The organism is Salicibibacter cibarius (genome assembly GCF_016495725.1).
Classification (GTDB): domain Bacteria; phylum Bacillota; class Bacilli; order Bacillales; family Marinococcaceae; genus Salicibibacter; species Salicibibacter cibarius.
The window spans coordinates 3,165,227-3,222,897 of sequence record NZ_CP054705.1; the positions used below are offsets into that span (position 1 = coordinate 3,165,227).

The 57,671-nt window shown below is 44.6% G+C and carries 59 protein-coding genes and 1 riboswitch (2 of these 60 running past the window's edge); of the genes, 17 read left to right on the plus strand and 42 right to left on the minus strand.

Translation table 11 applies throughout. The annotated features are described in order from the left end of the window. Both spxA and HUG15_RS16090 read right to left on the minus strand, forming a co-directional pair. Window positions 1–49 carry the 5' end (the start) of a transcriptional regulator SpxA gene (spxA, locus tag HUG15_RS16085; RefSeq protein WP_114371765.1) on the minus strand. Its footprint begins 347 nt before the window's first position, so only the first 49 of its 396 coding nucleotides appear in the window; the start codon lies at window positions 47–49; its stop codon lies beyond the left edge, outside the window. Window positions 50–301: 252 nt separating this feature from the next. After that, window positions 302–1,537, minus strand: coding sequence for a putative glycoside hydrolase (locus HUG15_RS16090; protein ID WP_200124061.1), 1,236 nt, complete (start codon window positions 1,535–1,537; stop codon window positions 302–304). Between the two features lie 176 nt (window positions 1,538–1,713). On the opposite strand from HUG15_RS16090, the gene HUG15_RS16095 reads away from it, so the two are divergent. Then, on the plus strand, window positions 1,714–2,685 hold the full coding sequence (locus HUG15_RS16095; protein WP_200124062.1) for a sodium:calcium antiporter: 972 nt from the start codon (window positions 1,714–1,716) through the stop codon (window positions 2,683–2,685). 80 nt (window positions 2,686–2,765) lie between these two features. Here HUG15_RS16095 and HUG15_RS16100 read toward each other — a convergent pair whose 3' ends face one another. Beyond that, window positions 2,766–3,266 carry a peroxiredoxin family protein gene (locus tag HUG15_RS16100; protein ID WP_200124063.1) on the minus strand — a complete coding sequence of 167 codons (501 nt, stop codon included), beginning with the start codon at window positions 3,264–3,266 and terminating at the stop codon, window positions 2,766–2,768. A 47-nt stretch (window positions 3,267–3,313) separates the two neighbouring features. Between HUG15_RS16100 and HUG15_RS16105 the strand changes: the two genes are divergently transcribed. Further along, on the plus strand, window positions 3,314–3,478 hold the full coding sequence (locus HUG15_RS16105; RefSeq protein ID WP_200124064.1) for a hypothetical protein: 165 nt from the start codon (window positions 3,314–3,316) through the stop codon (window positions 3,476–3,478). Between the two features lie 76 nt (window positions 3,479–3,554). Continuing rightward, window positions 3,555–4,532 carry a tryptophan--tRNA ligase gene (trpS, locus tag HUG15_RS16110; protein WP_200124065.1) on the plus strand — a complete coding sequence of 326 codons (978 nt, stop codon included), beginning with the start codon at window positions 3,555–3,557 and terminating at the stop codon, window positions 4,530–4,532. A 668-nt stretch (window positions 4,533–5,200) separates the two neighbouring features. Here trpS and HUG15_RS16115 read toward each other — a convergent pair. Both HUG15_RS16115 and HUG15_RS16120 read right to left on the minus strand, forming a co-directional pair. Next, on the minus strand, window positions 5,201–5,950 hold the full coding sequence (locus tag HUG15_RS16115) for a DUF3603 family protein (RefSeq protein ID WP_200124066.1): 750 nt from the start codon (window positions 5,948–5,950) through the stop codon (window positions 5,201–5,203). Between the two features lie 60 nt (window positions 5,951–6,010). Next, entirely contained in the window at window positions 6,011–6,256 is a 246-nt protein-coding gene (locus HUG15_RS16120) for a YuzI family membrane protein (RefSeq protein WP_200124067.1), read from the minus strand. A 98-nt stretch (window positions 6,257–6,354) separates the two neighbouring features. Between HUG15_RS16120 and HUG15_RS16125 the strand changes: the two genes are divergently transcribed. Together HUG15_RS16125 and HUG15_RS16130 are read left to right on the plus strand one after the other, a co-directional pair. After that, window positions 6,355–8,886, plus strand: coding sequence for a CBS domain-containing protein (locus HUG15_RS16125; protein ID WP_200124068.1), 2,532 nt, complete (start codon window positions 6,355–6,357; stop codon window positions 8,884–8,886). A 66-nt stretch (window positions 8,887–8,952) separates the two neighbouring features. After that, entirely contained in the window at window positions 8,953–9,876 is a 924-nt protein-coding gene (locus tag HUG15_RS16130; protein WP_200124069.1) for an alpha/beta hydrolase, read from the plus strand. A gap of 1,363 nt (window positions 9,877–11,239) precedes the next feature. Here the strand turns inward: HUG15_RS16130 and HUG15_RS16135 are convergent. After that, window positions 11,240–11,692: an OsmC family protein gene (locus HUG15_RS16135; RefSeq protein ID WP_200124070.1), complete on the minus strand. Its 453-nt coding sequence runs from the start codon at window positions 11,690–11,692 to the stop codon at window positions 11,240–11,242. Between the two features lie 224 nt (window positions 11,693–11,916). On the opposite strand from HUG15_RS16135, the gene trpB reads away from it, so the two are divergent. Next, window positions 11,917–13,092: a tryptophan synthase subunit beta gene (trpB, locus tag HUG15_RS16140; protein ID WP_200124071.1), complete on the plus strand. Its 1,176-nt coding sequence runs from the start codon at window positions 11,917–11,919 to the stop codon at window positions 13,090–13,092. A gap of 48 nt (window positions 13,093–13,140) precedes the next feature. On the opposite strand, the gene HUG15_RS16145 is transcribed toward trpB, so the two are convergent. The 5 genes from HUG15_RS16145 to HUG15_RS16165 all read right to left on the minus strand — a co-directional run bounded on the left by HUG15_RS16145 (window position 13,141) and on the right by HUG15_RS16165 (window position 16,390). Next, entirely contained in the window at window positions 13,141–13,881 is a 741-nt protein-coding gene (locus HUG15_RS16145) for an ABC transporter permease (protein WP_200124072.1), read from the minus strand. A 13-nt stretch (window positions 13,882–13,894) separates the two neighbouring features. Next, window positions 13,895–14,782, minus strand: a complete 888-nt coding sequence (locus HUG15_RS16150) for an ABC transporter ATP-binding protein (RefSeq protein ID WP_200124073.1) — start codon at window positions 14,780–14,782, stop codon at window positions 13,895–13,897. 15 nt (window positions 14,783–14,797) lie between these two features. Next, a complete protein-coding gene (locus HUG15_RS16155) occupies window positions 14,798–15,202 on the minus strand; it encodes a DUF3021 domain-containing protein (protein ID WP_200124074.1) in 405 nt (134 codons plus the stop codon). After that, window positions 15,192–15,656 (minus strand): LytTR family DNA-binding domain-containing protein, encoded by a 465-nt coding sequence (locus HUG15_RS16160; protein WP_200124075.1) that lies wholly within the window; start codon window positions 15,654–15,656, stop codon window positions 15,192–15,194. The genes HUG15_RS16155 and HUG15_RS16160 overlap by 11 nt, the downstream gene beginning before the upstream one ends. A gap of 131 nt (window positions 15,657–15,787) precedes the next feature. Then, window positions 15,788–16,390 carry a hypothetical protein gene (locus tag HUG15_RS16165; RefSeq protein WP_200124076.1) on the minus strand — a complete coding sequence of 201 codons (603 nt, stop codon included), beginning with the start codon at window positions 16,388–16,390 and terminating at the stop codon, window positions 15,788–15,790. A gap of 113 nt (window positions 16,391–16,503) precedes the next feature. Between HUG15_RS16165 and HUG15_RS16170 the strand changes: the two genes are divergently transcribed. Continuing rightward, entirely contained in the window at window positions 16,504–17,265 is a 762-nt protein-coding gene (locus HUG15_RS16170; RefSeq protein ID WP_200124077.1) for a MerR family transcriptional regulator, read from the plus strand. A 56-nt stretch (window positions 17,266–17,321) separates the two neighbouring features. Here HUG15_RS16170 and HUG15_RS22740 read toward each other — a convergent pair whose 3' ends face one another. The 8 genes from HUG15_RS22740 to HUG15_RS16205 form a co-directional block, all read right to left on the minus strand. Further along, window positions 17,322–17,474: a hypothetical protein gene (locus tag HUG15_RS22740; protein ID WP_211202247.1), complete on the minus strand. Its 153-nt coding sequence runs from the start codon at window positions 17,472–17,474 to the stop codon at window positions 17,322–17,324. 158 nt (window positions 17,475–17,632) lie between these two features. After that, window positions 17,633–18,967, minus strand: coding sequence for an amidohydrolase family protein (locus HUG15_RS16175; protein WP_200124078.1), 1,335 nt, complete (start codon window positions 18,965–18,967; stop codon window positions 17,633–17,635). A 314-nt stretch (window positions 18,968–19,281) separates the two neighbouring features. Beyond that, a complete protein-coding gene (locus tag HUG15_RS16180) occupies window positions 19,282–19,917 on the minus strand; it encodes a response regulator (protein ID WP_200124079.1) in 636 nt (211 codons plus the stop codon). Then, the gene (locus HUG15_RS16185; protein WP_200124080.1) at window positions 19,914–21,602 is read right to left on the minus strand and encodes a GAF domain-containing sensor histidine kinase; all 1,689 of its coding nucleotides are present in this window, start codon (window positions 21,600–21,602) and stop codon (window positions 19,914–19,916) included. The genes HUG15_RS16180 and HUG15_RS16185 overlap by 4 nt, the downstream gene beginning before the upstream one ends. A 438-nt stretch (window positions 21,603–22,040) precedes the next feature. After that, window positions 22,041–22,748, minus strand: a complete 708-nt coding sequence (locus tag HUG15_RS16190) for a hypothetical protein (RefSeq protein WP_200124081.1) — start codon at window positions 22,746–22,748, stop codon at window positions 22,041–22,043. Then, on the minus strand, window positions 22,738–23,610 hold the full coding sequence (locus HUG15_RS16195; protein WP_343073122.1) for an ATP-binding cassette domain-containing protein: 873 nt from the start codon (window positions 23,608–23,610) through the stop codon (window positions 22,738–22,740). The genes HUG15_RS16190 and HUG15_RS16195 overlap by 11 nt, the downstream gene beginning before the upstream one ends. Then, on the minus strand, window positions 23,607–23,984 hold the full coding sequence (locus tag HUG15_RS16200; RefSeq protein ID WP_200124082.1) for a GntR family transcriptional regulator: 378 nt from the start codon (window positions 23,982–23,984) through the stop codon (window positions 23,607–23,609). The genes HUG15_RS16195 and HUG15_RS16200 overlap by 4 nt, the downstream gene beginning before the upstream one ends. 120 nt (window positions 23,985–24,104) lie before the next feature. Beyond that, window positions 24,105–24,785 carry an adenine nucleotide alpha hydrolase family protein gene (locus tag HUG15_RS16205; RefSeq protein ID WP_211202248.1) on the minus strand — a complete coding sequence of 227 codons (681 nt, stop codon included), beginning with the start codon at window positions 24,783–24,785 and terminating at the stop codon, window positions 24,105–24,107. Between the two features lie 165 nt (window positions 24,786–24,950). On the opposite strand from HUG15_RS16205, the gene HUG15_RS16210 reads away from it, so the two are divergent. Further along, window positions 24,951–25,532: a TetR/AcrR family transcriptional regulator gene (locus HUG15_RS16210; protein ID WP_200124084.1), complete on the plus strand. Its 582-nt coding sequence runs from the start codon at window positions 24,951–24,953 to the stop codon at window positions 25,530–25,532. A 33-nt stretch (window positions 25,533–25,565) separates the two neighbouring features. On the opposite strand, the gene HUG15_RS16215 is transcribed toward HUG15_RS16210, so the two are convergent. From HUG15_RS16215 to HUG15_RS16230, 4 genes are all read right to left on the minus strand, one after another. After that, window positions 25,566–26,339 (minus strand): ABC transporter permease, encoded by a 774-nt coding sequence (locus HUG15_RS16215; RefSeq protein WP_200124085.1) that lies wholly within the window; start codon window positions 26,337–26,339, stop codon window positions 25,566–25,568. Continuing rightward, the gene (locus tag HUG15_RS16220) at window positions 26,332–27,276 is read right to left on the minus strand and encodes an ATP-binding cassette domain-containing protein (protein WP_200129016.1); all 945 of its coding nucleotides are present in this window, start codon (window positions 27,274–27,276) and stop codon (window positions 26,332–26,334) included. Before HUG15_RS16220 ends, HUG15_RS16215 begins: the two co-directional genes overlap by 8 nt. 125 nt (window positions 27,277–27,401) lie before the next feature. Further along, window positions 27,402–28,013 (minus strand): TetR/AcrR family transcriptional regulator, encoded by a 612-nt coding sequence (locus HUG15_RS16225; RefSeq protein ID WP_200124086.1) that lies wholly within the window; start codon window positions 28,011–28,013, stop codon window positions 27,402–27,404. Window positions 28,014–28,905: 892 nt separating this feature from the next. After that, window positions 28,906–29,058, minus strand: a complete 153-nt coding sequence (locus HUG15_RS16230; protein ID WP_200124087.1) for a hypothetical protein — start codon at window positions 29,056–29,058, stop codon at window positions 28,906–28,908. A gap of 174 nt (window positions 29,059–29,232) precedes the next feature. Then, window positions 29,233–29,298: riboswitch (Fluoride riboswitch) on the plus strand. A 56-nt stretch (window positions 29,299–29,354) separates the two neighbouring features. Between HUG15_RS16230 and HUG15_RS16235 the strand changes: the two genes are divergently transcribed. Both HUG15_RS16235 and crcB read left to right on the plus strand, forming a co-directional pair. Continuing rightward, on the plus strand, window positions 29,355–29,732 hold the full coding sequence (locus HUG15_RS16235) for a fluoride efflux transporter FluC (RefSeq protein ID WP_200124088.1): 378 nt from the start codon (window positions 29,355–29,357) through the stop codon (window positions 29,730–29,732). A 24-nt stretch (window positions 29,733–29,756) separates the two neighbouring features. Beyond that, on the plus strand, window positions 29,757–30,140 hold the full coding sequence (gene crcB, locus HUG15_RS16240) for a fluoride efflux transporter CrcB (protein ID WP_200124089.1): 384 nt from the start codon (window positions 29,757–29,759) through the stop codon (window positions 30,138–30,140). Between the two features lie 340 nt (window positions 30,141–30,480). On the opposite strand, the gene HUG15_RS16245 is transcribed toward crcB, so the two are convergent. Then, the gene (locus HUG15_RS16245) at window positions 30,481–31,539 is read right to left on the minus strand and encodes a glycosyltransferase family 4 protein (protein ID WP_200124090.1); all 1,059 of its coding nucleotides are present in this window, start codon (window positions 31,537–31,539) and stop codon (window positions 30,481–30,483) included. A 40-nt stretch (window positions 31,540–31,579) separates the two neighbouring features. Further along, the gene (locus HUG15_RS16250) at window positions 31,580–32,506 is read right to left on the minus strand and encodes a glycosyltransferase family 4 protein (RefSeq protein WP_200124091.1); all 927 of its coding nucleotides are present in this window, start codon (window positions 32,504–32,506) and stop codon (window positions 31,580–31,582) included. Between the two features lie 1,205 nt (window positions 32,507–33,711). Here HUG15_RS16250 and HUG15_RS16255 point away from each other — a divergent pair. Continuing rightward, window positions 33,712–34,434, plus strand: coding sequence for an ABC transporter ATP-binding protein (locus HUG15_RS16255; RefSeq protein WP_200124092.1), 723 nt, complete (start codon window positions 33,712–33,714; stop codon window positions 34,432–34,434). Further along, window positions 34,412–35,626, plus strand: coding sequence for an ABC transporter permease (locus HUG15_RS16260; RefSeq protein WP_200124093.1), 1,215 nt, complete (start codon window positions 34,412–34,414; stop codon window positions 35,624–35,626). The genes HUG15_RS16255 and HUG15_RS16260 overlap by 23 nt, the downstream gene beginning before the upstream one ends. Before the next feature lie 723 nt (window positions 35,627–36,349). Here HUG15_RS16260 and HUG15_RS16270 read toward each other — a convergent pair. The 4 genes from HUG15_RS16270 to HUG15_RS16285 form a co-directional block, all read right to left on the minus strand. After that, complete coding sequence (locus tag HUG15_RS16270) at window positions 36,350–36,973, minus strand: TetR/AcrR family transcriptional regulator (RefSeq protein ID WP_200124095.1); 624 nt, start codon at window positions 36,971–36,973, stop codon at window positions 36,350–36,352. A gap of 286 nt (window positions 36,974–37,259) precedes the next feature. After that, window positions 37,260–38,036: an ABC transporter permease gene (locus tag HUG15_RS16275; protein ID WP_200124096.1), complete on the minus strand. Its 777-nt coding sequence runs from the start codon at window positions 38,034–38,036 to the stop codon at window positions 37,260–37,262. Next, window positions 38,033–38,959, minus strand: coding sequence for an ABC transporter ATP-binding protein (locus tag HUG15_RS16280; protein ID WP_200124097.1), 927 nt, complete (start codon window positions 38,957–38,959; stop codon window positions 38,033–38,035). The genes HUG15_RS16275 and HUG15_RS16280 overlap by 4 nt, the downstream gene beginning before the upstream one ends. A gap of 1 nt (window position 38,960) precedes the next feature. Next, entirely contained in the window at window positions 38,961–39,572 is a 612-nt protein-coding gene (locus HUG15_RS16285; RefSeq protein ID WP_200124098.1) for a TetR/AcrR family transcriptional regulator, read from the minus strand. Between the two features lie 225 nt (window positions 39,573–39,797). Between HUG15_RS16285 and HUG15_RS16290 the strand changes: the two genes are divergently transcribed. The 3 genes from HUG15_RS16290 to HUG15_RS16300 are packed head-to-tail and all read left to right on the plus strand — an operon-like array spanning window position 39,798 to window position 41,734. Continuing rightward, window positions 39,798–40,166, plus strand: coding sequence for a GntR family transcriptional regulator (locus HUG15_RS16290; RefSeq protein WP_200124099.1), 369 nt, complete (start codon window positions 39,798–39,800; stop codon window positions 40,164–40,166). After that, window positions 40,159–41,040 carry an ATP-binding cassette domain-containing protein gene (locus HUG15_RS16295; RefSeq protein WP_200124100.1) on the plus strand — a complete coding sequence of 294 codons (882 nt, stop codon included), beginning with the start codon at window positions 40,159–40,161 and terminating at the stop codon, window positions 41,038–41,040. Before HUG15_RS16290 ends, HUG15_RS16295 begins: the two co-directional genes overlap by 8 nt. After that, on the plus strand, window positions 41,027–41,734 hold the full coding sequence (locus tag HUG15_RS16300; protein WP_200124101.1) for a hypothetical protein: 708 nt from the start codon (window positions 41,027–41,029) through the stop codon (window positions 41,732–41,734). The genes HUG15_RS16295 and HUG15_RS16300 overlap by 14 nt, the downstream gene beginning before the upstream one ends. 669 nt (window positions 41,735–42,403) lie before the next feature. On the opposite strand, the gene HUG15_RS16310 is transcribed toward HUG15_RS16300, so the two are convergent. After that, window positions 42,404–43,159 carry an RQC-minor-1 family DNA-binding protein gene (locus tag HUG15_RS16310; protein ID WP_200124103.1) on the minus strand — a complete coding sequence of 252 codons (756 nt, stop codon included), beginning with the start codon at window positions 43,157–43,159 and terminating at the stop codon, window positions 42,404–42,406. Between the two features lie 88 nt (window positions 43,160–43,247). Here HUG15_RS16310 and HUG15_RS16315 point away from each other — a divergent pair, with 88 nt between their 5' ends. Further along, entirely contained in the window at window positions 43,248–44,069 is an 822-nt protein-coding gene (locus HUG15_RS16315; protein WP_200124104.1) for a hypothetical protein, read from the plus strand. A 43-nt stretch (window positions 44,070–44,112) separates the two neighbouring features. Here the strand turns inward: HUG15_RS16315 and HUG15_RS16320 are convergent, their stop codons facing one another. Then, entirely contained in the window at window positions 44,113–44,964 is an 852-nt protein-coding gene (locus tag HUG15_RS16320; RefSeq protein ID WP_200124105.1) for a DegV family protein, read from the minus strand. Window positions 44,965–45,056: 92 nt separating this feature from the next. Between HUG15_RS16320 and HUG15_RS16325 the strand changes: the two genes are divergently transcribed. Continuing rightward, window positions 45,057–45,596 carry a M15 family metallopeptidase gene (locus tag HUG15_RS16325; protein ID WP_200124106.1) on the plus strand — a complete coding sequence of 180 codons (540 nt, stop codon included), beginning with the start codon at window positions 45,057–45,059 and terminating at the stop codon, window positions 45,594–45,596. A gap of 214 nt (window positions 45,597–45,810) precedes the next feature. On the opposite strand, the gene fabF is transcribed toward HUG15_RS16325, so the two are convergent. The 11 genes from fabF to argC all read right to left on the minus strand — a co-directional run. Further along, entirely contained in the window at window positions 45,811–47,052 is a 1,242-nt protein-coding gene (fabF, locus tag HUG15_RS16330) for a beta-ketoacyl-ACP synthase II (protein ID WP_200124107.1), read from the minus strand. A 39-nt stretch (window positions 47,053–47,091) separates the two neighbouring features. Continuing rightward, a complete protein-coding gene (locus HUG15_RS16335; protein ID WP_200124108.1) occupies window positions 47,092–48,027 on the minus strand; it encodes a beta-ketoacyl-ACP synthase III in 936 nt (311 codons plus the stop codon). A 152-nt stretch (window positions 48,028–48,179) separates the two neighbouring features. Beyond that, entirely contained in the window at window positions 48,180–48,533 is a 354-nt protein-coding gene (locus HUG15_RS23140; protein WP_246516371.1) for a hypothetical protein, read from the minus strand. 68 nt (window positions 48,534–48,601) lie between these two features. Then, window positions 48,602–48,766, minus strand: coding sequence for a hypothetical protein (locus HUG15_RS16345; protein WP_200124109.1), 165 nt, complete (start codon window positions 48,764–48,766; stop codon window positions 48,602–48,604). A gap of 369 nt (window positions 48,767–49,135) precedes the next feature. Then, entirely contained in the window at window positions 49,136–50,092 is a 957-nt protein-coding gene (argF, locus tag HUG15_RS16350) for an ornithine carbamoyltransferase (protein WP_200124110.1), read from the minus strand. 5 nt (window positions 50,093–50,097) lie between these two features. Beyond that, on the minus strand, window positions 50,098–53,253 hold the full coding sequence (gene carB, locus HUG15_RS16355) for a carbamoyl-phosphate synthase (glutamine-hydrolyzing) large subunit (RefSeq protein ID WP_200124111.1): 3,156 nt from the start codon (window positions 53,251–53,253) through the stop codon (window positions 50,098–50,100). Next, window positions 53,246–54,328: a carbamoyl phosphate synthase small subunit gene (locus tag HUG15_RS16360; protein ID WP_200124112.1), complete on the minus strand. Its 1,083-nt coding sequence runs from the start codon at window positions 54,326–54,328 to the stop codon at window positions 53,246–53,248. The genes carB and HUG15_RS16360 overlap by 8 nt, the downstream gene beginning before the upstream one ends. 14 nt (window positions 54,329–54,342) lie before the next feature. Next, window positions 54,343–55,503 carry an acetylornithine transaminase gene (gene argD, locus HUG15_RS16365; protein WP_200124113.1) on the minus strand — a complete coding sequence of 387 codons (1,161 nt, stop codon included), beginning with the start codon at window positions 55,501–55,503 and terminating at the stop codon, window positions 54,343–54,345. After that, on the minus strand, window positions 55,475–56,272 hold the full coding sequence (argB, locus tag HUG15_RS16370; RefSeq protein WP_200124114.1) for an acetylglutamate kinase: 798 nt from the start codon (window positions 56,270–56,272) through the stop codon (window positions 55,475–55,477). Before argB ends, argD begins: the two co-directional genes overlap by 29 nt. Beyond that, window positions 56,269–57,504 carry a bifunctional ornithine acetyltransferase/N-acetylglutamate synthase gene (gene argJ, locus HUG15_RS16375; RefSeq protein WP_200124115.1) on the minus strand — a complete coding sequence of 412 codons (1,236 nt, stop codon included), beginning with the start codon at window positions 57,502–57,504 and terminating at the stop codon, window positions 56,269–56,271. The genes argB and argJ overlap by 4 nt, the downstream gene beginning before the upstream one ends. 15 nt (window positions 57,505–57,519) lie before the next feature. Continuing rightward, window positions 57,520–57,671, minus strand: the 3' end of a protein-coding gene (gene argC / locus HUG15_RS16380; protein WP_200124116.1) for an N-acetyl-gamma-glutamyl-phosphate reductase. It continues 883 nt past the right edge of the window; only the last 152 of its 1,035 coding nucleotides appear in the window; its start codon lies beyond the right edge, outside the window; the stop codon is at window positions 57,520–57,522.

Below are 57,671 nucleotides of genomic sequence, written 5' to 3' on the forward strand. Positions count from 1 at the left end.
TAGCTTTTCGACAAGAAGTACAACTCGGTGAAGTCAGTAACGTCACCATCTGACCCTCTCCTTTCAACCCGATTGACGTTCAGCTGCCCCAAAAAATTGGTATTTATGAGATCTATCATAAAAGAGGTCAACTACAATATTGAGAAGCATTTATCTAAAAAACACTAATTGCATGCATATCATTCACACTTATAATTATACAATAATAGTTCTAATCTAGCAAGAGCCCATTGGAATTTGCCCAATTTTATTCAAATCGGCATTGCTTCCCTAATACCCGCGGCGCTTCACGTTTAAACGTTTAGTGTTTACACAAAGACGATTTCTCATTTGTATCGTTTATGGGTTTATTTTCACCCCGGCCCGGGTGGTGTTGCACGCCTTCTGTATAGGTGTTGCCGGCATTCCATAGCAAATATTCATGAATGTCGTTTTCATACAAGGCTTGGATTTGCGCTTCCACTTCTTCTTTTCCGTAAGGAATATAATTCCCCGGCCCGAGCCATGAAGCGGTAAAGTCTTGAATCCAGGGCCTGCTAAGCGGAGGATCATCAAGCCTTGTCAACAATGGCTTTTCCACTTTTGTATAGGCATCGATTAATTCGTACGGCGCTGCGTCAGGCGTTTCAATGCCGAAATGTGGCGTCCAATGGCTAGGATAAATCATTGAAGATATGACGTCGGTACTTTCCGCGATCCGGGAAAAGTTTTGACCGATGCCCGGTGCTTCCTCAATCATGGCTGCATACCCAAAAATATCCACGGATATATTCACATCATAATCGGATAACCTGTCCCCGGCATAAGTGACGAAATCCGACACTGCATCTACTCTCGTTTGCACCCGTTCTTTCTTTTCATCATAAGATCCGAAACTGTAATCCAAATCTTCATCCCGTGTTTCAAAACCTTCAGGAAATCGCACATAGTCAAATTGTATATCTTGGAAACCGAGATCTGCCGCCCTTTTGGCAACCTCCACGTTATAGTCCCATACTTCTTTTTCAAACGGATTAACAAATGATTCACCTTGATTGTTCGACCAGACAGAACCGTCACTGAGAAAAGATAAATCAGGCCGCTGATTGGCAAAGTACGTATCCTTAAAGACGACAATACGGGCGATCGGGTAAATGTCGCGTTCATTCAATTGCTCCATTAACCTGGCAGGGTTTTCAATCAACGCGGTCTCATTGTCAAAATGCCCATCTTCCGATTGATAAGTGAGATAGCCCCGGTCATCTTTTATATCAATCACCATTGCATTTAAATCCGTCTGTTCAACGAAATCGAGCAACTCTTCCATGCGCTCTCCGCCTGCCGAATGCCCGCTCACATAAATCCCTCTGACGGCGTCCGGATATGCAAAAGCATCATCAGCATTCTCAACAAATCGTGTCATTTGTTCCGGGATTTCTTTTTTCGCCTCCCCCGCCGCTTTCAACGTGTGGCTTTCTGTTGCTCCCGCATTGTGATTGCCGATGCCAAGGAGAGCCACCGTTAACGTCGCTGCCAAGGCAATTTTCCATTTTCCCATGCTACGGCCCTCCTTTTTCTCAGGATTTACGTTCTTTCCACAGATTATGTGAACCTCTCCACCTAAATCAAAGATTTCGAAGGGACTTCACGGCAAAACGGTTAAGCGAGGATAGAACAATTGATTTATTGTAAAACTAGACCTATACCATTCGGAAATTGTAAAGGGTGATCGCTATGGTCTATCTTATTTTTCTCGTCGCGGTAATCGTAACTGTCGTTTCCGCGACGAAGCTGTCTACATATGCCGATGCCATCAGCCGCCTGTCGGGGCTTGGCGCTCTTCTTATCGGCACGTTTCTGTTGGCAGTGGCTACTGCTTTACCGGAAGTAACGACCACTGTCACCGCGATTTATTTGGATAATCCCGATTTGGCTGTCGGCAATATTTTCGGCAGCAACCATTTCAACTTATTGGTGTTGGCTGTTTTCGATCTCTTTTTTCGAAAACGAAAAATGTTGTCCCACATTCACCGGCAACAACGGTACACGGCGTTGTTCGGCGTAATCATGACGCTTATCACTGCGATTGCCATCTTCGCGACGATCGAAATCCCTTTTCTCGGCGTTGGCGTCGAGGCGCTCCTCATCGTTGCCCTTTATTTATTAAGTTTATGGATCATTCAACGCACGGCCGGTGATGAAGAGGAAGATACGTTTGATGAATCACAGGAAAAAGAAGAAAAATATACGCTTAAACACGCGATCATCGGGTTTATCATTACAGCAATTGTGATTTTCATCGCCGGAACCGTCCTCACTTTTGCCGGCGATGAGATCGCTGTCATCACTGGGCTTGGGTCCGGTTTTGTCGGCAGTTTTTTGATCGCGGTCTCAACGTCACTTCCGGAAGTGGTGACGGTATGGACAGCACTGAAATTGAATAATGAAAATTTGGCGGCAGCTTCTATTTTTGGGAGTAACTTGTTTAACATGGTTATTTTAGTTTTATGCGACTTGCTCTACGAAGGCTCCCTTTTGCAAGCTGCATCGATGAGCCATACGGTCACCGTTCTTTTATTGCTTATTAACAGCGCCCTAGTCTCCTACGCTGTATTTTCCAATCGCCACCGCCGCTTTTACACGTGGCCTTCGTTACTGATGGTATTATTTTACGTACTGACGATGCTTTGGCTGTATTTTTTTTAGAAAGACTTGACTTCCGAACCAACTTATTTTTTTAATAGTGTTAAGAAAAAAAGAAACGCCCTGCCAAAAAATGGGGCGTTTCACTCGAAAGCCTTTAATACGTCCTGTTTGTTCAACGGTCCATAAAAAGGTTTCACGATCTCTTGCTGTTCGTCGATGGCATAGGTGGTCGGTATGCCCTGGACGCCGTAGCTTTTTGCGATCCGTCCGTCGCGATCGATGACGACCGGCATTTGCAATTCTTCGGCAAAAGCTCCAACATCGGTTTCGTTTCGTTCAGCAGTAGCCATATTGACAGCCAGCACTTCAATCCCTTTGTCTTGCAAAAAAACATAGTTATCGGAAAGCATCGGCAATTCTTGCTGGCAGACTTCACACCACGTAGTGAAAAAAACGAGCAGCATATTTTTTCCTTCATAATCCTGGAGAGCAACGGCATTCCCGTCCAGATCCTCGGCATCGAAGGGCACGGCTTTCATGACCGGAACAGCATCCTCCCAACCTTCCGCGCTTGCCTCGTCGGAAACACTTACGTTAAGCCCGACAACCAACAAAAACAAAGCAATAAACAATTTTCGCAAACGATTCCCTCCAATTTTTGTTATAATCTTACGGTAGGGGGTTGAACATGGTCATTAGATCGATCACGATCTTCCTTGCCTTCGTATTGGCAGGGTTGGTTCTTTTTGAAAATCAGACAGATGCCGATACCGGTATTTTCCCGTACTTGATGCTTGCTTTTCTCCTGCCGATGTTCGTCTATGATTTTTGGCGCCGCCGCAAGGCGTCTTAACATTTACTCTTTTTTTATGATGCTCTAAAATAGAGGCACCATTCATACATATAAACAGAAAGGAACCAAACAAAAAATGAAAAAAATTTTTTCAGGCATTCAACCCAGTGGCATCGTAACATTCGGGAATTATTTGGGGGCAATGAAACATTTCGTTGACTTCCAAGAATCGTATGATTGCATGTTTTGCATCGTCGACCAACACGCGATTACCGTCCCGCAGGATCCGATGGCGTTAAGGGATCAGAAACGGAAACTAGCCGCTCTCTATATGGCCGTCGGGATTGACCCGAACAAATCAACTATTTTTATCCAATCCGAAGTGCCGGCGCACGCGCAATTGGCGTGGATCATGCAGTGCGTTTCCTATATAGGGGAATTGGAACGAATGACCCAATTTAAAGACAAGTCCGAAGGGAAAACCGGTGTTTCCGCTGCGCTATTAACGTACCCACCCCTAATGGCTGCCGATATCCTCCTTTACGGCACCGATATCGTGCCCGTCGGGGATGACCAAAGGCAACATTTGGAACTGACAAGGACGCTGGCGGACCGATTCAACCGACAATACGCGGATATTTTCACCCTTCCGGAGTCCAAAATCCTGGGACGCAGAATCATGTCGCTCCAGAACCCGGAAAAGAAAATGAGCAAGTCCGACGACAATACGAAAGCGTTCATTTCCATGCTTGATGATGAAAAAACGATAACGAAAAAAATAAAAAGTGCCGTCACCGACTCCGACCCGGAAGTTCGTTTTGACGAAGAAAAAAAGCCGGGGATCAGCAATTTGCTGACGATCTATTCGCTATTGAGTGATCAATCGGTTGCGGAAATCGAAAAGGAATACGATGGCAAAGGATACGGCGCTTTTAAAACGAACCTTGCCGATTTGGCGGTCACCGTGTTGCGGCCGATTCAAAAACGTTTTTACGAGATTTATGAGTCAGACGAAGTGGACAACGCCCTCGACGCAGGCAGCGACAAAGCCAACGAGCAAGCGCAAAACCTGTTGCAAAAGGCAGAGGAGGCAATCGGGTTACAGCGGAATTAATCAAGGGAGGAGGCATGGCGGGTCGCTTCGGGCGGGCTTGGTTTACTTCATGGCGACTGAATTGCCTTGATTCACTCGATTACGGTCGCCATGAGCCTTGCATGGCGACCGAAAAACCGATCTGCTCTCACTTTCAGGCTCCATGAACACTCCATGGTGACCAAAAAGACCTGATTCATTTGATTTCGGGCTCCATGAACACCCCATGGCGACTGAAAAGCCTTGTTTCATGCATTTTCGGGCCTCATGACCTCTTCATGATAACCGAAAATCGATCTACTCTTGATTTCGGGCTTCATGAACACCCCGTGGCGACCGGAAAGCTCTGCTTCAATCGAATTCGGTCGTCATGCCTCTTCCATGCTGACCGTTTCATGCTTTTCCTTAAATTCGCTCGCCACGCCCCCATCTAACCAAACAAAAAAAGCACTGTCCCTCCATCCCGGGTTCAGTGCTCACCTGATTAATATTCTTTACCTTGTTTACGCCATATTCGTCCGATAAAAACAGGAACGACAATCGACCCGACAATAAGCACGGCAGTAGCCACTTGCATGATCGTGTAAACTATTCCGTCCATGATGTCCCTCCTCACTCCATATCTCCGTCCTATTATAAATGAGGAAAGAGAAAGTGTAAATGAGGGAATAGTTTGGACCTACAGGCTATTATTTATGCATTTCGCTTTCATGTTGCATATCCCATATTTTCTCAAAAAACGGTTGTCCCTTTGCCATCGCCTCGCATAAGTGATAATGATCATCGCTCCAGCCCACGCTTACTTCATTGTACAACTGTAGCAATGCCTCTTCTCCGGTTATCATTTGAATCTCCATGTATTTGTCAGGGGCCCACTCCGTATACCAGTAACGAATTTCCGCCTCTTGACCGGAGGTGTCCAATTGATCGATAATCATAAACAGCAATTGTTTTAGTTGTCGTTCTTTGCGCGTTAATCCTTGCATATACTGCGGATGCGGAGACAGGATATGATATTCCTTTTCGATCGGCTCGCCTTCTTCCCCGCGAGCAGGTTCTTCGGACTGTTCGACCGCCTCGATCGCCAATTTTTCCTGCCGGGGTGTCAACCGGCTTTTTCGAATCGGCGTTTCGTACCCAAGTGTATCCACGACCAATGTGGCTGTTCCGGTCGTTGCAATAAAACAATAATCGAGCGGAAGCTTGGACATATTTTTGCGAAGTGCACTTTTTCGATAAACAGCATCGAGTAATTGCTGTGGGATCGTCTCCAGGCTATTTTCCAGTTGTTCGTATAATCGCTCGGTGACCTTGACTACCTCGGCGATATCAAGGACTTCTATTTTGTCTTCACTACGCCATTCATGAAAATGACAAATATTGTATCCATTTTCTTCGCCTTCAAACCAATTGACCCATACATCACGAATTCGGGCCATTAGTAAGCCCCCTTCCTATACAAGAAATCGTACCTACAGTATAGTCGGAGTTCAGGGATTTTATTCCACGCGACCTTGATTGATTTGTTTTTTCGTTTTCTTAGGGCTTCGAATAAAACTAAAGGCCGCCATTAACAACCCACCTGTGAAAAGATACAATTCAGGTTGTAAAATAATGAAATGCCAATACTCGTAAAAGCTATACCCGGTTACGGTTAAATTTAAATAGCCAATTAAGCCAATCGCTCCAATTGCAGCAATCAGAACACCGATGGCCGCGATAAACACTCGAATAGCAATCGTCATCTCCCCCTTACTGGAAGTGAGATGTGGGGGTGTGAAATGGGAGAGCATTCACATCCAAATTTACTTTATACGTATGACAAGCCGAGGAGGAAAAGTCTATGAAAATTATCGCTTCCCATAAAAACACGGATTTCGACGCACTCGCCTCTCTCGTTGCCGCCAAAAAATTGTATCCCGATGCCGACATTTTATTGCCGGCAAAAATAGGCCCGGATGTGAAAAATTATTTGGCCATCTACCGCGACCAGTTTCCTTATATCAACGAACAACAATTGCCACCCGACGGGATCGATGAACTGATTTTAGTCGATACATATCAACCGACCCGAGCGAGCAATAAATTTCAGGATATTCAGCCCGCGAGCATGACTGTCTATGACCACCATCCCGAAAGTTTCCATCTCCCCCACCCCGGAGAGACAGCGGAGGTTGGTGCAACAATTACCATTCTCCTTGAGCTTATTCAAGCGAGAGAAATCGCGCTCACCGATTGGGAACGGACGCTATTCGCGCTTGGCTTATACACGGATACCGGTTCTTTCACGCACGAACACACGTCAAACCGCGACGTGCGTGCGCTGCTTTTTTTATTCAATCATGGGTTCTCTCTTGATGTCGTCAACCGTTTTTCCGATCCCTCTTTTTCCGAGGAACAACAAGCACTGCTTTTGCAACTTCTTCAGCAAGGGGAAGTTCACGATGTTAACGGCGTTTCGATCATGATTGGAACGATTTCCGCCGAAGCTTTCATTGACCGTTTGAACCTCATCGTTGAAAAGTGGCTTGATTTGGCAGCGGCAGATGCGTGCATTGCCATCTCGGAAATGAAAAATACGATTTTCGTTACGGCAAGGAGCAGACACCCACGTGTGAACGTATCAAAAGCCCTGGCTGCCGTTAACGGCGGTGGCCACCCCCGAGCGGCCGCCGCGACAATCAAGGACGGGGAACAAGTGAATATAGCCGCTAACATTCAGGCCAATCTTTTCTCCGCAGTCGCACCTGCTCTTGTTGCAAAACAAATGATGAGCCAACCGGTAAAAACGGTGACGCCAGACACGTCCATCGAAGCAGTGAGAGACGAAATCCGGCGTTACGGCCACTCCGGATTTCCGGTTCAAGAAAACGGTCAATTGGTCGGCATGATTTCCCGCCGTGATGTGGACAAAGCGGTCCACCACGGCCTCGGCCATGCCCCGGTAAAAGGGCACATGAACGAACGAGTCATTACGTGTGAAGCAAACGCGACGTCCGAAGACGTTCAAAAAAAGATGATCACGCACGATATCGGGCGTTTACCGGTTCTCGCAAACAGCAAACTGATCGGCATCATTTCACGCTCTGATCTTTTGCAATTGCTACACGATGAGCATGATGAAAAAAAACAAAAGCAAACACGCAACATGAGGAACGACATGACCCGTGCCCTGTCTGCCGATCATTTTGATTTGCTGCAAACGATTGGCTACATTGCTGATCAAAATGGGGTCCAAGCCTACCTTATCGGCGGTATTGTTAGAGATCTGTTGCTAGAGCGTGAAAATGAAGATATAGACATCGTGATCGAAGGGGACGGCATCGCCTTTGCCAAAACGGTTGCCGATCAATTGGAAGGGGCATTGTATACACACAATGACTTTAAAACCGCCACAATCATCCTCAGCAACGGGCAACACATTGATGTTGCCTCAGCCCGGGCGGAATATTATGATGCGCCTGCAGCCTTGCCGAACGTCCGGTTTTCAAACTTGCGGGAAGACCTCTATCGCAGGGATTTTACCTTTAATGCGTTAGCTATCCGCCTTAATGAAGCAGATTTCGGGACGCTTATCGATCCTTTCGGCGGAGAACAGGATTTACAAGATGGCGTCATACGTGTCCTTCACAACCTCAGTTTCATTGAAGATCCGACGAGAATCTTACGCGCCATCCGCTTTGAATTAAAGTTCTCCTACACCTTTGCCGCGGATACGCAAAGATTCGCCGAATTGGCTACATCTGCCATTTCCCACTTATCCGCCGAACGTATCAAAGCCGAATTTCAGCGCTTATTCGTGGAAGTGTCAGCGGCAAAGACCTTTAAACGATTGGAAGATTTGAACCTATTGGGAGCCTTCATTCCATTTGCCGTTTGGTCTCGGAATGCCGATCAAATGATCTCGTCCCTGGAACACGAATCCTTGCCGGAAAACCTATACACCTTTTCACGCCTTCTTCCGTTATTTGCGTTCGACGGAGCGTTACAGCACCTCACCCGTTTTGCGTTGACGAAGGCCGAAAAACAACTGCTGAATACATTCGAGCGCTTACAATCCATTGATGAGACAGCATTCAACTCTCTCGGCACCCTTCATGAAAACGTTCATGAAGCTGAAGAGACGAACCTGGTTCTTTTTGAAAAGTATACGGAGGTTTTGAATGAAAACATGAGCTTGATGATCAAACGATACCGCGATAGACGGCGCCACATGCCTGCCTTGCTTTCAGGTGAGGATTTGCGGAAGCTTCCCATGGCACCCGGTCCGCACTACAAGCGCTATTTGCTAAAAGCGGAAAGCCTTTGGTTGGATGACAAGTTAACGAGCCGGGATGATGCTCTGCAATGGCTGAATGGGAGCCCCGACAAATAGGGGGATTGCCACCTCTTCATTCCTCCATTATGATAAGTGTAAGCGATACCAAAGGAGGATACTTACATGCCACTTGATCCGCAAGCGAAAACAGTTTTGGATTTTTTGTCTCAAGGTGCGTCGTTGGAAACGTTGCCGCTCGAGGAAGCGCGGGCTTCGTTTGAAAAACTGAGTGCCACCGCGCAACCCGAATTTGTTGAAAACGTCGAAGATCGAACCATCCCCGGACCGGATGGTGACATTCCGATTCGCATTTACAATCCCTTTACGGAAGGCGCGCACCCGGCACTGATTTTCTATCACGGGGGCGGATGGGTGGTGGGAAGCATTGAAACCCATGATTCTTTATGCCGGTCATTGGCCAACCTTGCGCAATGCATCGTCATTTCCGTAGATTATCGGCTGGCGCCTGAACATAAGTTTCCGAAAGCAGTGGAAGATGCATACGCTGCAGCTGAATGGGTCGCTGAAAACGGCGCTGACATACATGTGGACACGGGCCATATTGCTGTAGGGGGCGATAGCGCGGGCGGGAATTTAGCGACGGTAACCGCAATGATTGCCAAAGAAAAAGGGGGGCCTTCCCTTTCCTACCAGGTGCTTTTTTACCCTTCCACAGGCGCGGGTATTCCATCTGAATCGCAACGGGAAAATGGCAAGGGCTATTTTTTAACGACAGACATGATGACCTGGTTCGCAGGAAAATATTTTGAGACATTTGATGAATTGCAAAACCCTTACGCCGTCCCGTTAAAAGCGGAAGATTTAAGCGGTTTGCCGCCTGCACTCGTGATCACGGCCGAATTCGACCCGTTGCGGGATGAAGGGAAAGCCTATGCCGATGAACTGGAAAAGGCAGGCGTGGACGTTGTGCATTCGTGCTACGATGGGATGATTCACGGCTTCGTGAGCATGGTAGCATTCATATCCAAAGGAACCGAAGCGATCGAACAAGCTGCCGAGGCTTTACGGGGTGCGTTTCGGAGGTGATCTGAGGCGAGGCGAGGGATAGGGTTCACGTTGTCGCGCCGCTAAGGGCGTACCCCTCCTCACTCCAAGAGGGACGAGGATTACTTTACTTCGCTTGTTCCTTTTGGAGTAGCTTGACCTTCGGTTGAGGGATTACTTGACTTCACTTGTTCCTCTCGGAGCAGCTTGATCTTCGGTTGAGGGATTACTTGGCTTCGCTTGTTCCTTTCGGAGCAGCTCGACCTTCGGTTGAGGGATTACTTGGCTTCGCTTGTTCCTTTCGGAGCAGCTCGACCTTCGGTTGAGGGATTACTTGGCTTCGCTTGTTCCTCTCGGAGTAGCTTGACCTTCGTTTGAGGGATTACTTTGTTTCGATTGTCCCTCTCGCAGCAGCTTGATCTTCGTTTGAGGGATTACTTTACTTCGATTGTTCCTCTCGGAGCAACTTGACCTTCGTTTGAGGGATTACTTGACTTCACTTGTTCCTCTCGGAGCAACTTGACCTTCGTTTGAGGGATTACTTGGCTTCGCTTGTTCCTCTCGGAGCAGCTCGACCTCCGTTTGAGGGATTACTTTGTTTCGATTGTCCCTCTCGCAGCAGCTTGATCTTCGGTTGAGGGATTACTTTACTTCGATTGTTCCTTTCGGAGTAGCTTGACCTTCGTTTGAGGGATTACTTGGCTTCGCTTGTTCCTCTCGGAGCAACTTGACCTTCGTTTGAGGGATTACTTGGCTTCGCTTGTTCCTCTCGGAGCAGCTCGACCTCCGTTTGAGGGATTACTTTGTTTCGATTGTCCCTCTCGCAGCAGCTTGATCTTCGGTTGAGGGATTACTTTACTTCGCTTGTTCCTTTCGGAGCAGCTTGACCTTCGTTTGAGGGATTACTTGGCTTCGCTTGTTCCTCTCGGAGCAGCTCGACCTCCGTTTGAGGGATTACTTTACTTCGCTTGTTCCTTCAGAGAAGTTCGTTCTCCATCCGAGAGGGCGTGTTGCCACCTTTCGATTGGTAGCGACAACACTTAAGATAAACAATAGAGTGCTAATTGCCCCGACTAAAAAGAGCTGGTAAACGATGGAATATGATGATCCCTCGCTCCCTAAACAAGGATTGCGTCTTCACCGTTTGTATACGGATTTTAACCGCCCATAGCTTTCAGGGACGGTTATTTTTGCCATACCCACATTTCCTCCCGATGGCACGGTTGTACTTTCGTTAGTTTCATCAACATCGCCGGATCCCTCGACCAGCTTCCACCCATGCTGAGAGAGACTCTAAAGAATGATTACCTGCTCTGATTGGGACGATTTTTGCGTAATACTGCCAAACCAAAAAATAACCACCCTTAACATCTGCAAATGATTAGGGTGGTTATTGCACACGGTGTCATTTTGCCGTATTTTCAACTACTACTTTTGTTGAGGCTAGATTAACCTGGTTTGCAATGGTATCCCCAACAGGACAATGAGCTTCTATGAATTCCTTGTATGCTTGTATTTTCTCTTCAGAGGCATTTGTTTCAATATGGAAGGTATATCGAATATCAGAAAAACCTGGCCGCACGTCCGATTTGCCAAAAAAACCATCCAGATCAATATCACCCTCTAGTTCAACCCAAAAATTCTGAAGATCAATCTCAAATTTTTCAGCATATGTTCTGGCAACGATAGACTGGCATGCGCCTAAAGAAGAAAGCAGGAGTTCTACCGGATTCATCCCTTGATCAGTACCGCCTAAATTCTCAGGCTCATCTACAATCACTTTGTGACCTCTGGATTCTGTCTCCACCAATACATTATCTTTTAAAACCGTTTTCGCACTAACTGTCGTAATCGCCATTGAAAATGTCACCCTTACGTTAATTTGTATAATTCTTATTGGAATTGTTATATATATTATCACAATATAGGAAGCAGTACAATATACGTATTTTATCAGATGGGTTTTAATATTATTCAGTCCCACCCTACACAAAAATTCGTGAGGCGGAATATGATTGTTCCTATAGGATAGCAGACATGGTATACTGTACTTTACATTAATTATTAGGAGTTGAGCGAGAGATGAGTTCAGATCAGCAGAGTGTAGCAGAAAAAGGTTTTTTTGGTGAGTTTGGCGGTAGTTATATTCCGGAAGACTTACAAAAAGTGCTCGGTATGATTGCGGATGAATTTGAAAAATATAAAGAGGATCCGGAGTTCCTGCAAGAATTCCGTCACTATATGGAAGAATATGTCGGAAGAGAAAATCCTCTTACGTTTGCGGCGAATTTAACGAACCGGATCGGCGGAGCGAAGATCTATTTAAAACGTGAAGACCTTAACCATACAGGGGCACACAAAATCAATAATGTCATCGGTCAAGCGCTCCTCGCGAAACGGATGGGTTCCAAGCGAATTATTGCTGAAACCGGCGCGGGGCAACACGGGGTTGCGACGGCAACAGCCTGTGCCACGTTTGGTATTCCTTGCACCATTTATATGGGGAAAGAGGATATTAGACGTCAGTCTTTGAACGTCTTCCGGATGGAGCTCCTTGGAGCAAAAGTCGTTTCGGTCGAAAAGGGACAGGGACGCTTAAAAGATGCGGTTGCTGAAGCATTGAATGACCTTGTGGAAAATTACAAAGATACGTTTTACCTGCTTGGTTCAGCGGTTGGCCCACACCCATATCCGACCATGGTTAAACATTTTCAGGCTGTAATCAGTGAAGAATCCAAACGTCAGATTCTTGCTAAAGAAGGAAAGCTGCCTGCCGCTGTAGTCGCATGTGTTGGCGGGGGAAGTAATGCCATTGGAGCGTTTGCCCACTATATCAATGAATCGGAAGTGCGGCTTATCGGCGCAGAGCCGGCGGAGGCACCTACAGTGACACAAGGGTCTCCTGCAGTCATTCATGGTTACAAATGTTTAACCCTTGTAGACGAAAACGGGGATCCAAAGCCGACGTATTCGATCGCTGCCGGCCTCGATTATCCTGGAGTCGGACCCGAACACAGCTACTTAAAAGTAAGCGAGCGAGCAGAGTATGTGACGGTCAGTGGCAACGAAGCACTGAAAGCATTTCAAGAAATGGCTCGCGAGGAGGGGATCATTCCGGCTTTGGAAAGTGCACACGCTGTATCGGAGGCAATGAAACTTGCCAAAACCTTATCACCGGATGACAGCATCATCGTCAACCTCTCCGGAAGAGGAGACAAAGATGTAGATATGGTTTTCCAACTATTAAAAGATAAATAATCGAGAAAGCAGGGGCAGATCCCTGCTTTTCTAGTTTCTCGACACACACTAATTTCTTGATTCGCGCAAAAATTCCCTGTAACCAACAAATGCCAAAGCAAACCCAACACCTGTGTAAGCAAGTAAAATAAGCAGGGCTATGCCTACGTTTTCGCCGGCGGGTTGCCCGGGAAGCGTCGATAGAAACGCTTGGTGCGCCCAGTATTGAGGGGAAAACGAACCGATCGTTTGGATCGTATCCGGTAACGTTTCAAACGGCATCCATAGCCCGCCGAGGATAGCTCCGGCAAAAGCAATCACTTGTGTCAGCGCAAGTCCCGTGTTTTCCGTTTTGGAGAACATTGCAATTGCTACACCCCAGGATGTCACCATCATCGCTACAAAACAAGCAATGAGCAGATAGAAAAAGGGTTGATCAATGCTCATGCCATAAACGACGATGCCCAAGATCGCGAGTGCCATGATTTGTCCAACAACGATAGCACCAAATGGCAGCCATTTCCCGATAAAGTAACCACCCGGCGTAAGTGGCGTGCTAGCCATACGTGCCACAAATCCATTTTCCCGATCTTTGACAAAACTGATGACCATGGAAATGATGATAAAAACGGCAAAAAAGACGCTAAATCCAGTGATAATTTGATTGGCAATCGCTGTCTCATCCGGTGCATCCGCAGCAAAAATCGCCATAAATCCCATAATAAACACGATCGGCAACACCAAACTCCAAAACAATAAAGATTTATCCTGGAGTTGTTTTCTCGTTTCAATATTTGCCACAGCCCACATATGTTCATACCTCCTATGCAGCATCCCGCAAAGCCGTGCCGGTTAATGTGAAAAAAACATCTTCCAAACGGGGTTGCATCAATGATAATTGTGACGGCGTGATGCTTTGTTCTTCGCATCGCTTGGCTAAATCACCGAGGAGTTGCATTGGGTTTGATGACGTGAAAAGCCACCCGCCATCTTTTTGCTGAATGACGTTCTCGGAATCTAACCATGCTTTCGGAAGATCTCCCTTGATAAACACGGCCGGTTGTGCATAGCTGGCCAATAAATCGTCGATGCTCCCTTGTTCAACAATTTTTCCGCCATCCATAAACGCAACCTCATCGCAAAGCGCTTCAATCTCCTCCATATAATGGCTCGCATAAATAATCGTTTTCCCTTGTTGTTTTAATGTACGAATCAGCTGAAAAATATGCCGACGGGATTGGGGATCAACGCCAACGGTCGGTTCATCCATAATGACAAGGTCCGGTTCATGCATGAGCGCACATCCAATATTCAGGCGACGTTTCATCCCACCTGAAAATGTTTTCACTTTTGATTTGGCACGGTTCGTTAAGCCAATATCGTCAAATACGGTTTTCACCTGACGCGTAAGGTTCTCACCTGACAACCCATGAACTTTCCCATAGAATTGGAGATTCGTGGCGGCAGATAACGTTTCTTCCAAACAAACTTCCTGGGGAACATAGCCGAGAGAAAGCGAACCCGAATCAGATACATCAATCGATCCTTCGTACTCTTTGATTATCCCCGCAAGAATTTTAATTAAAGACGATTTCCCGGCACCATTAGGGCCGACGAGCCCGTAACACACGCCCGCCGGAATTGATACGTCAATATTTTGCAATGCCTGAATGTCTTTATAACGTTTGTTTACATTTTGGATGGTAATCATATTTAACCCCCGCTTTCACTTTACCGAGTCATTCATATCGGCTTCTATCTTTTTAAAATAAGCCCTGAAAACAAACCAGAAGAGCACATAGAGGGCGGTGAACATGCAAAAAGAAAGCACAATCGAACGCAACGTAAAAGGAATCCATCCTGCCATAAAAATGGCGATGAGAAACCAAAGGATAATGGAAAGACTAAAATGGATAGCGACTTGCTTCAAAGGGCTCCATTTCTCAATTTCAAAAAAGAATGAAGAAACGCCAAAATAAACACCAAGTATCATGCTGCCCAACATATAGACCCAAACTTGTGCAACGGGCACTTCAATGTTCTGCACCGTGAGGATGGTCAAAGCAACGAATGTAATCAAACAGGCAAAACCCAGACCGCCAAAACCTCTTTCTACCATTTCACGTAGCATTCGAACCACCCCCCATCACTAATTTTTCCTTTAAAGGCGTTACGTATTTTCGGGATACATACTCCTTGTTGCCTGAGTCGAAATGGATAAACAAATTGCCATTAAACGCCAACTCAAAACGTTGAATGTGGTGGATATTGCCGATCACCGATTTGGAAAAACGCGTAAAATCATGGGCTTCAAGCAATTCTTCAACCTCATAAAGTTTCATTTTCAGCTCAATATGCTGTTTCGCTGTCGTAGCGGCAAACACTTTTCTTTTTTCCGCATACACAAAGTCAATATCATGCGGGTTGAGCACAACAGATTGGTCTTCATGAACACCGACGATGCGCCCTCTTTTCGCGTTATTCAATTGTTTGACAAGCGCCTCCAACTCAGGCGACCACTCCTTGGCCTGAATGATAACGGTCGTTTCCTCATGGTTGTCGTTAAGGTCAATTTTCACATTCACTCGTTATACCCCGCTTCAGATATAGTGTAAGCGATCTACAAGAACGTTGTGTTAAGCATAGCATAACCCGTTCCCAGTGGTGTTCAAGATGACATGATCGGTGTACAAAATGTTTTTTAAATATGTCAATATTACCCATTCCAGGCTATCCTGAGCAATCTCCTGCCTATTGTCAAAATTACAACACTTGTAATCCACAATATTAACATAGAACCGAAGCCAACCAATGACCACCATGTATTGATCTGGTGCTGTCCCAGACTGACCTCTAGTGGAACAAAAAGCACTGTCCCAATGGCAAGCAAACAAAGAAGCGTTCCCGTCATATAATAAATCCTTACTTGAAAAAGATAGGCCAGAGGAAGGAAGTGAACCCCTACAATAATAGCCATAATCGGGAAAAACAAATCGAAATGCCCAATCGCATTACACACGATGGCAGCAAAGATAATTAACGCAAATTCTGTAACAAAAATAATATTAAACCACTTATCAACATTCTTTGAGCGACGAGCATTTGTATTAGACAAGTTCCGGGAACCCCTAATCAATGCCATTCCGGAGAAAAATAAAACAGCACCGATCACTACCGCTAGAATCAGTAACCAGATTGACGCCGATGCCTGCAAACCGCCAATCCCGACGTTCGCCCACACTGTACCAAAAAAGGCCATAAACATAACCCCGGAAGCCGTCCCGCGCACATCTGCTTTAGAAACGACCGTTTGCGACACTAGCCATCCCCCCTTTCCTGCTATGCCAAATACATTAAAAATTTTTTATTTCCCCCTTGAGGTTTACGTTGCGTAAAGGTTTACAATAATTATAGTCAAGGGGGTGGATAATCATGAAATACACAGTAAATCAATTAGCGCAATTGTCAGGTGTAAGCGGGCGAACATTACGTTACTATGATCAAATCGGACTGCTTAAACCCACCAGAATTAATTCATCCGGATATCGAATTTACGGGCATAAAGAGGTAGATCTTCTTCAGCAAATCTTATTTTACCGTGAATTGGACGTCAGCCTTTCGGAAATCATGAAAATCATTAATCAGCCAACATTTGATCAAACAAAGGCTCTAAAATATCATTATAACAATTTGAAGGAAAAACGTACCCGCCTTGACAAAATAATGGCAACTGTGGAAAGCACAATTGCCCATAAGGAAGGAGGAGTAATGATGCATGATAGCGAAAAATTTGAAGGATTTAAGGAAAAACTAATCCAAGACAACGAGCAAACATACGGTAAAGAAATCCGGGAAAAACATGGCGATGATGCGATAGATGCAAGCAATGAAAAACTTAGGGAAATGTCTCAAGAAGACTACCATGCTTTCACTACGTTGGAAAAAGAAATCCATTCATTACTACAAAAAGCATATGCAACCGGAGATCCTTCATCTGACCTAGCACAAGAAGTCGCTGCCAAGCATAAAGAATGGCTGATGTATTCATGGGGAAGCTACTCCAAAGAAGCACATGCCGGATTAGCAGAAATGTATGTTTCCGATGAACGTTTTACGGCTTACTATGACAAGAATGTCAAAGGCGGAACAGAATTTTTGCGAGATGCCATTTTGGTTTATGCGGGGAAGAAATAAATCAAATTGAAAGCTGAAATAAGTGAATGGATATTTGCTTGCTTCAGCTTTTTTATTTAGGGATTGCTGAACAACTTGCCTATATCAGCTGAAGCCGGGATGCCGCTTCCATGGCTTCGCTTTTTCGCAGACGAACGGTCAAGCCTCCTCGCGCAAAACCGGCGCTGCGGGGTCTTGACGCGTCCGTTTTTCCGCTGGCGTCTCGCCATTTGCAGCGTCATCCTTCCGCATGTTTTCGAACGTGAAAGGGTTTTCTTCTTTTAGGATAGATTTCCTTCCCACTCTCTGTTGCCTTTTATTGAACATTACATATTTTCACATTGCCAGTTCCACAACAATCACGCCTCGATCGTGAGTCAGTCTTGCCTTAATTTTCAACCACAAGTCTTCCATCTCGAAATACTTCGGTCACATTTTGAATATCCTCAATCCTTTGTGAAGGATCGCCATCTATAACGACTAAATCAGCTGCTCTTCCCTCTTCAATAATGCCAAATTCATTGCTTTGTAATGCATCGGAAGCATGGGATGTGGCCGATTGAAGTGCTTCATTAGGGGTAAGGCCACTTTCAACGAGTAACTCCAATTCTTCATGCATACTTGGACCGAATGAGACACCGGGCATCCCAGCATCAGTACCCGCCAGAATCGTGCCGCCTGCATCATGAAACTCCTTGACACGTTCAAGCTGATCTGGCCTCATTTCTGGATCACCGTTCAATGTTTCGACACGTAACGTCGGCGTCATCGATATCCCTTGCTCGGTGATTTCATCTAATAAATCGTCTTCCCAGCCGTCTCGAACGGCTCCGGCACCGATATGCTCTAAACCATCGGCACCAGCCATGAGTAGATCTTCCAAGTCGTCGATTCTTCCCCAATGTCCGAATACCGGTATATTTTGCGTGTGAGCCTCGTCTACGATGCTCCGTAACACATCTTCATCGATCGGCTCCAAATGGGATTCATCCGGCCCTCTCTCTTGGACAACTTTAATCAGGTCGACACCGTCATCAGCCAGCTGTTCTACATTTTCCCGAGCTTCTCCCGGGGTTTCAGGATAAAGAACTACTTCAGAATGTGGATCGGTGCCAACCGTTGCAATAGGATGACCTTCCAATGTTGTAAATAATGACCCCGATGCATAAAGGCGCGGCCCTTCAATTTCCCGATCATTCACAAGATCGCGAAATTCCATGATCCACTCGTGTTCATCACCGACACTGCGAATCGTTGTTACGCCATGTTCTAAAAAGTTGTTTCGTTTTTCCGGTGTGTATCTTACAAAGTCAGCAATCATTTTCGGAAACGATAGCAATCCGAATTCTTCACCTTCTTCAAGTTCGGGCATACCTAAATGTACATGCATATCAATCAGGCCGGGCATAACCGTTTTTCCATTCATATCCTTAATGGTTGCAGTGTCAGGTATATCAATATCATCACCTACTGAGACAATCATGTCGTCTTCAATCAGAATCGTGCTATCTTCGTACGATTCCAGCTCCTCACCGAAGAGTACAGTCGCATTCGTAAGCGCCAGGTAACCTTCTTGTTCTTCTGAAACGTTATAAATCGTAGCATAATAGTACGTAACTCCACCAACAATGACCAACACAATCAGAATAGCTACTGTTAAAAATAACCGCTTGAAAAACTTCCAAAAGGAACTTCCTCGATTTTTTTTCTTATCTTTAGGCATGCGTATTATTACCTCACTATCTTTTAAGTGTCTAACATTAAAGTACGATAAAAACAGCTGATAAAATAGTGACGAATGTCATAAAATTGCGTCCTAACAAGTCATGACACCGGAAACAAATTCAAATCAGTGAACCTCTCCACCTAAATCAAAGATTTGGATGAGACTTCCCTATTCACAGACAATGGCTTTGTTTTATTGAGACGAAACGTCTTCGCTCAACTTATGCAGGTAATAAAGTTGATTTATACTTTCATAGCTGCCAAAAAAAGCCTTATCATCGATAAGACCTTTCCTGCAACAATCGTCGTACATTATTCTTCGAACCATCTATGCTTCAACGCATGGATGGCTGCTTGCGTGCGATCTTGCACCTCCATTTTTCCGAGGATACTTGTGATATGTGTTTTTACGGTTTTTTCGCTGATATGAAGAACAGCGGCCATTTCCTTGTTGCTCTGACCGTAAGTAATATGTTTCAAGATATCACGTTCTCTTAAAGTTAAAGCATGAAAACCGGCATCATATTCATCTCCCTTGGCAACATGGGTCATTAATTGGTTTGATATTTGCGGATGAAGACTGGTTTTTCCACCCATGACAGCAATCATCGCTTCTTCCAAAAGGCTTGGATCCACATCTTTCAGTTGATAGCCACTGGCACCTGCACGAATGGCGGGTAATACATGATCCCTGTCTGACGAACTGGTAAGAATAATGACATGGATGCTTGGATGCTGCGCTTTAATATGTTTCGTTGCTTCGATCCCATCCATGTTCGGCATGATCACATCCATTAAGACGATATCCGGCTGCAGTTTCTCCACTTGCCGTAACGCTTCTTTACCATCCTGAGCTTCACCGACAATGTCTAAATCAGGACGCGTTTGCAAAAAGAAGCGCAGACCTTTTAATACGACAAGATGATCATCAACGAGCAATATTTTCAAAGGCTATCACCTCTTTTTTTATGGGCAGGAACATGAACGGTAATGGTTGTGCCCCTGCCATATTCGCTATCAATGTGGAATGAACCATGAAGCTCTTCGGTGCGTTCTTTCATGCTTGTGATCCCAAGGGATTGCTGCATTTCAACAGCGCCCCCATTGCCTTGATCCATAACATGCATCGTGAAGTCGCGAGAACCAGATTGCATGATGATCGTGGCATTTGATGTCCCTGCATGTTTTTGAATGTTATTCAATGCTTCTTGGCCGATCCGCCATAATGATTCTTTGCATGATTGGTTCATATCTAAATTCTCCGGAGCTTCAATGGACAGATTTATGCCGATTTTTTGTGCATATTCGGTGAGAGAAGGAATGAGCCCTTGATCAAGGTGATCGGGACGCAACTGCCAGATCAAGTTGCGCATGTCGGTCAGCGCTTCTTTCGAAAGCTGTTGAAGTTCCAGGACAGCTTCTGTAATCGTGCGCTCATTCTTATCAATGAGCCCTTGAAGTCCTCGTGATGTTAATGAAAGGGCAAACAATTTTTGATTAACCGAGTCATGTAAATCCCGAGCAAGTCGATTTCTTTCCTTGTCAACGAGCAGCGCTTCCCATTCTTCGTGCAGGCGAATGCGTTCGATACCCATGGAAAGGTGATTAGCGAGTCCTTCCAGCATCCCCACTTCCAAATGGTTACATGATGAAGTGCTTCGACTAAGCAGTATCACACCGAACGTTTCCTCCGGTCTTTCAGGCATAAACAGAGGAAAAGCGATGGAATAAAGAGGCTCATGGCCTTTTAAAGATGAAAAATGCAACGGTTGCTCATGGTCTTGCATGATCTGTTGGTGAACATAGGCTCTTCGAACGAGATCAGGTTGAGAAAGATTAACTTCTTGTTCAACATCGAAAACTTCTTTGGGACCGTGATGATCTGTACTGTATTGAACGGCTAGTCTCCCTCGTTCCATCGTAATGATTGCAGCGTGCGCCCAAGAAGGCAAATGATCGTGCAACTCCTGCATGATCCGGTTAAACAATTCAGGGCGGTTAAGAATGTTGCCAATTCGGCGATTAATTTTTTCAGTATTGGCATAAGCATCGACAAGATAACGCGCAGTGGCATTCACTTCTTCTTCTGTTTGTTGCAAATGCAAACGTGTTCTTTCCACGGCTGCGCCTATTTGATAAGCGACAGTTTCTAATAGAACAAGCTCATCTTTATGAAAACGACGGCGCCCTGGTGATGCCAAGTTAAGTAGACCTAATTTTTTTCCTCGTATGGTTAATGGGATACTGGCATGATGGGTGAGCCCCCTTGTTTCGCCCATATCGTAGTCAACGGCTAGTTCAAGACGGGCACATTTCACATGATTGACAGCCTGGTTCATATACCCTTTCCAATAAAGCTGTAAGCAGTCACAATCTGTGCAGCCCTCATAACAATGCATGAGTTCTTTCCGGTTGTTTTCCAACGCAGGGGGCAGTTGATAGGAAGAAACCAGTTCATAAGATGTCTCGTCTTCCGTTAAAAACATCCACCCAGTTTCCAATTCCATTAAGTCAAGCAAGCGCTCCAATGATAATTGCAACATTTCTTGAAGGTTGGTACTTTTATTCAACGTTTCAGAAATTTCCCTTTGGATTTGCAAAGCTTCCCGATATTTTGACGGTTGGTTCGTCATCGTTTTTTGTCCTCCTCACCGTCCCAAAACGATCGTGCTTCGTATATCGACAGGCTCAACTCTTTTATAAAAAGACATAATTCCCCGACTGACATATAAACACAAATATCTTAGGTATAATGGAAACTATATTCACGACCTTGTTGTTTTCTTTGGCACAAAAACGACATACCAACTCATAACCCTAAAAGTTAATTACATTTTTACAAACATGCCTGATAAAAGCACCAATGTATATTCCAACTTCTGCTAAAGATCCAAACCAGTCCTTTACAGTAAAACGTTTCCTTTGCTTCTTATGGGAGCGCATACAATTCCTCCTCTTGTTAACATTATACCTCATTTTTATTACGTTGAAACAGGGTACAAAACCTGTAAAAGTATTAAAACAGCAAAACTAGGGCGAGTATAAAACCCGCCCAAACATGCCCTTCATTTTCACACTTTCACCACTGCATTTTTCGTAAGTTTGCGCATGAGCGTGACCAATAGAATAATTAGGATGACACTCGTAATTACAGCCGTCCCAACGGAAAACTGCTCAACCGGCAGGAGCCAATGAAAAAATGTCAACGTGCCGGCTGCCTCACCCCAAACATAATCGTTGATGGTTATAACAATAATGCTGGCAGCAATAAAACCTAAACCAAGGAGCCAATGATGATAAAAGCCTGCGCTAATAAACCAGCCGAGGAGATACCAGAGCACGAATTGGAAGAAAACCATCACCAGTGTCAATAGGACAGCTTCATCTCCTACCGCTGCACCGGAAAGCCATTGATTCCAACCCGTCAAAGAAAAAAGCAAACGTTCCAGTCCATACAACACTCCAGCGAGAAGGGTCATCACGAATCCAAGAAAAAAGAGAGAATACGTTGTGCCGAGATAATAATCCCTGCGGGTGACCCCATTGGAGACAAACTCGCTCAGGAAACCACCCATGGACAACAAGCCCGTCACAAATAAGAATACTCTTGCCGGTTGCATGGCAGCATCCAATATTGTCGTTTCCATCATTCCGCCAAAAATTATGGAAACAATTTGAATGGCAATGTAGATCAACAAAAAGATCCCGACAACCCACATCGTCCACTGCAAAAATGTCCCAAGCATCATTTTAGAAACGAGTACAGATTTAGCTTTCATGGTATTCCTCCTCTGTCAAATGGATAAATAATTCTTGCAATGCAACCGGGCTGAATTCCAGGCCACGTGATCTTCCTTCTTTTCGCTCATCTTCGGAAAAACCGCCGTAAATCATCACTGATTTTGTTCCGCCCAGCGACTGTTCGTTTAATACCTTCTTGCCGGCCGTGAACTGATCCACTTGCGTCTTTTCACCGGTGACCGTCGTCCCTCGATCCAACAACGTTTCCGTATCTTCATGAAGGAGAAGCGATCCATCTTTTAACATAAGGACCTCTTCAAACAATCCATCCATTTCCGATATTAAATGCGTGGATAAAATGATCGTCCGCGGATACTCCATATAATCCTTCAGCACTTCTTCATAGAAAATTTTCCGTGCCGGCGCATCCATGCCCAAATAGGCCTCATCGAAAATCGTAATCGGCGCACGACTCGCCAAACCGACGGTTACACCAAGAGCTGACAGCATCCCGGCAGATAGATTGTTTACAGCTTCATGAAGAGGAAGTTTAAACCTTTGGACAAGCTGAGCAGCGTAGTCATGGTCAAACAGAGGACGGAATGCCGCTATATACTTGATCCAATTCTCTACGGTTTCCGTTTCTTCCTCTAACTTTACATCACGAATAAACATAACGCTCTCCATGACACGGGCATTTTCAAATGGCGCTTCACCATCGACTGTAATGCTGCCACTCGTCGGTTGATTAAAGGCTGAAAGCAACGATAATAACGATGTTTTACCCGCGCCGTTCCGACCGAGCAAGCCATATATTTTTTCACCTTCCAGTTCAAATGAAATGTCCTTTAATACGGAATGTTCGCCGTACTTGAGCGATAGTTCCTTAGCTTTAATCACAGGTCATCCCTTCCTTTCATCGATCGAACTATTTCTTGTACCTCTTCGTTGGAAATGCCGATCCGTTTTGCTTCACGCATCATTCGCCAGACGTACTCTTCTTTAAACACCTCTTTACGCGCTTGTAGAAGTTGATCTCGCGCCCCTTCGGCGACAAACATCCCGACCCCTCGTTTCTTATATAGAATCCCCGCGTCCACCAGCTGGTTAATCCCTTTTAAAACCGTGGAAGGATTAATGGTGTAATAATCGACGAGCTGATTGGTGGAAGGTGCCTGTTCCCCTTCCTTGATCCCACCCTCCACAATTTCGTTTTCAATCATCTCCCGTATTTGCATAAAAACCGGTTGATGATCATCCAATGATTGCCACACCTACTTGCACCACCTCTCATCTGTTATGGTTAGTTGGTTATATGGTTAACCATAAAACAAAAAGTCATTTTTGTCAATAAAAAATAAACACCGCCAAAAATTCAAGCGGTGTTTATTTTGCTAGATCTCATTCAATTTCACATTTTTATTTTTTAAAGTGGCAACGCTGTCTCGAACCTGATAGGAAGTGAAGAGTTTATCTTCATTAAATGAAAGAAATACCCCATTATCAAAATCAGTATCCGATTCTTTAAAGAAAACACCGTCATCCACTGTTGTTTTCGTTTTATGCTCTGTAAGATAATATTCATTTTCCCCCATTGGTTCAAGAAACGCATAAACACCCTTATCATAAGGTAATTTTTCATATGGAAAAGCAACATCTTGAGGTATAAAATGAAGTTCCAAAAAAGACATCCGCTTCATCAAAAGGTTCATAAAAGAACCATGGATCATTTCCTCCCATCGGCTTTCTGCTACATGTGCCAGCACTAGCTGCGTGAATCCCATATCTCTTGTAAATGCTTCCAAGAATTTAACAAGCCGATTATGGTTTCTAAATTCTTTAATCTTAAATTCACTCGCTCCTAAATCTTTACTGAGCTTTTTACTCTCAGCGAAAGCAAGTTCGATTTCCGGCTGATCAAAATTATCTCGATCAGATTCGATTAGGAAAAGCACTTCAAAATCACTGTTTAAAGCTTTGGCTAGCTGTGCGCCCCGGAGTATTATATTTGGACTATATAGATCAAAGTCCAGCAACACAAGAATCTTTTCCTTATTCATCAATGGAAAAAACATTTTTATCACCCATTTCCCAGTTATCCACTTAATAATGCCTATCCTTTACACGAATAACAAGAGGAGCTATAATGAACATTGTCTAACAATCGGTCGGTAGGCAGATAAATTATAACTCACCTTGATTTTTTTGTAAATACCTTAATGACAAAGAGGGAGCACATCATGGATACGAAAGAGAAAATTTTAGCAGAGAGCATGGAGCTTTTCGCAATAAATGGCTATGATGGCACATCAATGACAAAAATTGCCGATAAAGTCGGGATTAAAAAACCTTCCTTATACGCACATTATAAAAGCAAAGAAACGTTATTTATTGATGTAACGAGTGCAATGGCGGATAACAACGTCGAATTTGTCAGACGATCCCTTGATGTGCAAGCGCCGGATGTAAAAACAGTGTTATATCATTCATTTAAAACACATATTCAAGATTTGATCAGCGATGACGCGAGTAATCAGTTTTATAATCGGTTTATGCATTATCCTCCGGAAGGATTGGAAAACGAATTAACCGCTTGCGTTGAACAAAGTGAGAAACAAGCAAACAGGCTTTTGGAGAATGTGATCGCTAAAGGTCAGGTGTCACAAGAAATAACAAAGGAGCTCGATGCCAAAAGTATGGCGCATACGTATTTCTGTTTAATCGAAGGTCTTGCTGACGAAACCACCGTTTATACGTCCAATGAAATAGAACGGCATGCCGAATCGGTTTGGATGGTCTTTTGGCGCGGAATCAGGGCTTAATGCAGATATAAATCGGTTCCTTATAACCTAATCTCATTCGCTTTTACGGCGTTTAAACAGAAACGTTGCAGTGACCATTGACACAATCAACAATCCGCCAAACCAAGCCATCGTCAACCAATGATTAGAACCAATTGGAGTTCCAAGCAAAAGTCCACGCAATGTTTCAATCAGCGGGGTCATCGGTTGGTTTTCTGCGAATGCATGGAGCCACGACGGCATAGTCTCGGTTGGTACAAAGGCGCTGCTCAAATAAGGCAGGAACAACATGGGAAACGTAAGAGCATTCGCCGCTTCCACACTTTTTACGAGTAAACCAAAGACAACAAATGCCCAGCTAATCGATACCATGAAAAGAGCCAATACCCCAATCACACCAAACCATTCCAGCCATCCCGCATCTGGCCGGAACCCAATGAGCAAGGCAACGAGAATGGCCACAGTCGTCGCGATCACATTGCGGACAAAGCCCCCGATAACATGGCCCACCATTAAAGATGAGGGGAGAAGTGGCATGCTGCGGAAGCGCTCAAATAAGCCACCGACCATGTCCTGTGTCACGCTAATCGCGATGATCGAACTCCCAAAACCGACACATGTTATGATTACACCGGGAACAACATAATTCACATAATCCGTCCCTGTCTGAATCGCCCCTCCGAAAACATAGACAAACATAACCATAATGGCTACCGGCAATCCGATTGCCATCACCAGTGACTCTGCTTCTCGAAAAATATGCTTCAAGCTACGTTTAGACATCGTCCATCCGTCTATTATTGCCCAATACAACTTCGATTCACTCACTGACAACAGCCCCTTTCTTATCATCACTTGTGATTTCCATGAACACATCGTCCAGTGTCGGATGACGGAAGGCAAAAGATACCGGTTCTGTGCCGTATTCATGCAATGTGTTCAACAGCCCGCGCATATTCTGCGGTGAACCTTCCGTTGTAACGATAACACTCCATTCATTTACATCCATTTGGCCACCCAAAAGATCCCGAGCTTTACGACACGATGCCATATCAGAAAAAGTGAACGCCACCTTTTCTTCTCCGACGATGCGTTTTAACTCTTCAGCCGTGCCCTCTTCGACAATTTTACCTTCGCTAATAACCGCAATTTTGTCTGCAAGCTGATCGGCCTCTTCCAAATATTGCGTTGTTAAAAAGATCGTTACACCGCTCTCTGCAAGCCTCTGGATCATGTGCCACATACTCTTCCGACTGCGTGGATCCAGTCCGGTTGTCGGCTCATCAAGGAAGATGACATCCGGATCTGCGATCAGGCTGATAGCAATATCGAGCCTGCGGCGCATCCCGCCGGAATAGGATTGGACACGTTTTTTAGCCGCTTTTTGCAAATCAAATTGTTCCAATAGCTCTGCAGCGCGCTTTTTTACCGTCTTGCGGTCAAGATGATTTAATCGACCCATCATCAGCAGATTTTCTTCTCCTGTTAATAACCCATCTACTGCAGCATACTGACCGGTTAAACTGATCATTTTTTTAACAGAAGTAGACTCACGATTTGTATCGTATCCGCCAATGGTTGCGACACCCCCGTCTGCTTTCATTAAGGTCGATAAAATACGAACCATCGTCGTTTTCCCCGCGCCATTCTCTCCTAGTAACGCAAAAATGGATCCTTTTGTTACTTCAAAATTGATGCCATCTAAAACCGTTTTCTTCCCGTAACTTTTCTTTATATTTTTCACCGAAATAACAGGATCGAGCATAAAATCGTCCCCTTTCAATTTTTGATTGATTAAATCAGTCAATTTTAAGGCAGGAAATTTGATTGACTTAATCAGTCAATATAAGGATACAGGTGTTTTTTTAATATGTCAATCTTTTTTAAGGATTACCGTGCCGAGATCATCCGTGAAAGGATTTCAACCTTCCATTCAGTGTTTTCTTTCCAAAATGACGGATCATCCGCCATAATACCGGATAGGACAGTTAAATAAATGCCCAACAGCTCTTCAGTATCCCCTTGAATGATCTCTCCGAATTTCTGTCCTTCACGAAATATAGGGGATAATGCTTCTATGTAAAATTGCCCTGCATTGTTCACAAGTTCATTTATATGATCAGGTAATCCATTTGTTTCATTTAAATGTTGCATAATCCGAAAAACTGATTGAGTTACCCACCTATCGCTTTCTGAAAATGCGAATTGAGTAAACGCTTTGATTTTTTCCAGAGGGCTTTTTCCGCTTTCATTCAGATCATTAAAAACTTGTGTTGCCCTATTTTCTTCGGTTCCCCATTCTATACTCTCATACAGTATTTCATCTTTTGAATCAAAATAATGATAGACCAATCCATGACTCACTTTCGCTTCTTTTGCAATCATGCTTATTTTCGTGAGTTTAACCCCATTATCCGCAAACACTTTCAAAGCGGCACGCATGATTTGTTCTTTTCGCTCCGCTTTTTTCTGATTTAATTGATTCTCATTTAAAGGTGCCATAATATCCTCCTTGTATATTTTGATTGAATCATTCAGTCTATTTAAGAGTAGAGCTTATCCAGAATAGAGTCAAGTCATAATTTGCGTGAAGTATCCGGATATACAACTCCCCCACACTTCTATATACTCACCACATTATTGAATTACAGGCTACACAAGCCATCGATGTTGCTGAATTCGCACAATCATCTGGATTAAAAGAGATGGAAAACATGGCAATACAAATGCTTGGGTTAAATGACGTTCAATAATATGAGATCACGGTGTCAAGCATTTATCTTTGTGAGAGTAGAGGTATGACCGAAGAATCTCCTGTAATGGAAGTGGAGGAACAGCCCCAAGTCTAACGAATGGAACGATGGGTCTTTCCAAGCGTCGGGGAGGAATGTGTGATTTTACACAGCGCGAGCTTTCAGGCAAGATTTTTCTATTTGGACGGTAGTTTTCTCTCGTCTGAAGGTAACGAGGACCTTATCATCTAGTGGTCTATATCAGAAGTTCTTTCCAAAATTATTATTCACATATCTCCCGATGCTTTGAAGACTGTTCGGGATCAAAAACTGCATTTTGAGTCCTCGGTTGACAGATCTGAGGACTGAGCAGGGCTTAAAAATGCATTTTGAGTCCTCGGTTGCCATGGTTGACCATCATTTGGCTGGATTTTTGTGCAGAAAAGCATTTTTGAAACGTTCCACTAGTACATATCATTAGATGGAACGCGGAGCGCGGGGTAACTTGCACGCTCCGTGTGGAGCAAGGAAAAAGCTGGAGATCACTTCAAAGGCTTATCTATTACTGACTTTAATGGAACAAAAGTTATACAGCAAGCGGGTCGTTGAATAGGCATAAACACATTTCACCTCTTGTTAACAAGAGGTGAAATGACAGGGATTTAACCTTCTCGATCTTTAAATATTGCCTCAACCAGTCTTGAAAATTCATCCACTTGCTCTGTAACTAAGAAAACAGGCAGGAGTAAAACAGCCATGAAAAGAGCAGAACCAGTCAGCATAAACCTCACAGCAATGGTTTTAAGTAACCGCATTTTCTCTCCCCCTTTAATTATTGAAGATTATACGCTCATTTTCAAAGAATGCAAAGATTTTTTTAAAAACAAAGTATGTCCTTTTGTCGCGACCGACGTGAATCGAGAAATAATGATCGGACCCTTTTCCCCCATTTGACATTCCTCGATGACAAGTTTAAGATGTTACTCAATCATTACATAGGCGATGGAGTTCGCCATAACTGCCGTTTCGCAGCGGCTAATGACTCCTGGCGGTCACTTTTGGGTGCGTTCTGTCAGGAGTTTTATTTATTTGAATCGGAGCGTCTATAAATATGAAATGGAAAACGATATGTTCAATAGGAATCGGGGGAGCCCTGGGGACTTTATGTCGTTATGTACTTAATATATGGACCACCTATCCCTTAGGTACACTTATTGAAAATTTGCTCGCTAGTTTTTTGTTAGGAGGAATTACTGGTTGGTTTCTCATTAGGAAAGCTCCTGATTGGTTAAAGGCGGGTTTAGGCATGGGGTTTTTAGGATCGTTCTCCACAATGTCAACTCTGGCGGCGGAGACGGTTTTTTTACTCCAATATGAAGTCATTTTCTCCCTCATTTATCTCGTCACTTCTTTTTTTGGAGGTGTTGGGCTTGCTTTGGTTGGCATGATGCTTGGGAGGTGGATTGGAGATACCAACCCTTGCTCATAAACTCGGAAGGGGGATCAATCATCCATGGACCTATTTATTCTTTCTGTCAGTGGAGGGCTAGGAGCAATCGTTCGGTATTTGGTTGGAAATATCATCATGGAAAAATATCCGGACCCTCCTATTCCCATGGCCATGTTGAGCGTGAATATCCTGGGCGCCCTTGGATTAGGCCTTTTTTATGGTGCTTATTTTCGTTACATCCCTATGGACGCTTATGATAACCTCTGGTTTCTCGCTTTAGGCATTGGCTTTTTTGGAGCTTTTACAACGTTTTCTACGTTTAGCATGGAAGCATTGGAACTTTTTCGCAAAAAATCCTATCAGAGATTGGTTTGGTATGTTGCTATCTCTCTTTTGGGCAGTATTGTCATGTTTAGTGTAGGGTATGGCTTAGGGTTATGGATTTAATAGTGAACAAACGAGGTGTCGATTCGATTGAGCTACGGAAGGGTTTTTCGCTGTAAAATAACTAAGTTTTTGCCAAAGGTAGCATATGAGAAAGGAATACCAATGTGTTCGCATCGAGGTTCCAATGAACTCACCACATAGAAATGGCGGTAGCATTTTCAGGAAAGTAATCTCTTTCTGCTTGCCTATTACGTGTGACAACACCTCCTTCCCATTTTGACATGACAAATGTCAAGGGACAGTCAACGAGATGCCACCGCCTTATCCTAGTTTTGTTCTCTTTTCAAACACCCAGAACCCCCCCACTTCAAATAGATGGGGGGTTCATAACGCCCGACTCCTATATTCTTGATACGATGTCCAGATATCGATCAACATAGACATCTTGATTATAGTTACGTTGAATCGTGGATAGGGCATTTTTAATTATCGTATGGCGAAACGAGGCATCTGTTAACAATTTCTCTACACAGCCGGTGCCTTTCTTTATATTACCTAGCTCATAAAGCATGCCGTTAAATTGATGCGAAATGATCTCATTTTTGCCTGGTTTATCTGAACTGACAACCGGACATTGGCATGCCATCGGTTCCAAAATCGAATTCCCTAATCCTTCACGTATCGATGTTGACAATACACATCCCCCCGAATCAGCAATCGTGGAATACACTTCCGGCATATTTTCATTGGGTACATGAATGACTTTATAGTTTACATGATTTTTTTTACATGTCTCATGCAATTCTTGTAAATCACTAGATGTTTTTGGATTACTTACAAACCAAGCTTCGACTTGGTGTTCACTTTCTATATTTCGGAATATTTTAATAAATTCTTTCCAGTTCTTTTGCGTGGTTATTCTTCCAACAAATGCAATGACAGCGTGGTCTTTTTGAGGTTTAGGAGTTTCTTTCCAGACTTTTTTAGCGTCATTTATATAATAAAACAGTGAATCAACCGTATTTCCATCTACAAATATAGGGATGTCCTCTCGGAAATAGGGCCTCACCAATGGGACGATGTAATGCGCTATACAAATAATGGCATCGACAGACTTGCTGATATTCTTTTTACTCACTTGTTTTTCAGCTCCTGTTGTCCAACCCCGGAGTTCATATACCTTCTTTCCTTTGTAGCTGCTTGGCAAGTGTTTCATATAATTAAGGGAGTACACGAAAATAATACAATCATAATTCCCCCTTGTCACTCGCTCCTGAAAGTCTTTAACTCTATTCGAATGATAATGCCGAATATTTTTAAACATTTTTGCACCGTCACCGCGATACAAGAAAAACACTTCGGCTTCAATCCCTTTTTTTCGAAAAGCATTGATGCGACTTCGTGTTGTGCTCACTACTCCGCCATCTGTTGATTTATTAATGACATATAGAATTTTCATCTTCTATCTTCCTTTACAGCCTATTTCTTCTCTCCATGACCTATATCGCTGTAAAAAAGTCTTCCCATTCCTTCCAGCACACGTCCCACGTCCATTGGTCAAGAATGGTCTGTCGTATTGACCTTCCCATCGATTTGCGTTGACCAGGATTTTTCATTAAATAAAGAAGCGCCTCCCGAATGGCACTCGCGTTTCGCTGAATAATGATGCCATTTTCATATGACTTGATAACCTCAGGAACAATCCCTACCTGCGTGGAAATAATTGGGATCCCACAAGCACCTGCCTCTAGAACTGGTAAGGGAATGTGCTCAGACTCACTAGAACAAATAAAGCAATCCAATCCTTGATAAAATTCAACCATTTTATCTCTTGAAACATTATTTTTGGTAAATGTTCGAATATCCAGTTTCATGTCTAAGCCTTTTATTGCTGATAAGACGATATCATATCCTTTCAATTTACGATGGAGATGCCCGTCTATTCGGCCTACCCAGCCTACGGTAAAAGTAGGTTGCCTTGTATTGTCTGTTGATGGTTTAAATAGATTTTCATTAATTCCCGTACGCGTTTTATAAATGGGACGATACTTGTTGAATTGTTGAACAAATTCATTTGAAACAGTATTAACACCACGCAGATTCGTAAAAAAATCGAGAAATTCCTTTTTATACGTATCTTTATTTACTTTATAACGATTAAACTGCCGTGAAGATGTGATTCCGGCGGCCAATTTGTTTACAGGAATACCTTTTTGATGGAGGCTTTTTGCAATCAATACGGACATCGCGTAAATAATGTCATATTGATCATTATCTTTAGCCGTTAGCTGGTCACGGTATTTCAAGTCAAATTGAAGATGACTAGACGGCAAAGCCATCATCTCCTTTGCACGATGATGAAATGCCCACCCAGGGTGATCAGCGACCAATAAAATCTTTCGCACCTTCCCCATTGCATGTTCCATACGAATCAGTCCGTTCTTTAAATCAGATGATATACAGATATTTCATTTTATTCCCCATGCCATCAAAATGTTATAGGTGCAGGTGCAAAATTCGTCTATTTTTTCCCACATTTCATTTGCTTAACGAAACAACCATGCTGCTAAGTACAGAGAAATATCAATTTCTATTCCCGGATAGATAGATGACAGGATCAATGGTTCTTAGAAACTTGGTTTTTCGTCAAGCTTTTATGGCTAAAACCTTAGTTGCACTTATGTAGGTAAGAACGTTGATTTATACTTCCTCACCTACCAATAAAAAATACGATGGTCCCTATCAAGACATTTCAGAAAGTCAAGGGAAAGGTTCCTATTATGTTTAGTTGCGATCAGCGTTGCTTGGCGTGAATTTTTACCGCTGACCGAATACCAATGACATGATTAGTGACCCTTCGAGCGTGTTTTTATCGCTGTTCGGGTGTTAATGACTCAATTAGTGGCCCATGGAGCGCGGATTCATCTCTGTTCGGGTGCTAATGACTCGGTTAGTGACCCTTTAACTCGGTTTTCACTGCTGTTCGGGTCCTAACTCGCAATTGTACGCCTCCGTTCGAGCGGAAAAACTGCCGGCTCTCACGCCCGAAATGCGCGCAACCAAGTTTCCATTATAGCCTCTAAAAAATTCGAAAACTTGGCTTTTCGCCAAGGAGTTCAGGTATCAGTTCTCCCCCAACGGAGATTAACCCTTTTCGATCATTATGAGAGCCACTGGAAGCCTATTAGCTGGCGACACTCCAATATCTTCCATCATCCATGAGGGCAACAGATGCGGATCGATTGTGTTGGGCATGTATAATCAATCCAAGAAGGCTCGTTCCGCACCTGTTTGGGGTTCTGTCATCAAACCAAGTTGTAATATTCTTTGCAGCTGTCAACACCTCAAATCCTCAAAGACAACAATCGTTTAGTGATCAACCAACTGTCTCGATATATTTTGAGCGGCATCTCTTCGTTTATTGGACATTCGTTCATGCCGTTATGCGAGCAACTATACAGCCTTTTTACTTTTCAACCGAAACCCAGCCATTGCTTGTTTTTTTATGAGGTTATCACCATTACCCCAACGACGGCGTTCTCATTTTACACATACTTCTTGACGGCAACCATCTTCTTTGTCATTATAGTGAGTGATTACTCACTTCAAAAAAATTGAGGATGTGGTTCAAATGCTAAAAATCACCGACCTGTCCAAACGTTTTGGAAAGCAGACAATATTACAAAATATATCCGTCGACATTCCAAACAATCAGATCACCGGCTTGATCGGCCCTTCAGGCACCGGCAAAACCACGTTAATTAAATGCTTAATGGGGATGGAGAAATATGATACCGGCAGCGTCACCATTAATAACGTCACGATTCCAAACCGTAAAATTTTAAACAACATCGGGTATATGGCGCAAAGCGATTCGTTATACCATGATTTAACCGGATTGGAAAATATCCAATTCTTTGCCCATATGTATAAAAGGAGAATGTCTGAAAAATCAGTTCAATCCACTTTAAATCTCGTTCAACTTGCGCAGGAGCAAAATAAATTCGTTCAGCATTACTCCGGAGGGATGAAGCGCCGTCTATCTCTGGCAATCGCTCTACTCAATCAGCCAGAATACTTGATTTTAGATGAGCCGACAGTCGGTATTGATCCTGTTCTCAAATTAAACATCTGGGACCGGCTTCACGAGTTAAAAAAGAACAGTACACTGTTAATCACCACACATATTATGGATGAAGCTATGAAGTGTGATCAGCTTTTATTAATGAAGAATAAAGGAATTGCGGCAAGCGGTACGCCTCAAGAGATTTTGGAAACTTTCCAGGTCAGTGATATCGACCAAGTCTTTTTGGAACTGGAGGAGAAAGAACATGAAAATGCTTCACTTAATTAAACGAATTTGCAAACAAATCCTCCGTGATAAGCGTACGATGGCACTTCTATTTTTGGCCCCTATCTTTGTCATCACGTTACTCAACTATATTTTTCCCGACCCTGATGATGAAGTAAGTGTGGCGACTGTCAATGTCGATGATGACGTGATTGATATTATGGAAGACAACGATATGGTCGTCAAAGAAGAAAACAACATTGATCCAACATCCTATCTACAGGAAGGGCATGCCAGTGCTATTTTGGAACAAGAGGATGATGAATGGACGCTAACCATTCTTAATGACAATCCAATAGATGAGGGACCTGCCATACAGGGTAGTTCCCAAGCAGTGATGGAAAATAACCTGGATGATCTATCCGATAACATTGATGATATGATCAATAATATGGAAGAAATGTCTGATAGCGTAGAAGAAATCATTAATGGTATCGATGATATGATGGAACAACTGCCTCCGGAATTAGCACAGGACATAGATTTAGATATAAATACAGATATAGACACCGATATGGATACGACGTTCGAACCTGACACAGAGATGGACGAAGATCCGATGACTGTTGACTATATCTACGGTGATGAAAGCTATACTTTTTTTGACATTCTAAATCCGATTTTAATCAGCTTCTTTGTGTTCTTTTTTGTATTTTTGATTGCCGGTATGTCAATGCTAAAAGAAAGAAGCAGCGGCACCTTGGAGAAACTATTGTCCACACCAATCAAAAAATTTGAGACTGTATTTGGTTATTTGTTTGGTTATGGCATCTTTGCGATTCTGCAAACGGCTGTGATTATCTTGTACTCCATATACATTTTGGATATGGAGATTGCCGGCTCCATATCCAACCTATTTATCATCAATATTTTGTTAAGCTTTGTCGCTTTAGGTCTTGGTCTTTTGTTATCCACGTTTGTGAGCAGTGAATTCCAAATGGTTCAGTTTATTCCTCTAGTCATCATTCCGCAAATATTTTTCTCCGGTATGTTGAAAGTGGACACAATGGAACCATGGCTACAATGGATTGCGCCTATCATGCCGCTATACTATGCCGGAAATACAATGATTGATGTTGCACTAAAAGGATATATGCTCAACGACATAGCGATCCCCTTACTTGTTTTAGTGTTGTTTATCGTTCTTTTTGTGGCGTTAAATATACTGGGGATGCGACGTTACAGGAAGGTATAAAAAACCGGGTGGCTTCAGCTTAAAATGCTGTGAGCCATCCAGCTTAATTTTAAATATAAATCTACTGCAGAGCGGCTGAAATAAGATTGAGTAATCACATAAAGGGCTTATGTTTTTTAGAAACACGTGACCTCTCGCAAATAAATGGCGAAAGTCTACGTTTATCCATAAAGTTTAAAAAGGTATAACAAAGGATGACTAACACCCGCCCGATGCTGGGTGACCGATTAATTCAACCACTCTGCACTAGTACAGCCTGTCGAAAATAAGCGGTCACACCGACGATCGGAAGACCGGATTAGGGCTTCAAACTGGGGTCAGTGATCGATTGGATTAAACCGCCACAGCCACGAGTTAAGGTATCAAAGGCTATCGTCAATGACCGAATGGTTTCTTGCGAAGCAGGCTCCCCGGTCTCCATGAAACAGTTCATGGCGACCGAACACGAAAGCCAATCGCTCGTTCGGTCGCCATGAGGCAGCCATGACGACCGAAGTCTTTCTGATACAAGCCTTTTCGGTCACCATGAAGCGGCTATGACGCCCGAACGCTTTCGATTCAGGCCATTACGGTCGTCATAAAACGGTTATGGCGACCGAACACGAGAACCGACCGCTTTTTCGGTCGCCATGACGCGGTAAATTGTCCGTTAGGGAGCCAGAAGCGTTGCTGACCGAAATTCTTCCAACTGTCTCCATGATTGGTTAATTAAGCCACCTTGCACTAGTTTTTTGGCACAAGCCCGTTCTCCAGTATTTGCACAATCCTTTCCGTCTCAATTTCTTCTGAATCCCAATCCGCTTCCGGAAGGAGAACATAACGCGCTACAATATATGACAGGATTGACGATGCAATCGTACGGATAATCGTTTTCTGATCCATTTCAACCAGCTGTCCTTTGTCTTGATAATATTTGATTATTTGCCCTATCTTCTCAAAAATATCTTTTCCGATATATTCAATAAATTGCTCTTTCAATTCCGGATGGAAAGGAATTTCCTGAATTAATATGCGTAACATTGGCAAATTATTTTGGATAAATGCTTTTCTATTGTCAATCATTGCACGAACCAAGTCCTGAAAATATTCAAATTCCTGGTCAAGCACTTTATCCAAATCTTTTTTGATCATTGGCGCAAACAGCTTCATCGTCATCGGTGAAACAATCGCCATCAATAAACCTTTTTTCGATTTAAAATGCTTGAAGATCGTCCCCTCTGACACGCTAGCTTTATGTGCAATTTCATTTGTGGATGTTCCAGCATAGCCTTTTTCCGCGAACAATTCTGTTGCTGTCTCTATAATCGCTATTTGTTTTTTCGTTAATTTCGGTTCATTATTTGTCATTATATCTCGCCTTTTATCGCATTAAACATTTCATTACATCTACGATACAGGATAAAGAGGATCCTTATCGTTAGATTTCGTGTCATACTCATATTGTATAGAAACATTTGTGAACGATCAAATTGTGACCGTCAATCGATGCTGACAAGCCCCGATTTTAAGAATGCGCTTTTTGCTCACTTGCTAATTTTTTATTTTTGGAAATAAAAAATCACATTCTACCATTGATACATGCGGCTGATAAATGGTTCAAGAATCTTAGCCATATCATCACCCGTTACTTTTCTTAATGCTGGTCTGCAAAAAGCCACCAATATAATGTACCGAGAAAGCCTAGCAAACTTGTAATACCGATGATCATTAAACTGCTCCAACTGATGATGGTTTCTCCAGTTAATCCACTGTAAAGTGCCGGTACCGCCCATGGAAAATAGTCACCGTAACCTACAGCTGCAATAACTTGGGAAAAAATGAGTGTAATAATGACAAAGCCTACCGGTGCTAAATATCCACGACTATAACTTGCAAAGAAAGCAACAGGAGTATTTAGAACGATCGTTAACATGGTAACGATTAGTATCGCATAAAGACTCTCCATCACGATGGCTGAAGACCATTGCGGGAGTCCTACGATCCCCCCAATAAAAAAACCGACAGTTACGATATAGGCACTTAATGCTATGTTTATAATAAATGATGCTAAAAATTTTGATATAACAATCACTGCTCTTGAATAAGGAAGAGTCAGGAGGTCTTTTACAGTGTTATCAACGTACTCTCTTCCAAATATCCAACTTGTAACAAAACCAAAAACGAAAATACCGCCTACTGCAATCATTTGGGCATGTAAATCTAAATAAGACTGCCAATTAGCCTCTCCTGCAACTTGCGCTTGATCCCCGACTAATCCGGTACTTTCCGCAAGTGCTGGATCTTTTAATACGAACATAAAAAAGCCAGCCATTAGCGGAGCAATGCTGAAAGCTGCTGCAATTATCCAAATGACTTTCGACTTGATGATTTTAAACCCTTCCATGTGCAAGGTAACGAGAAAATATTTCATTGCAACTTTTCCCCTTCTCTTTCGGTAATTTTCAGAAAATAAGATTCCAAGTTTTCCTCTTTTACCGTTAATGTCGTTGGGGCAAACCCTGTGTAAACAAGCAATCGGGATATCTCATCGGGATTTCGAATGGCTCTTCCATCAGTGGTTTCAATTAATCCATCGTTATTTATTTTTGAGGCGTACCCGGCAGTTGTTAGTTGTGAAATAGCAGATGCATTATTACGGGTATCAATGACTAGCTGTTGATTGAGACGTTCACTTAATTGCATGGATTCAATTTCTTGTATTAATCGCCCTTTATGAATGATGCCAATTTTAGTTGCTATTTTAGCTACTTCACGAAGCAGATGACTGCTCATTAAGATGGTAACGCCTTTATTTAACGCTAAATCTTGAAGTAACGTTCTAATTTCTACAATTCCTGAAGGATCTAAGCCATTCATTGGCTCATCCAAAATTAAAATTTCAGGTGAATGGAGCAGAGCCTTTGCAATTCCTAATCGTTGAGTATTCCCTAATGAAAGATTCCTTGCCTTCTTTTGAGCATATCGTGTTAAATGAAGTTGTTCCATGACTCTCGGAACGATCTCGGGATCTGACATCAATCTGATCCGCCGAAAAATTTCTAAGTTTTCCAGAACAGTAAGCTCGGGATAACAATGGGGTGTTTCAACGATGTGCCCTACGCTTCTCCAAATACGATGATTAGTGGAAGTTACCTTTTCACCTTTTATATAGCAAGCGCCTTCTGTTGGCTTGATCATGCCAAGTAACATTCTAATTGTCGTCGTTTTACCAGATCCATTTAACCCGATAAATCCATATATTTCTCCTTTACAAATGTTTAACGAAACATCCTTAACAGCCTGAAAACCTTTGTAATTCTTTGATATACGGCTTGATTTAATAACTGTTTGCAATTTACTCCCCCTCCTCTTTTATAAGACCATCGACGATCAAATCAATAAACAGTTCAATGGTTTCCGTATAAATGTCTTCACCAATCTCTTTTTTATGAAATGTTAGTAAAAATAAAGAACGGCATACGCTGGCAATGGTTTCGGGGGCTTCTTCAATAATAAACCCTTCATTTTTTAATTTTTCAATTAAAGGCAAAAATGAGATAGAATCATTTTTAAAATGCTTGTCAAGTAATTCTGGAGATAATTTGTTTAGCATATTTTCCATGTTACTTCCAACATATAACTCTCGAATGAATGAGTTCTGCTCGATTGTATTAACCATTTGCTGAAGTATACGTTTGATGGCTTTTTTCGGCTGATTATCCTTGAAAATATCCAAATTAGCAAATTGTTCTTTTAATTTTTCCTCTTCCATTTCCAGTATCACAAAATATAATTCTTCCTTTGAATGAAAGAATTTGTAAAATGTCCCTTGAGCAATGCCTACGTTTTTAGTGATTTCATGAATACTTGTTTTTTGCAATCCAAATTTGCCGAAAAGAATCTTACCTTGTTCTATAAGGGAGTTTGTGATGACTTGTTTTTCATAATCATTAAATCCTCGAGACATCTAAAAACCTCCTTTTATGAATGTATGAATAAAAATATTTTTCATTCACAAATATTATAAGCCATTATGAAAAATATTCAACTATTATGTAAAAATAGATTCCCACATGACCAACATGTGACAAGAAACACAAAGAAAAAAACAGTTTACAATTCAAGTTCATTTATGTATACTTGATTACACAACTAATCAACCCATCATCTTAACGGGGGAAAGGAGCGTTTAGTGAAGGCTGTTTTCGATGACTCAAAACCGATCTTTCAGCAAATTTTCGAAATGATTGCTGATGACATCGTTGATGGGGAATTGCATGAAGGGGAACAAATTCCCTCGACGACAGAGATATCCAAATTTTATCAAGTGAACCGCGCAACAGTGCAAAAAGGGTTATCGATGCTCGTTGATGCCGGTTATGCCTATAAACAACGAGGCGTTGGGGTTTTTGTAGCCGAAGGAGCGAAACGTCGGCTGCTTGCCGAACGTAAAGAAGAATTTCATATTCAATATGTTAAGCCGACGCTGAAAGAAGCCAAGCGACTTCAAATGTCGAAGGAAGAATTTATTCGATTGATTGAGGAGGATTATGATGATTGATATACACGACTTATCGTTTTCTTATGGGAATAGAGCGGCATTGAAAAACGTTGCCTTACGGGAGGATGAACCGGTGATTATAGGTTTATGGGGACGCAACGGTTCCGGGAAAACAACATTGATGAAATTGATCTCCGGGATGGATCAGCCAAATCAAGGAACCGTCAGCGTTAACGGGATCACCCCATATAACAATAGTGAAGCAATGAACCATGTGACGTTCATGCAGGAGGATCATCCCTTTTCAGACTTATGGGATGTCAAAGATGCGCTTCGTTTTGGCGCCTATTTCAACGAAAATTGGGATCAGGCATTTGCCGAATATTTGCTGGATGTGTTTGACTTGCCAAGGAAAAAGAAGATCAGGCAATTTTCAAAAGGCATGAAAAGCATGATTAAGATTACGCTGGGGCTCGCGAGCAAGGCACCTGTAACGGTCATGGATGAACCTTCAAACGGCCTTGATGCCAATATGCGTAAACAGTTTTATGATATGTTGTTGGATACGTACGAAGAACACCCACGTTTAATTATGTTATCGACACACCACATTGAGGAACTGGTGCCACTTTGTGAAAAAATCGCGCTGATTGATCAAAAAACAATCATTCGATATGAAGAAACAGAAGAGTTGAAAAGGCACGGGGTGCTCATAACAGGACCATTTGAAGCAGTAAAAGCGGTGATCGGCAATAACCGAGTCATTGACGAACGGAGGATCGGGAAACAGTTACATGTTATGATTGACGATTCCTTCCACACGGATTTGGAAGCAAAAGCAAAAGATGCCGGTGTTACTATTGAAAAAGCACCACTTCAAGATTATCTCGTTAATCTGACAAAAAAGGAGACGAAAAAACATGAACACGCTTAAAGGGCCGCTCCGCGTCATCATTAAAGAGATGAACGTAACTTTTTATATCAACGTTGGTGTAACGCTCGGTTTAATGGCTTTGTATATATTCTTAAGCTTCTATCTTGGAGAAAATGAAATGTTAGGGATAACGTTCGGGCCGCTTTACGCCATTTTTCTCATTTACCCTTTTATCCTTTTTAAAGGGTACAAATATATCCTTTCCTTGGGTGGGACGAGAAAACAGTTTATGATCGCGACTTATCTGTCAATCAGTATCTATATTATACTCGGTGGAATCCTTTTGAATGGACTGCATTTCTTAAGTCCCTATCTACTGAACGAAGGATATATTTTCCACATGGCAGACCTTGTTAGCGGATCGAATCCGCTCTTGTATGTTTGGATCGATGTATTATGGATGGTCACTTTCTTCGGTCTTGGGATGATCGCGCAATCCATTTATTTTAACCTTGGCACAGTAAGAACGTTAATTGGCGGCGCAGCATTGTTAATCGCGGTACTCGCTACCTACTTTTTTGCCGACCTTTATCCGCTCATCGAATTTATCGTTGTTGACCATCTCTTGTTCGTTCACATCCTGGCAGGGATTTCTGTGCTGCTCATGCTGCTCTCTTACCTCTTCATGAAAAATGGACCATTAGAACGTGGGGATCGGTATTTATTTATCGGGAAGCAACCGAGGCCGGAATAAACGGCGAAGCCTTAACGATCTCCTTGAGTTTTTATCAAATGTGGCATATAATGATGTTAGAAAGAGCAATACTAAAAAGGAACCCCGATGGGTTAAGATCGAGGTTCACGATGAGCTACACCGCATAGAAGTGGCGGTGGCTGTTTAGGAAAGTAATCCTCTTCCCGGGGCCTATTCACAGGAGAGGGGATTACTTTTTCCGTATAATCAAGATGACGACTGAAATAATCCCGATCACCATTGTGGTGAATGAGATCATCAGTATCAATCCTTGATACAAAGTAATCACGTGTGGCAGCACCTCCTTCCCGTTTTGACATGGTGAATGTCAAGGGACGGTCAACAGGGACCACCGCCTCATCCTGCTTATGTAGCTCATATGTAGTATATCATATCTCTATAATTAGTAGTATTTCTTCTGAGGGCTTTAAATAGCCTTTTTTTATTGATGCAATGCCAAAATCAATGGTTGAAATATATGAATAAATGTGGTCATGAAAACTAGCTAGCGGAGGAAAAACACGGAGACTCCTGTGGGAAAGCGCAGCGGGAAGACCCCGCAGAAAAAAAGCGCCCTTCTTTTTTTCGAGGAGGCTGAGCTAAAGGCCCACGGAAAGCGTAGTGTTTTTCCGCAGCGGGTGCATATATCACATTAAATCTCTTTTTATATTAAAAAATATCCCCGTTTCTTCGAGCTCGACACTCCTCACACCTTTTCGGATGAACGAATCCTTTTTGTTTATAAAATTGCTGCTCTCCTACAGTGAAAGTGAAACGTTTGCCGCATTCCCAACATTTTAAGAGAAGATCTTGAGGCGCCGAACCTTTCAAAGCTTCTTTGATGGACGCTTTTCTTCGTTGGACGTTTTCATGATCAATGGGATCATTTGCTTCCAACGCTTTTATCGTAGCACGAATCTTAGCTCTCACCTTTTTATAGTCTATTTTCTCCCATTCCAGTAAATAAGGAATGTACTTCCTGTCTTGAGTTTCTCTTATTTTTTCAAGAAACAAAAAGATCATGTGCCGATTTCGATCCTTCAAATAACTCATTTCCGGCTGCCTCTTGCCTTCTTCCAACCATTGCTTCCATTCACTTAACAATTCATCTGCGCGCTGATCGGATTCAATCTGCCAGCCTCTTTCCGTGAAGACGATCATCGGTAGTTTTCCGCTATACTCGATACCCAAGAAATCATGATCCATCATCCAATCAATTTTGTCGATAACATCCTCAAGCTTAACCAAACGAAAACAACCATAGACCGGAGACTGATCCAATTCGAGCTGTAACACCTTTTTCTCACGTGAGCCTTTTAAGATTTTTGCAAGAAGCGTTCGCCCGCCTTGCGCAATAATATCATCTGCCGCCCGTAAAATCGTTCGTATTTCATATTCAGATAAATGATTTATTTTCTCGTTCATTACACGAACCCTCCCTAACATTTGCCGTTCCTTTTTCATATGTCCATCATTACATATTATAATAACGCTTTTGGGAGGGTTGTCCAACATGAAAAAACCGATTTGCATATCCGTTTATGTATTCGGTCATTATACACCATATATTCCTTACTACGTGTATAGCATTTTGAAAAGTTACCCAAATTATTTTGTGAAAATTTTCGTTATGGATCGTTTATCTACAAAAGAAAATGCTTGTATGGACATGATTAAAAAAAATCTTTCTACAAATTTCGAGATAAAAGAAAACTATTTTCCTTACGGTTCTTTTAAAGATGGTAAAAATGGAAAACCTTTGAGATTCCTTATTCCCGAGACTGAGTTTTCGGAATTCGAACATGTGTATATCGGCGATGTCGATTTTTTAATCGTAAAAGAAACTCCCTCTCTTTTAGAAGAACACGTAGAGCACTGTGAAAAAATCGGCCTTCCGTATAGCAACCAAATCCGTCCTAATTCGGAGCGGTTAACCGGCTTGCACTTTTTCAAAGCAGACGACTATTACAAGAAAATGAACCCGATAATTGACTACTATAGCCATCATTTGGATGAGGTATATTCTTTTATGAAACGGCACCGTACGGATGAGAAATTTCTTTATCATATCATTGAAAATGGAATTGGCTTCGGCAAGATCAATCAGTTTTCTTACAGACCGCATCATGGCTTTCATTTAGGAATTCTGAGAATGAATGGTTTCGACAACTATGTAAAGGATGGGCAAAACAATCCATTTCATCGCCTCCCTTCCTATCCGGTTTTAAAAAAGCAGTTATTGGAATTTTTTCATGATCCTTTATTTCAAAAAATTTCACGAACAAATCCAATAAAAGAAATTATTATGCTGAAGAAAAAGTTACAGAAATTCTAACCAAAACGTCCGGCAGAGGCTACGTGACCCCTGCACCGGACCGCTATGCTTGTGCATCCGTATAATAAGAAAGCCCGATGGCACCCTCGCCCGTATAAGTGCTGATGACGGGCGTTGTCGTTTGGATCTTGATATCCTTGATACTGCTTTTCGTTAGAAGGGCATCCTTTAATTTATGGGCAAGCGCAAGCGCATTGGCATGAGAAATGCTAACGCCCTTAATGGTCCGCTCCTCTGAATCAGTTTCAAAATTTTTCATGAGTGTATGAATCACTTGTGATTGTGTTCGCACTTTTGATACCGGTGAATAAACGCCATCTTCCAGTTTCGCGATCGGTTTTAATTTGAGAAGCGAGCCCAGAAAAGCTTTTCCTTTGCCAATCCGTCCACCCTTTACCAGGTTATCCAATGTTTCTAGAACGACATATAATCTGGAATTATGCTTAATGGTCTCCATTCGTTTTAAGATCTCACTCATTGAAGCCCCGGCATTTGCCATTTTTGCAGCTTCCATAACTTGAAAGCCCAGTGCGGACGAAATGTACGTTGAATCCACAACGGTAACATCGGCACTCACTTCCGTCGCTGCCATGCGGGCAGTGTTATACGTGCCGCTCAAACCTGAAGACATGAATATCGCCAATATTTGACTCCCGTCTTCGCCCATTTCCTCAAATCGCTGCATCAAATTCCCTATTGCCGGCTGCGATGTTTTCGGTAAGGTGTCGACATGAGACATCTTTTTTAAAAAATCGTCGGACGAAATATCCACCTGATCAATGTATGACTCATCATCAATTTGTATCGATAAAGGAACAACGTGAATGCAATATTTTTCTAAAATATCCTTGGGTAAATCTGTTGTTGAGTCTGTGACAATCTTAATTTTTTCCATATCTCCGCTCCAATCTCCATTTCTTTGACATTCTCTATGTCCCCTATTATATTAGCATTATTAGAAAAATCACCGGAGGAATCTCTGCATCTATGAAAAATATTTTTTTCCTTATATGCTTCTTGGCAGTATTGTCAACAATCTTTCTGTTTGACTTAGAGGAAAATCGCGAGCAACAAGCCATGGCGGAGGACGTTGTCTCCGCCGACGAAGAACTTCATCCATATGTAAAAAAACAAAAAGATGAATTAATCGAACGGGCAGAAGCCATCGGGATTAATGTCGTCATTACAGAAGGATACCGTTCCCATGAACGCCAGGATGACCTATACGCACAAGGCCGGGCGGAATCCGGCGACATCGTGACAAACGCGGAGGCGGGCGAGTCGTATCATAATTACGGTCTGGCCATCGACTTCGCGATTGAAAATGGCGACGGGGAAATCATCTGGGACATCGAATACGATGGTACCGAAAGCGGCGAACCCGATTGGCTGGAAGTCGCGGAAATCGGAGAAGAACTGGGATTTGAATGGGGCGGCCACTGGAATGATTATCCCCATTTGCAGATGGACTTCGGCCTATCTATTGAAGAACTCCAAGAAGCAGAACAACAACTGGAAAACGAATAACTTCCATCAGTTGGAAAGCGACGACCACTGGTGCAAAAAACCCGTTGTTGTCCCTCTAGCAGAAGGAAAACGACTCTCAATGGTACAACTAAGCCGATGTTGTCCCTCTAAGGATAGGAAAGCAACCTACTATGGTACAACAAAACCGACGTTGTCCCTTAAAATACCGTTAAATAGCGCAAGGCTGTCACCTTAAGGATGACAGCCTCACGTTTTATCCTTCAAAGGTTTGAATAGCAAGCGTTGCGTTATGCCCGCCAAATCCGAATGAATTATTCAAGGCAACATTGGCTTGGATTGGTTTCTTTTCGTTTGCCGCGTAGTCCAGATCACATTTCGGATCAGGATTATGCAAATTAATAGTCGGAGGCGCCGTTTGATCAACGAGCGACTTTACGGTAAAAATGGCTTCAACGGCGCCGGTTGATCCCAATAAATGCCCGGTCATGGATTTCGTCGAGCTAACGACAAGATCATAGGCATGATCGGAAAAAACATTTTTAATCGCGGTCGTTTCATATTCATCATTGTACGGGGTGCTCGTCCCGTGGGCATTGATGTAGCCAACGTCTGTTTTTTCTATCGCTCCATCGGAAAGCGCCTGCGCCATTGCTCTCGCCGCGCCTTCCCCATCCGGCGCGGGTGCTGTCATGTGATAAGCATCCCCGGTTGATCCATATCCGATCACTTCCGCGTAAATGTCGGCCCCCCGCGCTTCAGCAGATTCCAATGATTCCAAAATAAGAATACCGGCACCTTCGCCCATGACAAATCCATCCCGCTCCGTATCAAACGGACGTGAAGCGGTGGCGGGATCCTCGGACGTCGTTATGGCTTTCGCCGCGGAGAAGCCGGCGATCGCCATATTCGTAATCGGCGCTTCCGTTCCGCCGGTTATCATAGCGTCCGCGTCTCCTCGTTGAATGACTTTGAACGCATCGCCGATGGAATTCGTCCCCGATGCACAAGCCGTAACGCTGCAAGAGTTTATCCCTTTTGCGCCGGTCATGATGGATACTTGACCGGAAGCCATATCCGGAATCATCATTGGAACAAAAAATGGGCTTACCCGTCTGACGCCTTTTTCGGTGAATTGTTTGAATTGTTTTTCGTACGTTTCCATACCTCCGATCCCGGAGCCAATCCAGACGCCAACGCGATCCGCGTTGTCATCGGTAATTTTAAAATCGGCATCTTCGAGGGCCATGTAAGCGGAAGCGACGGCGTAATGGGTAAACCGGTCCATTTTCCTGGCCTCTTTTCGGTCCAAATAGTCTTCCGCTTCAAATCCTTTTATTTCACCCGCGACGTTAATCGGGAATTGTTCTGCATCCAACCTCGTTACCGGCCCGATGCCCGTCTCCCCTGCAAGCGCGTGCTTCCAAGCCTCATCCACATGGTTGCCGAGCGGATTCACCGTCCCCATGCCTGTAACTACGACACGTTTCATCTGCATTCTCTCCTTTTTTCAACTCGCGTATTTTGCGGATCGGACCTATCGCCCCCAGCGAAGAGCAAGACCGCCCCATACTAGACCGGAGCCGAATCCGACCATCACGACTAAATCTCCATCTTTTATTTTACCACGATTTAAGTCTTCAACAAGAGCGATAGGAATCGAAGATGCAGACGTATTTCCGTATTTTTGTACGGTAGTCGACATTTTTTCTTTCGGCAACTCCAATCGTTGGCGAGCTGCTTCCATGATACGGATATTTGCTTGGTGGGGAACGAGATAATCGACGTCATCTTTCGTAAGATTAGCCTTTTCAAGCAAATTCATACACGTATCGCCCATTTGGCGTACCGCGAACTTGAACACCTCACGTCCATTCATATAAAGCTTAGGATTTGCGATAATATGGGGGCCACCGCTTCCATCGGAGCCCAATTCAAAGGAGAGCAATCCTCGATCGTTGCTAACAGGACCGACTACTGCAGCCCCCGCACCGTCCCCAAAAAGAACAGCTGTATTGCGATCGGTAAAATCCGTTACTTTTGACAATTTTTCTGCGCCGACGACGAGAATCCGTTCATAAGCCCCGGTAGATATGAATTGGCTGGCTGTTACGACTCCGTATGCAAATCCGGCGCAAGCGGCCCCAATATCCATCGCCGCTGCCTTATGTGCTCCGAGTCGGTCTTGAATCATCGAGGATACGGAAGGAAAAGGATAATCGCCGGTCACGGACGCAACGATGATCAGATCCAGATCCTCGGCTTTTTCCTCGGCATGTTCAAGTGCACGAACAGCAGCAAAATAAGACATATCCGACGTCTCCACATCATCTTCCGCAAAAATTCTCCGTTCGATCCCCGTACGCGATTGAATCCATTCGTCACTCGTATCCAACGTCTCTTCGAAATCTTTATTCGTGACCTCTTTTCCTTCAATAAAACGTCCAATTCCATAAATGCCCGCTTGTCGCATACAAATTCCCCTCCTGTTTAAATGGCTTTTAAAAGAATATTGGTTCGTATTATGACCTAGTACTAATTATATCTTAGCTTATTTAAAAAATTTCCGCAACAAAAAACCGCGGCCTTTCCATCGAATGACCACGGTTTTTTCACTATTTTTTGTTATCGAAGGGTGTCCCCTGTAGACGATCCATAAGCTCCGTATGGCGGAACAGGTGAACCGCCCAATCCCGGTTGAGATCCGTAACCACCAGGCCCTCCATAGCCGGGACCAAGGATTGGTCCATAACTCGGTCCGTAACTCGGCCCAAATTGTGGTCCATAACTGACTTGAGGCGGACCGGCGAATCCACCGGGACCAGGCCCATAACCGCCGTATCCACCGCCGGCTAACCAAGGGCCAATCGCAAGACCGGCGACAAAAGGCAGAAAAAATCCAAAGCGTTCATCGCCTGTATGGGTAGCTGCCGGATAAGCGGCGTAACCATCCGTTCGGTAAGGATAAATGGTTCTCATCAATCTCTTCCTTTCCTGCATAGGCTACTGCATATTCTATGGCAGCCCTATAACGAATGTGCGACTTATCAACCATCTGCCCGTATTTTCATATACGTATATTCGGCGAGAAAGGCAAGGACGAGCGCCAAAATAACGATAGCCGTCTCAGCCAATGACGTAAAGGCCGATAGGAAAAAATAGCCGGTGATTGCAACGACAGTGAAGATAAATACACCAATAAGAAAATGCATCCGATCAACTCCCCAATGACACCGAAAATCGCATAAAACCATTATACCTTAAAAATAGATGAAGGGCACCATGGTGACTTTTTTAATGTTCCAAAAACAGTTTCGGTCGTCATGAAGCCGCCATGACGACCGAAAACTACTGCCCCCACCGATTTCAGGCGTCATGAACCTCTCATGACGACCGTAAACTCCGTCCTCCACCGATTTCGGGCGTCATGAGCCTTCCATGAAGGCCGTAAACTCCCTCCCTCAGCGATTTCAGGCGCCATGATGCCTCCATGGCGACCGAATACCCCCACTCACTCCGATTTCGGGCATCATGACCCGTCACCACACGAAAAAAATCCCTTTCGAGGGATGTTTTTCCGTTTAACGCACCACCGCTTGCAATATCGCTTTTTGCACGTGCAGACGGTTTTCTGCTTGATCGAAAACAACTGATTGCGGGCCGTCAATGACTTCCGCGCTTACTTCTTCACCGCGATGGGCGGGCAAGCAGTGCATGAAGATAGCTTCATCGTTTGCCTGCGCCATCATAGCCTTATCAACTTGATAAGGTTCCATTGCCCGGTTTCGGGTATCTTTTTCTTCTTCCGCACCCATGCTTACCCAGACGTCGGTGTAGACGATATCGGCATTTTTCACGGCTTCGTGCGGATCGATGACGTGCTCCACATTACTCCCTGTTTCCGCGGCAAAGGCTTTTGCCTTTTCCCAGACGCCCGGCGCGCCCTCGTATCCCACAGGCGTTGAGAGCGTGATGTCAACGCCGAGCTTAGCGGCAATGACCATCAACGAATGGGCGACGTTGTTGCCATCACCGACATAAACAACCTTCCGGCCTTTAAGGCTGCCCAGATGCTCTTGGATCGTCAACATATCGGCGAGCGCCTGGCAAGGGTGGTCATCATCGGTAAGGGCATTGATGACCGGGATATCGCTTTTTTCCGCGAGTGTTGCCACCATATCATGATCGTTGGCGCGAATCATGATTGCGTCCAGGTAACGGGAAAGGGCGCGTGCAGTATCCTCCACCGGTTCGCCTCGTCCGATTTGCAAGTCCGCACTGCTCAAAAACAACGCGTGGCCGCCCAGTTGCGTCATGCCGACCTCGAATGACACCCGCGTGCGCGTGGACGCATTTTCGAAAATCATCCCGAGAGAGCGCCCGTTCAACGTTTGATGCGGTAAGCCCTGTTTTTGTTTTTCTTTAAGTTGACGCGCGCTCTCTAAAAGCTTTTCAATGTCCTCGGATGCAAAATCCATCCAAGATAATACATCCCTTCCTTTTAGAGACTGCTCTGCCAACACCTCTTCTTTTTCCATTCTTGTCACGTCCTTTGTAAGTCTCGCTGCCTCCAAGTTTCAACGGCGCACACGTGGTGCGTTTTGTCACGGGCAGCGACCAATTCGTGCAACGTTCCCGGATCGGTAACGATCATTTTTCGCCCCCGTTCAGCTGCCAAACGCTCGTTTTTATTCTCCCGGCTACCGGCCGGAGGGATATTAATATAAAGAAGTCCGTCGTCGTCTTCGAGCCAGCGTTCAAACGAATAGGCCCCCTCTTCATAAACGGTAAAGCCCGCTTCTTCCAGCGCTTTCAACGCCGGTTTGCAAGCCTCCTGCTGATCCGTTGCAATGTGGCAATAAATGCTCCCCGTCTGTTGATAAATAGCCGGGATTTTATCATCTTTCCAAGCAAAGGCTTGACGCATCGCTTCTTCTTTTGTTTCGCCAATACTAAACAATTCGCCTGTCGATTTCATTTCCGCCCCCAATAGCGGGTCCAATCCCGGTAATTTTTCCGTTGAAAATACCGGTGCTTTAACGGCATAATAAGACGTTTCTAATGCCAAGCCTTTCTTTTCTCCGAACACTTCAGACCATTCTTTACCCAACAATAATTGTACGGCTTGACCGATCAAATTATTGCCACTCGCCTTTGCAAAAATCGGAACCGTCCGTGACGCCCGGGGGTTGATTTCAATGACATACAGCGTGTCATCCGACAAAACAAATTGGATATTGAAAAGACCGATAAAATCAATTTCGCGTGCGATTTTCTCCGCGTAAGAAACGATGCGCTCCTGATGAGCATCTGAAAGCTCATACGGCGGTGTAATCGCGATGGAATCGCCGGAATGAACCCCTGCTTTTTCAATGTGCTCGAAAATGCCCGGAATAAATACATTTTCCCCGTCTGTGACAACGTCAACTTCCAGTTCTTTTCCAGCAAAATAAGCATCGATGAGAATCGGATAGGCAATGGCTTCCCCATGCGTTTCAACATAGGCCCTTAGTTGCTTTTCCGAGGTGAAAACGGACATGCCCTGTCCCCCGATGACATAAGAGGGGCGCAACAATACGGGGTATCCGATTTCTCTCGCTTTTTTTATCGTGTCATTGGCATCGGCGCCGGTTTGGCCCGGAATATGGGGAATATCCGTTTTTTGCATCAGTTCATAAAAGCGCCCGCGATCTTCCAGTTGATCAATGACATCAAATGGCGCGCCGAACAATTGAAGATCGGCAGCTTCCAACGCTTCCGTGAGCGCAATACTCGTTTGCCCGCCAAGTTGCAACAAAACGCCTTCCACGTTTTCACGTTCAGCAACATGAATGACATCTTCTGCAGTCAACGGTTCAAAATACAGTTTGTCGGCCGTTTCGTAATCCGTGCTTACAGTTTCCGGATTATTGTTCATCATAATTGTCTCATAGCCGAGGGTTTTCAGCGCGTTAGCACCGTTGACCGAACAATAATCAAATTCAATGCCTTGGCCTATGCGGATAGGCCCCGCACCAACAATTAATACTTTCTGTTTGTCTCCGGCACCGGATGCTTCATCCATGCCTTGATACGTCGAATAATAATAAGGCGTCTCCGCTTCAAATTCTCCCGCACACGTGTCCACCATATTGTAGGCGGGGATGATTCCCTTTTGGAAACGAAAATGTCGCAAAGTTTCTTCACGGATCCCCCAACAAGCGGCAAGCCACCGGTCGCTGAACCCTTCTTTTTTCCACGACTTCAGCATGTCCGCATCTATGTCTGCAAAAGCGGTCGTTTCGGCTTTCTTTTCTGACGCAACCAACCGCTCAAAATGATCAAGAAAAAAACGATCGATCGCCGTGAGCGCTGCGAGTTTTTCCGTGCTATACCCGCGTCGCATCAATTCAAGCAAGTAGAAAAAGCGACGATCATCCGCGTTTGTCAATACTGCTTCCAGATCGGCGCTTGGCACCTTTTCCACGCCCGGCCAACGTAGACCATCCAACTTGATTTCCAATGAACGCACCGCTTTTTGGATTGCCCCTTGCATGTTTCGCTCAATGGCCATCACTTCGCCCGTGGCTTTCATCTGGGTGCCGAGGGTGCGGTCTGCATCCATGAATTTGTCAAACGGCCAGCGGGGAAATTTCACGATGACATAATCAAGGGCCGGTTCGAAACTCGCGTACGTATGCGCCGTCACCGGATTTTTCAATTCATGAAGGCCGTATCCGAGCCCGACTTTTGCCGCGAGACGGGCAATCGGGTAGCCGGTTGCCTTGGAAGCAAGCGCGGAAGAACGGCTAACGCGCGGGTTCACCTCGATTAAATAATACTGGTCACTGTACGGGTCAAGGGCAAATTGAATGTTGCATCCCCCTACAATGCCAAGGGCGCGGATCACCTTAACGGAAGCTGTTCGCAACATCTGGTAATCGCGATCGCTTAACGTCTGTGAAGGAGCGACAACAATGGAGTCGCCGGTATGGATGCCGACCGGATCAATATTTTCCATATTGCATACCGATATGCACGTGTCGTTGGCATCCCGCATGACTTCGTACTCGATTTCCTTGAATCCGGCGATGCTTTTTTCTACGAGGCATTGGTCAATGGGGCTCGCGTCCAGCCCGCCGGAAACGATGGCAACCAGTTCCGTTTGATTATCCGCAATTCCGCCACCCCCGCCTCCGAGCGTATATGCCGGACGCACGATCATCGGGTAACCGACGTCTGCGGCAAAATTGATGGCTTCATTTGCAGATGTGACGATCGTACTCTCCGGAACCGGTTCGTTTAATTCCTGCATTAAACTTCGGAAAGCTTCACGATCTTCGCCCTGTTGAATGGACGCCATCGGCGTGCCGAGCAGTTCCACTCCGCTTCGTTCCAACAGTCCGGATTCATAGGCGGAAAGCGCAAGATTGAGACCGGTTTGCCCACCCATCGTCGCGAGCAATCCATCCGGTTGTTCTTTTTCAAGGACATTCGTTAACGTTTCAAGCGTGAGCGGTTCAAAATAAACTTTATCCGCGCACGTTTCATCGGTCATGACCGTGGCCGGGTTGTTGTTAATGAGCACGACTTCGCATCCTTCTTCCCGAAGGGCTAAACACGCTTGCGTCCCGGCATAGTCAAACTCTGCCGCTTGCCCGATCACAATCGGCCCTGACCCGAGCACGAGGATTTTTCTTAAGTTTGTTTGCTTAGGCATGGACGCTCACTTCTTTCTCTTTGGCAATCATACGGAAAAACATTGAAAATAAGTGCTGGCTATCGCTCGGTCCCGGATGTGCTTCCGGATGGTATTGCACGGACCGGATCGGCAAGCGCCCGTGAGCCAAGCCTTCGATGGACTCGTCGTTCACGTTGACGTGTGTCACCTCGAGTTCGGTTCCTTTTAATGACGCGCGGTCAACCACGTAGCTGTGATTTTGGGCGGTCATATCGACCCGCCCCGTTCGCTTGTCGATGACAGGTTGATTGGCGCCGCGATGGCCGAAAACCAACTTCGCCGTATCCCCGCCGAAGGCAAGCGCGATCAGTTGATGCCCGAGACAAATCGCAAACGTAGGATACTGCATGATCGCCGCTTTAATGGTTGGAAGTTGTTCTTGTAATTGCTTCGGATTTCCGGGGCCATTGGATAAAAGTAACCCATCGGGTTCAAGTTCTTCAATGGTTGGAAGAGGGGTGTTGTATGGAACGACGGTTACTTTGGCGCCATAGGCACAAAGGGTATCAACCATCGCTTTTTTGTGGCCGAAATCAATAAGCACGATATGGGTATCTCCGGCTCCGAATGTTTCCATCGTTTGCGTAGACACCTCTTTGACAAGTGCCTGCTCCTCAATTGGCGTAACGTTCTCCCAAGTGACGGCATCGGGATCGGTCGTAATGACCGCCCCCATTGCGCCTGACGTGCGAATGCGTTTTACAAGCGCGCGGGTATCCACATCCGTCAAAATCGGGGCGCCGCCAGCGCGGGAAACGAGTGTTTCTTTTGATTGATAATGATACCCATCCGCTGAGCATTCCCCCATCACTAACGCGCGGGGCTGCCATTCCCCGCTTTGCTCTTGCTGCCCGTCACTGATCCCATAGTTACCGATGAGCGGGTAGGTGAAGACGACGATTTGCCCCCGGTAAGACGGGTCGGTCGCGACGTCCTGATAACCTGTCATACCTGTAAAAAATACTGCTTCTCCATGTACATCCCTTGCATTGGATGCGCCTAACAATTGTCCCGGAAAAACATCGCCGTTTTCCAATACCAAGTACCCTTTCATCGTAACCCTCTCCTTTATGCCTTCGTTTTCCCCGTTTCCTTGATTGCTTCTGTCACTATATCTAAACCCTGTGCCAATCGTTCTTCGCTTATCGTTAAAGGGGGAAGCAATCGAATCACTTTTTCTCCGGCCGGCAAGGCGACAACGCCTTTTTCCTGCATCTTTGTCAAGATAGGCGCCACCGGCTGCTCGCAAACAATGCCGATCATTAAACCGGCACCGCGAACCTCGGTGACAATATCGCTATCGTCGCATAGATTCCGCAAGGTGTGAAAAACACGCTTGCTTTTATTTTCAACCGCGTCAAGTAACCCAGGTGTATTCAATATCTCTAACGTCGCGTGAACGGCAGCCATCGCGAGGGGGTTGCCGCCCAGAGTCGTGCCGTGGCTTCCGGGACCGAAATAGGTTTGCAAATCTTCCCTGCCCATCATCGCTGCAACCGGAAAACCGTTTCCCAACCCTTTTGCAACGGTGACAATATCCGGGCGCAAACCATATTTCTGATAAGAAAACGGTTCACCGGTCCTTCCTATCCCCGTTTGCACTTCATCAATGATGAACAGTGCCCCGCGCGCGTTCGCCACTTCATTCACTTTGTCCAAAAACGCCTGCTCTCCGGGAACAACACCGCCCTCCCCTTGAATCGTTTCCACGATTACGGCCGCTGTGTCACTCGTGATCTCTTTTTCCGCTTGCTCGGGGTCATTATAAGGCACATACGTGAAACCGGCAGGAAGCGGCGCATAGCCTTCGTGTATTTTCGCTTGCCCGGTAGCGGCCATGCTTCCGTACGTCCGGCCATGGAACGATTGGGTGAACGAAACGATTTCTTCTCTCCCCGTCGCCTTCCTCGCCAGTTTGATCGCCGCTTCATTGGCTTCGGTCCCACTATTGGCGAAAAAGACCCGGTCTAACCCTGATACGTCCGCCAATAGGGTCGCAACTTGTTCTTGCTGATCATATTGAAAAAAATTCGACCCGTGCCAACCCCGATGCAGTTGTTTTTCAACGGCTTCGACGATCTCAGGGTGATTGTGCCCCATGTTCACCGTCCCGATTCCAGCCATGAAATCGATGAATTTCCGGCCATCGGTTGTGGTTATCTCGGACCCATGTGCCGAATCGAACGTTAAATCCCAACGTTTATAAGTAGGGAAGAGGTGCTTGCTCATTTTTTTCACCTTCCATTGATTTCACGATAGTTGTTCCGCCACTTCCTGCTTGATCGCTTTCACCGTCAATGATCGTCACCTTTTGGACAGAAGATCCTTCGAGCACTTGCAACGCTGCCTTCACTTTCGGGATCATCCCTCCGTACACCGTGCCGTCCGCGATCATTTTTTTAATATCGGCTTCGGTGGCATAGGGAAGAACCTCGCCGTTTTGTAAAATACCGGGCACATTCGTGACGAACATCACTTCTTCTGCCCCTAAGCTTTCCGCGTAATGGGCAGTTGCCGTATCCGCGTTCATATTCAACCGTGCTCCGTTTTCGCCGGCAACGAGCGGAGAAATCACGGGGGTAAGGCCGATGGACGTTACTTGCTGAATGAGCGCGGTGTCGATTTGCACGGCCTTGCCGACGAGTCCCAGTTTTTCTTCATCAAGGAGTTTCGCTTTAATCATTGGACCGTCACATCCGGATAAACCGATCGTTTTTAACCCGGCTTCTTGCAGTTTCGCACAAATCATTGGATTCACCTTGCCGTTAAAAACCATGTCCGCAACGTTCAATACGTCTTGTGTCGTTCGGCGCAAACCGTCGACAAAGGTCGATTCCACGTGCATCATCTCAAGCATTTCATTCACCGCGCGCCCGCCGCCATGAACGATAACCGGCGTCTTCCCTTGTTGGACCAAGCGGGCAATATGCGCGTAAAATTCATCGGAGAGAACGTCAACGGTTGCTCCGCCGCATTTGACAACGACAAATGGCTTCATGTCCGATACCCCGCGTTAATGCGGACGTAATCATACGTTAAATCGCATCCCCATGCCTTCCCGCTGCCATCGCCGATGTTTAGCTCGACGTCAATGAATACTTCATCTTGCTTGAGGTGTGCGGTGACCGCTTCTTCCGAAAAATTGACCGGTTCGCTTTGCGATAACGTCAAATGCGGTCCGATAGCAATATCAATGGTTTCCGGATTAATCGTTACGCCACTGTATCCAATCGCGCAAATGATTCTCCCCCAGTTGCCGTCCGTGCCGAACACCGCCGTTTTCAAAAGATCGGAACCAACGATTTGCTTGGCAATTTTGCCCGCATCTTCATCCGTTGGCGCCCCTTTGACATTCACTTCCACGAGCTTTGTCGCTCCTTCGCCGTCACGTGCGATTTGTTTGGATTGCTCTTCAGCGACACATTGGAGTGCCTGGATAAAGGGCTGCCAATCCGGATGTTCGGGATGCAAAGGCTCGTTTCCGGCCTTCCCGCTCGCGAGGGTCAGCACCATATCGTTGGTTGACGTGTCACCATCGATGGTAATGCGGTTATAGGTGCGGTCGGTGATTTCCGATAACGCTTGTTGCAAATGCTCCGGCGCGATTGCCGCATCGGTCGTCACAAAACTAAGCATCGTCGCCATATTCGGGTGAATCATACCGGATCCTTTGGCCACAGCGCCGATATGAACCGTTTTTCCATTAATTTCAGTCGCATAACATGTTTCTTTCGTACACGTATCGGTCGTTAAAATCGATTCGGCAAACGCGTTGGCGCTTGCAGGATTTGCTTCCGGATGCAATGCCTCGATCCCGGGAAGGATTTTTTCCATTTGCAAACGTTCCCCGATCGTACCCGTCGAGGCGATCGCAACGTCTAAAGGTTCCAATCCAAATGCTTGTGCCGTTCTATCTCGCATTTCATAGGCATCGGCGACACCGACTTTACCCATAACAGCATTCGCCTGCCCGCTATTTACGACTACCGCGCGCAGTGTTCCCTCCTCGGCAATGCTCTCTCTCGTTACGTCAAGCGGCGCCGCCTGAATTTGGTTCAACGTGTACACAGCTGCCGCCGACGCGGGCACATCGCAAACGATCGCGCCTAAATCTTTTCGTTTTCGTTTCACTTTCGTATGCAATCCTGTCGCTTTAAAACCAAGCGGCGTATGCACGCTTCCGTCCGTTATTTTATGCATTTGACCGCATGATGCCGTGCTGCTCGCCATGCGCTTCCCCTCCTGTTATGGATAAATTGGAAATGACTCCAATCCTTCCGTTTTTTTAAAAGCCTTCATGAGATTTACATTTTGTATCGCTTGCCCAGCCGCTCCCTTGACAAGATTATCGATGACCGAAACAATCGTGAGGCGGTTCGTACGAGCATCATAATCCA

What these genes read in the sequence shown, in the direction of transcription:
- crcB (WP_200124089.1), top strand. Translation starts at nt 29,757, where the DNA reads ATGGACCTATTTATTCTTTCTGTCAGTGGAGGGCTAGGAGCAATCGTT.
- HUG15_RS16230 (WP_200124087.1), bottom strand. Translation starts at nt 29,058, where the DNA reads ATGCGGTTACTTAAAACCATTGCTGTGAGGTTTATGCTGACTGGTTCT.
- HUG15_RS16220 (WP_200129016.1), bottom strand. Translation starts at nt 27,276, where the DNA reads ATGCTCGATCCTGTTATTTCGGTGAAAAATATAAAGAAAAGTTACGGG.
- argB (WP_200124114.1), bottom strand. Translation starts at nt 56,272, where the DNA reads ATGAAGCCATTTGTCGTTGTCAAATGCGGCGGAGCAACCGTTGACGTT.
- carB (WP_200124111.1), bottom strand. Translation starts at nt 53,253, where the DNA reads ATGCCTAAGCAAACAAACTTAAGAAAAATCCTCGTGCTCGGGTCAGGG.
- HUG15_RS16225 (WP_200124086.1), bottom strand. Translation starts at nt 28,013, where the DNA reads ATGGCACCTTTAAATGAGAATCAATTAAATCAGAAAAAAGCGGAGCGA.
- HUG15_RS16320 (WP_200124105.1), bottom strand. Translation starts at nt 44,964, where the DNA reads ATGGAAAAAATTAAGATTGTCACAGACTCAACAACAGATTTACCCAAG.
- HUG15_RS16245 (WP_200124090.1), bottom strand. Translation starts at nt 31,539, where the DNA reads ATGAAAATTCTATATGTCATTAATAAATCAACAGATGGCGGAGTAGTG.
- HUG15_RS16310 (WP_200124103.1), bottom strand. Translation starts at nt 43,159, where the DNA reads ATGAACGAGAAAATAAATCATTTATCTGAATATGAAATACGAACGATT.
- HUG15_RS16125 (WP_200124068.1), top strand. Translation starts at nt 6,355, where the DNA reads ATGAAAATTATCGCTTCCCATAAAAACACGGATTTCGACGCACTCGCC.
- HUG15_RS16300 (WP_200124101.1), top strand. Translation starts at nt 41,027, where the DNA reads ATGAACACGCTTAAAGGGCCGCTCCGCGTCATCATTAAAGAGATGAAC.
- HUG15_RS16275 (WP_200124096.1), bottom strand. Translation starts at nt 38,036, where the DNA reads ATGAAATATTTTCTCGTTACCTTGCACATGGAAGGGTTTAAAATCATC.
- HUG15_RS16105 (WP_200124064.1), top strand. Translation starts at nt 3,314, where the DNA reads ATGGTCATTAGATCGATCACGATCTTCCTTGCCTTCGTATTGGCAGGG.
- HUG15_RS16205 (WP_211202248.1), bottom strand. Translation starts at nt 24,785, where the DNA reads ATGTTTTTTCCATTGATGAATAAGGAAAAGATTCTTGTGTTGCTGGAC.
- HUG15_RS16345 (WP_200124109.1), bottom strand. Translation starts at nt 48,766, where the DNA reads ATGCATTTTCTTATTGGTGTATTTATCTTCACTGTCGTTGCAATCACC.
- HUG15_RS16145 (WP_200124072.1), bottom strand. Translation starts at nt 13,881, where the DNA reads ATGTGGGCTGTGGCAAATATTGAAACGAGAAAACAACTCCAGGATAAA.
- trpS (WP_200124065.1), top strand. Translation starts at nt 3,555, where the DNA reads ATGAAAAAAATTTTTTCAGGCATTCAACCCAGTGGCATCGTAACATTC.
- HUG15_RS16175 (WP_200124078.1), bottom strand. Translation starts at nt 18,967, where the DNA reads ATGCCTAAAGATAAGAAAAAAAATCGAGGAAGTTCCTTTTGGAAGTTT.
- argJ (WP_200124115.1), bottom strand. Translation starts at nt 57,504, where the DNA reads ATGGCGAGCAGCACGGCATCATGCGGTCAAATGCATAAAATAACGGAC.
- HUG15_RS16260 (WP_200124093.1), top strand. Translation starts at nt 34,412, where the DNA reads ATGAAAATGCTTCACTTAATTAAACGAATTTGCAAACAAATCCTCCGT.
- HUG15_RS16255 (WP_200124092.1), top strand. Translation starts at nt 33,712, where the DNA reads ATGCTAAAAATCACCGACCTGTCCAAACGTTTTGGAAAGCAGACAATA.
- HUG15_RS16135 (WP_200124070.1), bottom strand. Translation starts at nt 11,692, where the DNA reads ATGGCGATTACGACAGTTAGTGCGAAAACGGTTTTAAAAGATAATGTA.
- HUG15_RS16335 (WP_200124108.1), bottom strand. Translation starts at nt 48,027, where the DNA reads ATGCGACAAGCGGGCATTTATGGAATTGGACGTTTTATTGAAGGAAAA.
- HUG15_RS16155 (WP_200124074.1), bottom strand. Translation starts at nt 15,202, where the DNA reads ATGCTACGTGAAATGGTAGAAAGAGGTTTTGGCGGTCTGGGTTTTGCC.
- HUG15_RS16360 (WP_200124112.1), bottom strand. Translation starts at nt 54,328, where the DNA reads ATGAAAGGGTACTTGGTATTGGAAAACGGCGATGTTTTTCCGGGACAA.
- HUG15_RS16235 (WP_200124088.1), top strand. Translation starts at nt 29,355, where the DNA reads ATGAAATGGAAAACGATATGTTCAATAGGAATCGGGGGAGCCCTGGGG.
- HUG15_RS16295 (WP_200124100.1), top strand. Translation starts at nt 40,159, where the DNA reads ATGATTGATATACACGACTTATCGTTTTCTTATGGGAATAGAGCGGCA.
- HUG15_RS16185 (WP_200124080.1), bottom strand. Translation starts at nt 21,602, where the DNA reads ATGACGAACCAACCGTCAAAATATCGGGAAGCTTTGCAAATCCAAAGG.
- HUG15_RS16130 (WP_200124069.1), top strand. Translation starts at nt 8,953, where the DNA reads ATGCCACTTGATCCGCAAGCGAAAACAGTTTTGGATTTTTTGTCTCAA.
- HUG15_RS16315 (WP_200124104.1), top strand. Translation starts at nt 43,248, where the DNA reads ATGAAAAAACCGATTTGCATATCCGTTTATGTATTCGGTCATTATACA.
- HUG15_RS16285 (WP_200124098.1), bottom strand. Translation starts at nt 39,572, where the DNA reads ATGTCTCGAGGATTTAATGATTATGAAAAACAAGTCATCACAAACTCC.
- HUG15_RS16270 (WP_200124095.1), bottom strand. Translation starts at nt 36,973, where the DNA reads ATGACAAATAATGAACCGAAATTAACGAAAAAACAAATAGCGATTATA.
- HUG15_RS16190 (WP_200124081.1), bottom strand. Translation starts at nt 22,748, where the DNA reads ATGAAAGCTAAATCTGTACTCGTTTCTAAAATGATGCTTGGGACATTT.
- HUG15_RS16210 (WP_200124084.1), top strand. Translation starts at nt 24,951, where the DNA reads ATGGATACGAAAGAGAAAATTTTAGCAGAGAGCATGGAGCTTTTCGCA.
- HUG15_RS23140 (WP_246516371.1), bottom strand. Translation starts at nt 48,533, where the DNA reads ATGAGAACCATTTATCCTTACCGAACGGATGGTTACGCCGCTTATCCG.
- HUG15_RS16090 (WP_200124061.1), bottom strand. Translation starts at nt 1,537, where the DNA reads ATGGGAAAATGGAAAATTGCCTTGGCAGCGACGTTAACGGTGGCTCTC.
- HUG15_RS16250 (WP_200124091.1), bottom strand. Translation starts at nt 32,506, where the DNA reads ATGGAACATGCAATGGGGAAGGTGCGAAAGATTTTATTGGTCGCTGAT.
- HUG15_RS16120 (WP_200124067.1), bottom strand. Translation starts at nt 6,256, where the DNA reads ATGACGATTGCTATTCGAGTGTTTATCGCGGCCATCGGTGTTCTGATT.
- HUG15_RS16170 (WP_200124077.1), top strand. Translation starts at nt 16,504, where the DNA reads ATGAAATACACAGTAAATCAATTAGCGCAATTGTCAGGTGTAAGCGGG.
- fabF (WP_200124107.1), bottom strand. Translation starts at nt 47,052, where the DNA reads ATGCAGATGAAACGTGTCGTAGTTACAGGCATGGGGACGGTGAATCCG.
- HUG15_RS22740 (WP_211202247.1), bottom strand. Translation starts at nt 17,474, where the DNA reads ATGGCGAGACGCCAGCGGAAAAACGGACGCGTCAAGACCCCGCAGCGC.
- trpB (WP_200124071.1), top strand. Translation starts at nt 11,917, where the DNA reads ATGAGTTCAGATCAGCAGAGTGTAGCAGAAAAAGGTTTTTTTGGTGAG.
- HUG15_RS16150 (WP_200124073.1), bottom strand. Translation starts at nt 14,782, where the DNA reads ATGATTACCATCCAAAATGTAAACAAACGTTATAAAGACATTCAGGCA.
- argF (WP_200124110.1), bottom strand. Translation starts at nt 50,092, where the DNA reads ATGGAAAAAGAAGAGGTGTTGGCAGAGCAGTCTCTAAAAGGAAGGGAT.
- HUG15_RS16325 (WP_200124106.1), top strand. Translation starts at nt 45,057, where the DNA reads ATGAAAAATATTTTTTTCCTTATATGCTTCTTGGCAGTATTGTCAACA.
- HUG15_RS16115 (WP_200124066.1), bottom strand. Translation starts at nt 5,950, where the DNA reads ATGGCCCGAATTCGTGATGTATGGGTCAATTGGTTTGAAGGCGAAGAA.
- argD (WP_200124113.1), bottom strand. Translation starts at nt 55,503, where the DNA reads ATGAGCAAGCACCTCTTCCCTACTTATAAACGTTGGGATTTAACGTTC.
- HUG15_RS16095 (WP_200124062.1), top strand. Translation starts at nt 1,714, where the DNA reads ATGGTCTATCTTATTTTTCTCGTCGCGGTAATCGTAACTGTCGTTTCC.